The following is a 57671-nucleotide window of genomic DNA, read 5'->3' as shown; positions in this document are numbered from 1 at the left end:
GGTCGGAACTGCTTCCGGTGATGTACACGCCTGTGATGCTCGACGCGTTCGCCCGGTTCAAGCGAATCTGGGATCCGTCGAATCTGCTGAATCCGGGAAGCATCACCGATCCGGCGCCGATGATGAATGACCTTGCTCTGCAGGGTGTTCCGAATCGTGAGTGGAAAACGACGTTCGAATTGCACCAGATCGGATCCACCACCGATCTCGACCCCTTCGTGCATGCGACGCAGGCTTGTGTCGGTGTCGGACGCTGTCGGTCGAGCACTGGGGGAGTGATGTGCCCGAGCTACCGCGCGACGGGCGACGAGAAGGACTCCACGCGCGGGCGGGCCCGAGTGCTGCAGGACATGGTGCGCAGCTCGAAGACCGTCGCCGACGGGTGGGCGTCCCAGGATGTCAAGGAGTCCCTCGATCTCTGCCTGTCCTGCAAGGCATGTTCGTCCGACTGTCCGGTCGGTGTGGACATGGCCACGTACAAGGCGGAGTTTCTAGATCATCACTACGCAGGCAAAGTCCGCCCCCTCGCGCACTATTCGCTGGGATGGCTGCCTCGGTGGCTGAAGCTCACCTCGCGTACCGCGCCATTTCTGAACGCGCTGCTGACCCCTCGCACTGCCAGAGTTGCCGCCAAGCTGGGCGGTCTCACCACGGAACGGGCTTTTCCTCGCTTCGCCTCGCAGAAGCAGGTGCGTGTGCAGACCGCAGATTCCGTGCCGGGCGGCGACGTCGTGGTGTTCGTAGATTCGTTCACCAAGGGCTTCCGTCCCGAGATCGTCGGCGCGGCCGTACGGGTGTTGGCCGACGCGGGGCGCTCGTCGGAATGCCGAACCGACCTCTGCTGCGGATTGACGTGGATCTCCACCGGCCAACTCGACTCCGCTCGAAAACAACTCACGCGTACTGCCGATGCCTTGGACGACGGCACCGATCGGCCGATCGTGGTGACGGAGCCGAGTTGCGCAGCAGCGCTCAAGAAAGATCTTCCCGAACTGGTGAACACCGACGCAGCCAGACGCGTCGCGGCCCGGGTCCAGAGCTTTGCCGGTGCAGTAATCGATCAAGCTGCAACCGGATGGACGCCGTCGGCACAGGTGCCCGACTCGGTGACCGTCCAAACGCACTGCCACGAGTACGCGGTTTTCGGCGAGGCCACGCAGCGCAAAGCGCTTGCAGCGGCTGGTATTTCCACCGTCGACGAGGCGACTGGATGCTGCGGCGTCGCTGGGAACTTCGGCTTCGAACCCGACCACTACGAGCTCAGCATGAAAGTCGCGGAGCAGGCCTTGGCCCCGGCGCTGCGACGCGCAGGTGACCGACCGATTCTCACGGACGGCTTCAGTTGCCATATGCAGGTTCGTCAACTGTCCGGTGATCACAGCGACGGCGCGTCGACGCACCTGGCGCACATTCTCGATCCGAAGCCCACCTCACAAGAACCCGGCAACAAGGCTGAACCGGTAGCCGACACGACAATCAGGAGGGACACATGACCACATCGCTGACCCGCACATCCATCGACTCGCCCACGGGTGTCTTCATCGGAGGCAGCTGGCGAGACTCGCACAGCGGCAGGACGTTCGACGTTCTCGATCCGGCAACGGGTGAGGTCATCGCAGCGGTCTCCGACGGCGATGTCGTCGACGCCGAAGCCGCGATGGCTGCAGCCGCACAGGCTCAGGCGTCGTGGGCTGCGACGGCTCCGCGTGAACGTAGTGTGATCTTGCGCCGCGCCTTCGAATTGATCATCGAACGCACCGATGAGCTCGCCGCAATCATCACTGCTGAGATGGGCAAGCCTCTCGCCGACGCGCGCGGCGAAGTCGCCTACGGCGCTGAGTTCTTCCGCTGGTTCTCCGAAGAAGCTGTGCGAATCTCGGGCGATCACACGCTGACCGGGGATGGAAAGAACCGGATCATCGTGACGCGAGCGCCGGTCGGTCCCTGCATTCTGGTGACACCGTGGAACTTCCCTCTCGCGATGGGTACCCGCAAGATCGGACCAGCCCTCGCCGCCGGCTGCACGGTCGTCTTCAAACCGGCCGAACAGACTCCTCTCACAGCCTTGGCTCTCGCCGACATTCTCGTCGAAGCCGGCGTCCCGGACGGAGTGGTCAACGTCGTTCCCACCACCGACGCGGCCGGGGTGGTCGGGTCATGGATGGCCAGTGGGTCGGCCCGCAAGATCAGCTTCACCGGTTCTACGGAAGTCGGCAAGATACTTCTTGCTCAGGCGGCACCGACGGTAATGCGCACCTCGATGGAATTGGGCGGCAATGCGCCGTTCATCGTGGCCGAGGGCGCCGACGTCGATCGTGCAGTGGACGGCGCGATGGTGGCGAAGATGCGCAACATGGGCGAGGCGTGTACCGCGGCGAATCGATTTTTCGTCCATCGCTCTCTTGCAGCCGAATTCGCGGAGAAGCTCGGCGCACGCATGGGAGCCTTGACGGTGGGTGCGGGTTCGGCGGACGGTGTGGAAGTGGGGCCGTTGATCGATCAGGACGGCCGCGCAAAGGTCCAGCGTCTCGTCGACGATGCACTGAGCAGAGGGGCGCGTGCGGTCGTCGGCGGACAGGAGGATCAGGGGCCGGGCTTCTTCTACCCGCCGACCGTTCTCGAATCCGTCGATTCTGCCTCGGACTTGATGTCGACGGAAATCTTCGGTCCTGTTGCGGCAGTCGTCCCTTACGACACCGAGGACGAGGTGATCGGGCTGGCCAACGACACGGAGTGGGGACTGGTGGGCTACGTCTACACCCAGGACATCGACCGTGCGCTCCGGATGGGTGAACGGCTGGAGGTGGGCATGGTCGGGCTCAATACCGGCCTCGTGTCCAACCCGGCCGCGCCGTTCGGCGGCGTCAAGCAGTCCGGGCTCGGACGTGAAGGAGGCAAGGTCGGTATCGACGAGTTCCTCGAGTACAAGTACTTTGCAATTCCCAGGTCCTAGTAAGAGGAGAGACCGATGGCAGGGTCGAGAAGGCTGACGCCCATCAACGCACGGAACACGTCGATGGTTATCGCAGACCAAATACGTGACCGGATCATCGACGGGTCGTACGCTCCGGGCGAGCAGATCAACGAAGCGAATGTCGCTGCCGAGCTCGAAATCTCGCGCGGACCGGTCCGTGAAGCGTTGCAACGGCTCAATCAGGAAGGTCTGTTGGTGAGCCATCGCAACCGCGGAGTGTTCGTCGTGGAACTCAGCAGCGCCGACGTCGCGGAGATATACGAGGCGCGTGCCGCCATCGAGGTCGGTGCGGCGTGGACTCTTGTGCACGGCGAGATCACCGTTCTGAAGGCTACGGCGGCGGAGTTGTCGGCGATCGTCGATCAGATGCAGCCCTTCATCGACAGGGCGGATTGGCTGAGGCTGGCGGAGCGCGACCTTGCGTTCCACACGGCGATGGTGGCGGCAACCGCGAACAGTCGCATGTCGCGGATGTACGCCACGCTCGCAGCCGAAGCGCGCATTTGCATGGCCAATCTCGAAACCGCGTACTACCGGCCCGAGGCGCTCGTCGAGGAGCATCAACTGCTGGTCGATCTGCTGCTCGGTGGTGATTGGGCGGCGCTGGAGGCGGGTGTGCACGAGCACATGGACACCGCGATTCACGACCTCACCCAGGCGATGCGTGAACAAGCAGACGAAAATACCGGCGCGCCCATTCGTGCTTAGGCGGAGCGCACATTCGTGCAGCGCAGATTTAACACGAGTTCCCTTGCGTGGACATCAGCATTGCGCTTAGCCTGATTGTCAACAATCTGCAAACTGCACACGGGCTAGTTTCAGCCCTCAGCGATGCCTCGAAAGGGGGTACCTGTGAACGAGATCCACGCCGCAGCACTCACCAGTGCTGTCGGCCCGGACCATGCGCCGGGTCTTGCCGAGTACATCGATCTGCCGAACAGCACCCCCATCACGTTCACCGACGACGAATACGCCACGCGCCTCGCTGCGGTGCGCTCGCGTATGGCATCGCAGAATCTGACGGCACTGATCGTCACCGATCCGTCCAACTTGTACTTCCTGCTCGGCTACAACGCCCTGTCGTTCTACACCCCGCAGATGCTCTACGTTCCGCTCGAGGGTGAGCTGTACTTCTTCGCCCGCGAGATGGACGCCAACGGTGCGTTCCGGACGTCCTGGTTACCGCAGGAACAGACGTTCGGTTACCCCGAGACTTTCGTGCAGCGTAAGGACACTCATCCTTTCGTGTGGGTCGCTCAGCGTCTACGTGAACTCGGTGTGGTGAACAATTTTTCACACGGTCAGGTCGGCCTGGAGATGGACTCGTACTACTTCAGCCCCAAGGCGTTCGAGGCCCTCGTCAAGTCTCTGCCGGAATACAACTTCACCGACTCGTACGAGCTGATCAACTGGGTTCGCGTGATCAAATCCCCGGCCGAGATCGATCTCATGCGCGGCGCAGCCAAGGTGTGTGAATCGGCCATGGCCGCGGCGTTCGAGTCCGTTGTTGTGGGTGGTCGACAGTGCGATGCGGCCGCGGCAATCATGAACGCTCAGGTCAGAGGTACCTCCGACTTCGGTGGCGATCACCCGGCGATCGTCCCGATGCTCCCCACTGGTGCCGGGGCCGACACTCCGCACTTGACGTGGTCCGACCAGGTCTTCATCGCCGGTGAGACCACCGTCGTCGAGCTCGCCGGTGTGTTCCGTCGCTACCACGTGCCGATGGCGAGAACCATTGTGCTGGGGACGCCGAGCGCGCGACTGGACTACCTCGCGAAGTCGACCGGCGACGCACTGAACGAGGTTCTGGAGACGGTGCGTCCGGGCATCACCACAACCGAACTCGCCCAGGTCTGGAATCGCAGCCTCGCGAAGCACGGACTGCACAAGCCGTCGCGCATCGGGTACTCCATCGGAATCGCCTACGCCCCGGACTGGGGTGAGCGCACGGTGAGCATCCGAACCGACGATGACACGGTACTCGCCGAGAACATGACGTTCCACATCATCGGCGGCATGTGGATGGACGACTACGGATACGAGGTGTCCGAAGCTGTCCGCGTAACCGGCAGCGGCGTAGAGACTTTCACGAACTACCCCCGACACCTACTGACGAAGGAGTGAGACATGATCGCCACCACACTTCCGTGGGCCTTGCGCACCGACAAACTGGTGGGATCGGTGATCGACTCGTCGACATCGCTTCTGGCAGCACAGAAACACGACATAGTCCGGTTCGCGATGGGTTCACCTGCGGCGGAAACCGTTCCAGCCGCGGCATTCTCGGATATCGCTGCCCAGGTCATGACCACGGACGCGATGGACTACGCGGCCACCGAAGGCGATCCGGGTCTACTCGATGCTCTCCTCGGTTACCTCGACTCGGTGGGTGAACCGACGTCGGCGGATCGACTCGTCATCACGTCCGGGGGAATGCAGGGGCTCGATCTGGCCTGCAAGCTCTTCGTCGATCCAGGTGACCTTGTCATTGTCGAAAGTCCCACTTACACCAACGGAACCGCCACCGTCCTCAGTTACGGCGGCGACGTGCTGGAAGCGCCGATGGATTCCGACGGTCTCATCGTCGAGGCGTTGCCGGAGCTGGTCGAGCAAGCAGGACGTCTGCCGAAGATGATCTACGTCATTCCAAACTTCCAGAACCCCTCTGGAACGACGATGTCGGAGGCGCGCCGGGTACTGCTTCTCGAACTTGCGCACCGGTGGGGAGCCATCGTTCTCGACGACGATCCGTACGGGCTTCTGCGCTTCGAGGGCGAACACATTCCGAGTTTTCAGGCACTGAGCCCGAACGATCCACTCGTGTTCTCGGTCCGCACGTTCTCGAAGATGATCGCACCGGGTCTACGCGTCGGTTGGGTCGACGCAGCACCCGAAGCGAGGCAATTGCTGATCAACGCCAAGCAGGCAATGGACACGTGTACGAATCTGCCGAACCAGCGCATGATCGCCGAATTCATTCGTCGCGGCAATCTGCACACGCATCTCGAGTCGCTGGCGTCGGTGTACCGACCGCGAAAGATCGCGATGCAGCGCAGTCTCGACAGGCACTTCGGTGACCGCATCCAGGCCACCGATCCGGAGGGTGGATTCTTCCTGTGGGCGACGCTGCGGGGTGACGCGTCGGCGGTGTCCACGCAGGAGCTGTTCGAGATCGCTCTCGCCGAGGGTGTCGCGTACATCCCAGGCCCGGCGCTGTCGGTGGGTGGCAAATTCCACGATTCCCTCCGTCTCTGTTTCGCGTCGTCGACGCCCGAGCGGATCGACGAAGGCGTCAAAAGGCTTGCGGCGGCGGTGGACAAAGCTCTGTCGATTCGCGCGAGCGATCCGACTCGATGAGTGAACACGAACGCCGGTTGCTCGACGCCATAGATTCGGACGAGATCGTCGCCTTGGCCTCCGCTCTCATCGACGCCGGTGGCGAGAACCCCGGAGGAACGGAGGAATCGGTTGCGGCGGTCCTCGTCGATCGCTGTCGGCAACTGGGTTTCGAGATCGATGTCGACGAGGTTTCGCCCGGGCGTCCCAATGTCGTTGTGACGGTAGGGGAGTCCGGGCAACCAGGGGTACTGTTCCTCGGGCACTCCGATGTTGTTCCCGCCGGCGGCGGGTGGACGACCGACCCGTTCGAGGCAGTCGTCCGTAACGGGAGGCTCTACGGCCGCGGTGCATGCGATATGAAAGGCGGTCTCGCAGCAGTGGTCGTGGCAATGTCTGCACTGAAAAACGCTGGCGTGCTTGATGCGTCATCGGTTTCCCTTGCATGTCTGGTCGACGAGGAAGACACCGGCATCGGAATTCGCGCGTTCGTCCGAGCGGCGCACAGTCGCCGATACTCCCACTGCGTGGTCGCCGAACCAACGGACCTGGTCACCATCACCGGATGTAGGGGTGCGGCAAACCTGGAAATCACCGTCTCCGGTCGCTCCGCGCACGCAGGACGGCCCAGCAACGGGCGCAATGCAGTGTCGGCGGCCGCCCGTATCGTCACGCTGATCGATTCTTCGAGTAGCGACATGGCCTCTCGTGCGCATCCGGAGCTCGGGCCGGGCACCTGGAACGTCGGCACTATCGTCGGCGGCACCGGAACGTCGATGGTTGCCGACCGGTGCGTCGTCACGGTGGACAGACGCCTGCTGCCGGACGAGGCCGCCGTCGACGTAGCGGCCGATCTACTGAGAGAGATCGAGAATGCAGGCATCTGCGCCGACGGCATCGATGTCTCCGTAAAGGTTTCGATGGCCATGCCAGGCTTCCTGACCAGGAGAGATTCCGAGATCGCCGAAGCTGCGGTGGCCGCCGTCGAGGACTCGGCGACCCACCGCGGAACCGACGTGTGGACCGCCTCGTGCGACGGCGGTTTCATCGCACGAGAGATGGGTATTCCCACGATCGTGTTGGGACCGGGTGACATCGAATCTCAGGCTCATCAGCCGAACGAAAGTGTGTCGGTTCAGCAATTGTGCGACAGCGCAAGGGCGTACGCGCTCCTCGTATCGAGACTTGCTGCTCAACCTGCGGTTCTGTCGACTAAGCAGGGGTAGCGCGAAAACCGAAGTATTCACTTCCGTAGTGTGACACGCTGCGAAGAAACCAACCCGACGCTCCACGTTTAGACAAAGCGAGAGGTATTGGACCGTGACACAGTCTTTCAGCAACACCGGGTCGGACGGATCGCCCACAGGGTATCCGCCTGATACGAAGGAATTGAACGCCGAAGAGAAGAAGATACTTCACCGCGCTATCGGCGGATCCGCTCTCGGCAACGCCGTCGAATGGTTCGACTACGCGGTGTACGGCTATCTGGCCGTGTACATCGCCGCCAATTTCTTTCCGTCCGAGGACGGCGGCGCAAGCTTGTTGTCCACATTCGCGGTGCTGGCTGCATCGTTCATCATCAGACCCATCGGCGGAATCGTGCTCGGTCCGCTCGGTGACCGCATTGGACGCCAGAAGGTTCTCGTCCTGACGGTGACGATGATGTCCATTGCCACTGCAGCGATCGGCATCTTGCCTACGTTCGACACGATCGGCATTCTCGCCCCGATTCTGCTTCTCGTTTGCCGACTCGTGCAGGGCTTCTCCACCGGTGGCGAATACGGTGGTGCCGCTGTGTTCATGGCCGAGTACGCACCGGACCGTCGTCGAGGGTTCTTCGGATCGTTCCTCGAATTCGGCACGTTGGCAGGCACAGTCGCAGGTGCAACGCTCTGTACCCTGCTCAATCTCGGTCTCGGTGACGACACGATGGAGGCGTGGGGGTGGCGCATTCCATTCCTGTTGACTCTTCCTCTCGGCATCGTCGCCCTGTGGTTGCGTACGCGACTGGAAGATTCGCCCGTGTTCGCCGAGGCGAAGGCCGACGGTGAGACCGTCGCCGAAGGTGAATCCGGCGGCGCTGTCGCCTCTCTGAAGACGACGATGACCTACTGGCAGCGAATTCTGATTCTCATGGGATTCGTTCTGCTGCTGAACATCGCGTACTACACGGTGTTGACGTTCTTGCCCTCGTACCTCAGTGACACGCTGGGCCACAGCACAACCCAATCCAACTTCACGCTCGTGGTCATCATGATCATCATGATGGCGATCATCAATCCGATCGGTTCGTTGTCCGACCGAATCGGTCGCAAACCGTTGCTGCTTGCGGCGTGTGTCGGGTATTTCGTGTTCAGCGTTCCGCTGTTCCTGTTGATCATCAACACCGGGGTCATCGGTCAGTCCGTCGGACTACTCGGGCTCGGCATCTTGCTCGTGATCATGTGCTCGTGCGTGTCCTCGACGCTTCCCGCGTTGTTCCCGACGCAGGTTCGCTACGGCGCTTTCGCGATCGGCTACAACGTCTCGACGTCGTTGTTCGGCGGTACCGCACCTCTCATTCTGACGTTCCTGATCGACAAGACCGGTTCCAATCTGATTCCGGGTTGGTACATGATGCTCGCTGCCGCAATCGCTTTCGTCCCGATCCTGCTGATGCCGGAGACCGCTGGGCGTTCGCTGCGCGGTACACAGTGCCCGGGTGACAACGACGACGAGGTCGCGGCATCCGGTGTCGAATTGGTGGGGTACAAGAAGTAGTGGTGGACAAGCCGGTTGTCGTCGTCCTGCACGCCGACAATCTCCCCGAGGGTATGGAGCAGGTCTCGTCCGTGGCGGACGTCCGCTATGCGACGGCGGATACCCTCGGGGACGCGGTGCCTGGCGCCGACGTCCTGTTGTTGTGGGACTTCTTCTCGCCTGCGGTGAAACGAGTGTGGGCTCGATGTGACTCGTTGAAGTGGATTCACATCGCGGCCGCCGGTGTCGACTCACTGATGTTCGACGAACTTGTCGATTCCGACGTGGTGGTGACCAACTCTCGCGGCATTTTCGACCGTCCGATCGCCGAATACGTTCTCGGTCAGATATTGGCCTTCGCAAAGGGTTCTGCGCGATCCGCCGAACTTCAGCGAAGCAGAACGTGGCTCCACCGTGAGAGCGAACGGATCGACACTGCCCACGCCATGATTGTCGGCACCGGCGCGATCGGGCGAGAGACGGCGCGCCTTCTTCGTGCGGTCGGCATGACGGTTTCGGGCGTCGGCCGAACGGCACGGGCCTCGGATGTCGACTTCGGCAGGGTGCACGCGAGTAGCGATCTGGCGACGGTGGTGCACGACGTCGACTATCTGGTCCTCGTTGCACCGTTGACGGCGGCGACGCACAACATGGTCGATGCGGACGTCCTTGCGGCTGCAAAGCCGGGCGTGCGGGTGATCAACGTCGGCAGGGGAGAACTCCTCGACACCGGAGCTCTCCTCACCCACCTCGGCTCGGGGCAGGTTGCAGGCGCTGCTTTGGACGTGTTCGACACCGAACCCCTGCCCGGGGACAGTCCGGTGTGGATCGCGGACAACCTCGTCGTCACCCCTCACATGAGCGGTGACGCCGACGGTTGGCGTCGGCGACTGGCCGATCTGTTCGTCCAGAATTTCGAGCGCTATGCAGCCTCGGAGAAGCTACAGAACGTGGTGGACAAGAAGCTCGGCTTCGTGTCTTCCTGAGCAGGTACTCGTGTCAGAACGCCCGTGCGTACTGCGGTGGAACGGCAGGATCGATCTTCGCACCGAGCTCGCGCGCTGCACGTCGTGGCCAGTACGGGTCGCGAAGAAGTTCACGCGCCAGGAGCACAGCGACCGCCTCGCCCGAAGCGACTATGTCCTCGGCCTGCTTCGGGTCGGTGATCAGCCCGACGGCCGCCGCGGGAACAGAAGTCTCGTTGGAGACGCGCTTGGCGAACGGAACCTGATAGCCGGGGCCGACCGGAATCTTTGCCCGTGCGTTTCCGCCGGTCGAGACGTCGATGAGGTCCACACCATGGTCCTCGAGGAGCGAAGCGAGCGCGACAGTTTGGTCGGCAGTCCAACTCGGTGCGTCCAGGCCCTGAACGTCGTCCAGCCAATCCGTCGCGGATAGGCGAACGAACAGGGGCAGCTCCGCGGGCCAGACCTCGCGGACTGCGTCGACGATGTCGATCAGGAGCTTGGTGCGGCCCGCGAAGTCGCCGCCGTATTCGTCGGTGCGCAGGTTGCTGGCAGGCGAGAGGAATTGATGCACGAGGTAGCCATGTGCCGCGTGAATCTCGATGACCTTGAACCCGGCGCGGAGTGAGCGCCGCGCCGCGTCGACGAAGTCGGACACGATCTTGGCGATGTCGTCAACCGTCGCTTCGCGCGGTGTCGCGTAGTCGCCGAAGGCGACGGCGCTCGGACCGATGGTCTCCCACCCGAGCGGCTCGTCGGCGGGGATGGACACCCCGCCCGCCCATGGCGCCGTGGTCGAGGCCTTACGACCCGCGTGTGCCAACTGAATGCCCGGCACCGAGCCGTACGCTTCGATCCGCGCTACCAGGTCGGCGAATTTGCTTTCCTGCGTGTCGTTCCATATGCCGAGGTCTGCGGGGGTGATTCGTCCCTCGGGGCTGACCGCGGAGGCTTCGGTGATGATCAACCCGGCGCCGCCGATCGCACGGCTCACCAGGTGCGACAGGTGCCAGTCGTTCGGCGCTCCGACGTCGTCGCCCTCGGTGTCCGCCGAGTACTGGCACATCGGCGCCAGCCACACCCTGTTGGGGAAGGTGATGTCGCGAAGCGTGAGCGGTTCGAACAGGGCAGACAAGAGGGCTCCTCGGTCTTCGTACTGTGGCCTCGATCCATCTTGCCAACCGACAGCGGCCGCTGGTCATTCCCCGCCGCGTCCTGCACGCAGCGCCGGTTAGTGTGTAGACCATGACTGCAGCACCTGTGACCGCTGGTTCCGCCGCCGCTGATTCCAACGCTGCAGTGGTCGACGAGCGTGACGCCGTTCACGCGGCGGCCAGACGGGCCCGAATTGCCTCACGTGCACAGGCATTGCTCACCACAGCCGAGAAGGACGCGGCGCTGCATGCCGCCGCCGACGCGATAGTGGCAGCGACGCCGGAGATCATCGCGGCCAATACGGCCGACGTCGATCGGGCGGCCGCGGAGGGCACCGACTCCGGAATTCTCGATCGGCTCAGGCTGACCGAAGCCCGCATCGACGGGATTGCCTCGGGTCTTCGCCAGGTCGCGGGCTTGCCGGATCCTGTCGGCGAGGTAATTCGTGGATCGACCCTCCCGAACGGTCTGGAGATTCGGCAGCTTCGTGTTCCGCTCGGCGTCGTCGGGATGGTCTACGAAGCCCGCCCCAACGTGACGGTCGATGCGTTCGGACTTGCGTTCAAGTCGGGCAACGCGGCACTGCTTCGCGGTTCGAAATCTGCCGCACAATCGAATGCCGCCCTTGTCGAGTCACTTCAGGCGTCGCTGCGGTCCAGCGGACTTCCGATCGATGCAGTCCAGTTGTTGAGCAGCGCGGATCGCTCGTCCGTCACACACCTGATCCAGGCAAGGGGGTTGGTCGACGTCGTGATTCCGCGCGGCGGGGCCGGACTGATCTCCGCCGTGGTTCGTGATGCGACCGTGCCGACCATCGAGACCGGAGTCGGAAATTGCCACATCTACGTGCACTCCGCTGCGGACCTCGAGATGGCCGAAAAGATCATCCTCAACTCGAAAACGCGTCGCGTCAGTGTGTGCAATGCGGCAGAGACGGTCCTCGTCGACGCAGCGATCGCAGACGTCGCGGTTCCTGCGCTGCTGCAGGCGTTTCAGAGCCACAGTGTCGTCGTCCACGGTGACTTGCCGGGGCTCGTGCCGGCGACGGACAAGGACTGGGCCGAGGAGTACCTGTCACTCGATGTCGCGCTCAAGGTCGTCGACGGTATCGATGCGGCGATCGCGCACATCGATACCTACGGCACTGGTCACACCGAGGCGATCGTGACTGCTGACCTCCGCGCCGCTCGTGAGTTCACCACCCGTGTCGACGCAGCGGCGGTCATGGTCAATGCGTCGACGGCGTTCACCGACGGTGAGCAGTTCGGGTTCGGTGCCGAAATCGGGATCTCGACTCAGAAGCTTCACGCTCGTGGACCGATGGGGCTGCCGGAACTCACCTCCACCAAGTGGACCGTGTGGGGCGAAGGTCACACGAGATCTGTCCAGTAGTCGAATTGGCAAGTGTTACTTGCATATCTCGATGGAATACAAGGAGTAGACGTGGATCGAGCAGTACCTACGACGCCCCCGCTGTTTGGCAGCGTCGACGACGTCATGTCGAAACTCGCCGAAACCGGGTACCTCGCGAACAAGGCGACCGCCACGTCGGTGTTCCTCGCGGATCGGCTCGGCAAGCCACTGCTCATCGAAGGTCCGGCGGGCGTCGGCAAGACCGAGTTGGCGCGGGCCGTGGCTCAGACGTCAGGTGCAGAACTTATCCGGCTCCAGTGCTACGAGGGTGTCGACGAGGCCCGTGCGCTCTACGAGTGGAACCACGCCAAACAAATTCTGCGCATTCAGTCCAGCTCGGAGGGAAATCAGGACTGGGACGCCACCAAACTCGACGTCTTCTCCGAAGAGTTCCTGCTCGCGAGGCCGCTTCTGCAGGCGATTCGCCGCGAGGATCCCACGGTCCTACTCATCGACGAAACCGACAAGGCCGACGTCGAGATCGAGGGACTGTTGCTGGAGGTGCTCAGCGACTTCGCCGTCACCATTCCCGAGCTCGGCACGATCACCGCCACCCGAAAGCCGTTCACGGTGCTCACCTCGAACGCCACCCGTGAACTGTCCGAAGCACTCAAGCGTCGCTGTCTGTTCCTGCACCTCGACTTCCCCGATGCCGACCTCGAGCGCAGGATCCTTGCGAGCCGCGTGCCCGAGCTGCCGGAGGCGATCGCGGAACAGCTGGTACGAACCGTCCGCGTGATGCGTGCGATGCAACTCAAGAAGCTTCCCTCGGTCGCCGAGACCATCGACTGGGGCCGGACGCTGCTCGCCCTCGGCATGGATACCCTCGACGACGACGCAGTCCGCGCGACGCTGGGTGTAGTGCTCAAGCATCAGTCCGATCAGGAAAAAGCCGCGGCCGAGCTCCGGCTGAACTGACATGCAGTCCCCGTACGGCCTGCCCGGCCACCTCGTCGACTTCGTCGACGCTCTGCGCGCACGCGGCATCGCCGTAGGTCCTTCGGAAACTGTCGACGCCGGTCGAGTTCTCTCCGTGCTCGATCTGCTCGACCGCGAGGCGCTACGCGAAGGCCTCGCATGCTCGTTGCTGCGGAGGCCGACCCACCGAGCGACCTTCGACGCCCTGTTCGATCTTTGGTTCCCGGCAGCGACCGGGCAGAAGGACTCGGGACAGATCGACACCGCTCTGCCGCGGACACCCGCGGGAGACATCGACTTCACCGCGCTTCGTGAGTTGATCACCGACCTACTCGTCGACGGCAGTGCCGAGGCAATCGAGCTGACCGAGCTGTTGGCCGCACAGATGGTCGAGGAGCTCGGGCAGTACAAATCCGCGAACGGGCCGTCGTTCTCGGCCTATCAGGCGCTGCGCGACGTGGCACCCGACACGCTGCTGAGCAAGATTCTCGAGGGACTACTCGGTAATGCCGACACTGGATCCGACCGCAGTTCGGGGTCCTACGAGGACGAGGTTGCCAAGCGAACTGCTGCGCAGCGCATTGCGGACCTGCGCAAGATGATCGAGAAGGAAACGCGTCGTCGCGCGGCGGAACAGCTGGGCCGCGAACGCGTCGCCAGTTACGGGGTTCCCAAGCTGGCCGAGGAAGTGGACTTCCTGCGGGCATCGGACACCGAGATGGTCGCGCTCAGGCGGAGCGTCACACCCCTCGCACGCCTGCTCGCCAGCAGGCTCGCAGCTCGGCGCAGTCGCAGCCGAGCCGGGTCCATCGATCTACGGCGGACCCTGCGCAAATCGATGTCGACCGGCGGGGTGCCCATCGATCTCGTGCAGCGCAAGCCTCGGCGGGCCCGTCCCGAGCTGGTCGTCCTGTGCGACGTCTCGGGATCGGTCGCAGGCTTCAGTCACTTCACCTTGCTCCTCGTCCACGCGCTTCGCGAACAATTCTCCCGCGTGCGGATCTTCGCGTTCATCGACTCGACCGACGAGGTGACACGCTTCTTCGACTCCAGCGCCGACCTCGGCGTAGCGATGTCGCGCATCATCGGCGAGTCCGACCTCATCACGTACGACGGCCACTCGGACTACGGCAACGCATTCGAGACGTTCGAGGACAAGTACGCACAATCCGTCACCTCGCGAACGTCCGTGCTCGTACTGGGAGACGGACGCACCAACTACCGCGACCCGAAGCTCCCAGCTCTCGCGCGCACGGTCGCCGTGGCCAAACACGCGTACTGGCTCAACCCCGAGCCCAGGGGCCAGTGGGGTTCCGGGGACTCCGCGGCGAAGGCGTACGCGGAAGTGATCAGCATGTACGAGTGCCGCTCTGCCCAGCAGCTCGGCGACATCGTCTCCCGCCTGTTGCCGGTGTGACAGATGACCGGCAGGCCGTACATGGTCATTCCGCAGGCTCCACTCCCGGCCTCCATGGTCATTCCGCAGGCTCCACTCCTAGCCCGGCAAAGTAAGCTCGACAATCGTGCAACAACAACCCGAGGCGGTCCGCAAGCTTGGAGTGATGGGCGGGACGTTCGATCCGATCCATCACGGCCACCTCGTGGCGGCCAGCGAAGTGGCCAACAGCTTCGGGCTCGACGAGGTCATCTTCGTTCCGACCGGCACACCGTGGCAGAAAGAAGGCAAGGTCGTCAGCCCGGCGGAAGACCGCTACCTGATGACGGTCATCGCCACGGCGTCGAATCCTCGATTCTCGGTTAGTCGAGTCGACGTCGACCGCGAGAAACTCACCTACACGGTGGACACGCTGCGTGACCTTCGCGAGCAGCATCCGTCGGCCGAGCTGTACTTCATCACGGGCGCCGACGCGTTGGAGAGTATTCTGACCTGGCAGAACTGGGAAGAGCTGTTTGAGCTCGCAAAGTTCGTCGGAGTATCACGGCCAGGGTTCGAGCTCGGCGTCGAGCACCTGGCCGATCACTTACAGGATCTGCCGGAGGACGCACTGACGCTGATCGAGATTCCAGCCCTCGCGATCTCGTCGACCGAATGCAGGCTCAGGGCCAGTGAGAGTCGGCCCGTGTGGTACCTGGTCCCCGACGGCGTCGTGCAGTACATCTCGAAGAGGAATCTCTATCGGCCCAGAGGCGAACAACGCCTCGACGGCTCCGTCACCATGTCGGAGCCGGCACCACAGAAGACACACACAGACCATTCGCCACAACCACGCTCGACATAACGGGAGACAAGCTCAGTGACTGCTACAGACCAGGCCACCTCGATCGCGCGAATCGCGGCACTCGCAGCCGATGACAAGCTCGCGACCGACGTCGTGGTTCTCGATGTCTCGGAGCAGTTGGTCATCACCGACTGCTTCGTCATTGCATCGGCGCCCAACGAACGTCAAGTCAACGCCATCGTCGAGAACATCGAAGACAAGTTGCGCGAGAGCGGGTTCAAGCCCGTCCGAAAGGAGGGCACCCGCGAAGGTCGATGGGCCCTGCTCGACTACATCGACGTCGTCGTGCACGTACAGCACAACGACGAGCGCAACTTCTACGCGCTGGAGCGTCTATGGAAAGACTGCCCGAGTATCGAGGTCCCGGGCCTCGGCGAGCGGCCGTCCGACACTTCAGACAATTCCAGTCACTCCGCAGGCTCCGCTCCGGTGGAATCGGAGCAGTGAGCACAGCCGTCAAGCGGCAGTTGATCCTGCTGCGTCACGGGCAGACCGAGTACAACGCGACCGACCGGATGCAGGGCCAACTCGATACGGACCTCACCGAACTGGGTCGAACACAGGCCAAGACGGCCGGTGCCGAACTCGCGATGCGGCTGCCCTCGCGCATTGTGTCCTCGGATCTGCGGCGCGCATACGACACCGCTGTCGCGCTGGGAGATGCGAGCGGTCTGCCGGTCGCGGTCGATCAACGGTTGCGGGAAACGCATCTGGGGGAGTGGCAGGGCCTCACACATCTCGACGTCGACGACATCGCCCCCGGTGCGCGCCTTGCCTGGCGCGCCGACGCAACCCTCGCCCCTCCTGGGGGCGAAAGTCGGATCGACGTGGCCCGCCGCAGTGTCCCGGTCGTCCAGGAATTGATTCAGTCGGTTCCCGAGTGGGGCACCGATGCTGCGGGTGCTCCGATCGTTCTGGTCGCGCACGGCGGGTTGATCGCGGCGCTGACCGCGGCTCTACTCGATCTACCGGCGAACCGATGGCCGGTACTCGGCGGGTTGTCGAACACCAGTTGGGTTCAGTTGAGCAGTCACGGCGAAGGCGAGCACCTTCGGTGGAGACTCGACGTGTGGAACGCCTCGGCGAGAGTGGCCAGTGACATCCTCTGACGACTACGTAGTGCCGACGGTCGACGACGGGGCACCCCCAGTTCTGTTGGTGCTCGCGGATTCGTTGAGCTACTACGGCCCCAAAGGAGGCCTGCCGGTCGACGACCCGAGAATATGGCCGAACATCGTTGCGGCCGAGCTCGGTTGGACTGTCGAACTGGTTGCTCGAATAGGCTGGACCAGCCGGGACGCGTGGTGGGCGCTGACGCAGGACCCCCGTGTGTGGGCTGCTATCCCCAAGGCGGGGGCAGTGGTGTTCGGGGTCGGCGGGATGGACTCGCTTCCCTCTCCTCTCCCGACGGCATTACGTGAGCAGATTCGTTACGTTCGCCCGCCGGCACTTCGCAGGGTCGTCAGGGCTGGATACCAGTGGGCGCAACCGAAGCTCGCGCCCCTGCGCTGGCCGGTAGCGTTGCCGCCCAAGCTGAGCGTGGAGTATCTCGAGCAAGCTCGTGCGGCCCTCGAGTACGTGCGTCCGGAACTTCCCGTGATCGGAACCCTGCCGTCGGTTCACCGCAGTGACGCGTACGGCAACGTTCATGCAGGACGGCCTGCTGCAGAAAGAGCTCTTCGACAGTGGAGTTCGGACACCGGCGTTCCGCTGGTCGACCTGGCGGCCGCGGTGCGGGAGAACATCTTCTCCGTCGATGCGAATCCCGATGGCATTCACTGGGGTTGGAATGCACACCGAGAGGTCGCCAAGGCGATGCTGGTGGAACTGCGCGCAGTCGCTCCGGTCGAGGATCGATAGGGAATGCCGGTAACGGTGGTGACCGATTCATCGGCTTGCCTGGGTGCCGATCTAGCGGCAGAGGCAGGTGTACTCGTCGCGCCGTTGCACGTGTTCGTCGACGGCGTCGATCTACGCGAGGGTATCGACCCCATTCCCGAGGACTTCGCAGCGCGAGGACCCGTCACGACAGCAGGCGCGTCACCGGGTGAGCTGACTCGACTGTACGAGGACGCTCTGAATCGGAGCCGGGGAGCCGGGGTGGTGGCCGTGCACATCTCCCGGGGCTTGTCGAGCACCTGGGAGGCGGCGCGGCACGCGGCGGCGGAACTGGGGGACCGTGTCAGAATCGTCGATTCGACGTCGGCCGGAATGGGGCTCGGCTACGCGGCGCTCGCCGCAGCGAGGGCAGCAGCGCGAGGGGACACGATCTCAGCTGTGTACGACACGGCAGTCGAGGTCGGTAGACGGAGCCGCAGCTTCATCATGGTCGACAGACTCGATCACCTTCGCAAGGGCGGTCGTATCGGCACCGCCGCAGCTCTCGTCGGATCGGCCTTGGCGATGAAGCCGGTGCTGAATCTGATCGACGGCAAGCTGGTGCTGGGGGAGAAGGCCAGGACGTCGACCAAAGCACTGGGCAAGCTGGTCGACGCCGCACATCGCGTAGCTGGGGACGAGACAGTGGCACTGACCGTGCATCACATGCAGGCCCCGGATCGCGCCGAGGTCGTCGCCGGATTGCTGAGAGTTCGCATTCCCCAGGTCAGCGAACTCAGAATCGTCCCGTTCGGGGCGGTGCTGGGTGCACATGTAGGCCCGGGAGCTGTGGGAGTCGTCGTCTGTCCCGAGCCCTGATCTGTCGAATTTTCCACAGGCACGGTGGTTGTACACAGGGCAAAATCCGACCAGCGGAAACGCGTTCTCGGCGAATAGAGGCCTCGATAACGTCGCGGCATGGCGAGTCCTCGATCCCAGCCGATCACGCGGCGTTCGATCCCCATCGCGCGTCGCGAGACTCGGGTCCACGACTCAGCGCTCGACGACACGGCGCTCGAGGACACGGCGCACGATGAATCCAGCAGGGCCTCGGCGCCCGACTGGTTGAACCACGACGAGCGCCGAGAATCGGCCCTGTCACAACACCTGCCCGAACGACTACGCGGTACTCGTCTGGATCCCGGCCGAACCGGTGTTCTTGCGCTGTGCGCGCTCGGCGCGATCGTGGTGATCATCGCAGGATATGCGGTGCTTCGTGATGCGCCCGTTGTCGCCGCCGTGCCCACTCTCCCTGCAGTGCAACCTTTACCAGACCTTCCTACTCGACCGTCCGAGACCGTCGAACCGCCGGCACGCATCGTGGTCAGTGTCGTCGGACTCGTCGCCGTGTCCGGACTGGTCGAGCTCCCCGTCGACTCCCGTGTCGCCGATGCACTTGCCGCTGCGGGCGGGCCGCTCGTCGGCGCCGACGTCTTGGCCTTGAACCTTGCAGCCAAGGTCGCGGACGGCGACCAGATCGTCGTCGGTGCCACACCGCCCGAAGGAAGGCCGGTGGTCAGTGGGACGGTGAGCGGGTCGGCACCGGGCATTCCGTCGACTCCCGTGGTCGGCGGTCCTGCAACCCCATCGGGTGCGGTCGATCTCAATACGGCGAGTGTCGCCGAGCTCGACGCGCTTCCCGGCGTCGGACCGGTCACGGCGGCGAGCATCGTGGCATGGCGGGAGGTCAACGGTCCGTTCACCGATGTCGGACAATTGGCGGAGGTGGACGGGATCGGACCGGTCCGTCTCGAGAAGCTGCGAGACCAGGTGACGGTGTGAACGAACCGGCCATCCGGCCGCACGATGCCCGGCTGGTTCCGGCGGTCGTGGCCGGTTGGACGGCAATGATCACCGGGGTCGTACACGGGTCGAGCACCGCGCTTTCCTTGGCTGTCGTCTGGGCAGTCGTAGCGGGTGGGGCCCTGTGCTGCCGTCGCAGGCTGGGACGTCCGGCGTTCGGGCTGATCGCGCTGGCGGTGATCGGGGGGTGTTATGCAGGTGCGGCAGCGTTGCACGCGTGGGACTTCGAGGCGAGTCCTGTTGTCCGGGCGGCAGATCAACGAGCGTGGGTCAGTGCAGCTGTGGTGGTTCGTGAAGATCCGCGGCGGCTCCGTTCACCGGGGCCACGCATGGTGTCCATCAGAACCGAGCTGACCCAGATCGACATCGCGGGGACCGCGATTGCGCTCGGTGGGCGGGTGCTCGTCCGAGCACCGGCGGACGGATGGGACCACCTCGTACCCGGTCAGAGCGTGACGCTCAGAGGTCGTCTTGCACCACCTGACCGGGCAGATCTGACACTCGCCGTCATCAGAGTGGCGGGGCCGCCGATACACCTCGACGCACCGGGTTACGTCGCAAAACCTGCGTTGATCATCCGAGAATCCTTGGCAGGGGCTGCCTCGGACGCCCTACCGCCCGACCGCGCCGGATTGTTGCCGGGTCTCGTCGTCGGCGACGTGTCCGCGTTGTCGGAGGATGTCGAATCAAGCTTTCGTGCAGCAGGATTGACGCATCTGACGGCTGTCTCGGGCGCGAATTTCGCGATTCTGATGGGAGCGGTACTGCTCCTGACCCGGGTGGTCGGTGTCGGTCCACGAACGACCGCTGTGGTGTGCGCGGTGGTTCTGCTGGCATTCGTCGTCGTCGCTAGGCCTTCGCCGAGCGTGCTGCGCGCAGCGGTGATGGGAGGGATAGGTTTGCTCGCGCTTGTCACGGGTCGACGACGGCAAGCTGTCCCGGCGCTGTGCACCGCCGTACTCGGACTGCTCGTCTGGTGGCCTGAGCTGTCGGTCGATTTCGGGTTCGCGCTGTCGGTTTCGGCAACAGGTGCTCTCGTGGTCGTAGCGCCGGTGTGGGTTGATTGGCTTCGACGCCACGGTTGGGGCCGAGCCCCCGCCGAGGTGGTCTCCGTCGCAGCAGCGGCCCATGCTGTGACGGCGCCGCTGGTCGCCGCTATGGCGGGTACGTTTTCCGTCGTCGGCGTGCTGGCGAACATCGCGGTAGCACCCGTGGTCGCGCCGATCACGGTCGTCGGAGCCATCGCCGCGGTCGTAGCACCGTGGGCGAGCGGGCTTGCTTCGCTGACACTGGAATTGGCGTCGGCGCCGCTGTGGTGGTTGATCGAAGTTGCGACGTGGGCGGCGTCGCTTCCCGGTGCGGGCCTCGAGACGCCCACCGGTGCGCTCGGCGCCGCACTGGTGATGGGGTTCACGGCGGTGGTCCTGGTGTCGTTGCGCCTGCGGATCCTCCGAATGTTGCTGGGTGGCCTATTACTTGTGACTGTGTTCGCGTGGATTGCGTCGTCTCTTCTGTGAGGGTCTGCGTCGACGGACTTCAGCCCTGTTTCGGTGGCGCCGGGCAATTTTCTACTCTTTTCAGATTTATCGGGAATATCCGGCGGGCGACGGTTGTTGGGGCCCACGTGCCCAACAACAAGACCGACGCCGAACTGAGCCCCAAGTCCTGGGTCCGCGAGCTGACCCAACAGATTCTCGAGCAGGGCACCACCGAGGGGGCAGAGTACATGGGTCTGCCCGTTGTGCTGTTCACGATCATCGGGGCGAAGTCCGGCAAGAAGCGGTACGTGCCACTGATGCGCGTCGAGGCCGACGGCAAGTACGCCATGGTCGGCTCCAACGGTGCCGGTTCCACGCACCCGTCGTGGTACTACAACATCAAGGCAAACCCCACCGTCACGGTGCAGGACGGGACGAAGATTGTCACCCTCAACGCCCGCGAGCTCGATGGGGCCGAGCGCGAGAAGTGGTGGAAGCTCGCCGTCGAGTCCTTCAGCCAGTACGCCGAAATGCAGTCCCAGACCGACCGGCAACTCCCAGTCGTCATCCTGGAGTGACCCTGACGGTCATCCCACTTCACACCCGGTCACCTCGACCGTGGTCGACCAGCGACGCCCAGACTCCGCTCCGGCGCGAGGGCATGGGCGACTCCCGACGTAAGGAACAGCCTTGAAGATCGGAATCTCCACCTTTGTCACCGACGACGGGATCGACCCGGTGTCGCTGGCTCGCGCCATCGAGGAGCGTGGATTCGACTCACTGGTGGTCGCCGAGCACACTCACATCCCTGCCAGCAGGGAGACGCCGTTTCCCACGGGCGGTGACATGCCCGATTTCTACTATCGGACACTCGACCCCTTCGCCACTCTGGCAGCGGCCGCAGCGGTCACATCCAAGATCGACCTGATCACCGGTATCGCCCTGCTCATTCAGCGCGATCCGATCACCACTGCAAAGGAGGCCGCCAGTATCGACCTGATCTCGCAGGGCCGGTTCGTATTCGGTGTGGGCGCTGGTTGGGTCCTCGAGGAGATCCGCAACCACGGTATCGACCCGAAGACACGGGGAGCGCTGTTGGACGAGCAGATCGAGGCAATCAAAGCCCTGTGGACGAACGAGCCGGCCGAATATCACGGCAAGCACCTCGATATCGAACCCTCCTACCTCCGCCCCAAGCCGGTGCAGAAACCACACCCCCCGATCTACATCGGCGGTGCCTCCGACGCCACGGTGAAGCGCGTCATCCGGCACGACGCCGGGTGGATAGCCAACCCACAGCCCGTCGAGGTCATGTCCAAGCGCATCGATGCGATGCGCGAAGGACTCGGGCACGACGTTCCGTTGCTACAGTTCGGCACCCCCGCGGACCCTGAGTACTGGCAAGCCTGTGAAGAATTGGGATTCGGGCAGCTCGCTCTCATGCTGCCGACCGCGCCGCACGACGAGTCGCTGAAGATCCTCGACGAGTACGCCGCGTTGGCGTCCGCCTACCGCGGAGGATAGAGCGCTCGGCGCGTTTTCGAGTCAGGCGCCGTGCCTGCCGCGGTCCGTCTCGTCGGGGGAGGTTCCTCCGGGTGTTGAGTGCCCGTGGGGTGTGAGAATCCGTCGGACCGGCATGGCACGATCGGTGCTGTGAATGCGAACAATCCGGTGGAGTCACTGCACCTCGTCCTCGGCGACGAGGAATTGCTCATGGACCGTGCCGTGGCCACGATCGTCGGGCGGGTACGCGCCGCTGCGCCGGAGGGTGACGACGTCCCGGTCACCAAACTGCGCGCAGGCGACGCCAGTGCCCCGGAGTTGCTCGAACTGCTCAGCCCGTCACTGTTCGCCGAGGACCGCGTAGTCGTGCTCGAAGCTGCCGCCGAAGCAGGTAAGGATGCGGTTGCTCTTGTTCTGGATGCCGCCGCGGACCCGCCCGAGGGCGCAGTACTGGTCGTCATGCACTCGGGCGGTGGGCGCGCCAAGGCAATGGCGGGCGCTCTGCAGAAAGTGGGCGCAGTCACGCACGAATGTGCCAAGTTGACCAAGCCGGCCGAGAGGGCAGATTTCGTCAAACGTGAATTCGGGGCGGCGGAGGTCCGCGTGAGCCCGGACGTGGTCGAAGCCGTTGTCGAAGCAGTCGGATCCGAGCTGCGCGAGTTGGCTGCTGCCTGTTCTCAATTGGTCGCCGACACCGGAGGAAAAGTCGACGTCGATGCAGTGCGTCGCTACTACTCGGGTAAGGCGGAGGTCTCCGGATTCGATGTAGCCGAGAAGGCCGTCGCCGGCGATGTCCCAGGAGCCTTGGAGGCGCTGCGCTGGGCGATGCACCGGGGCGTCCCTCACGTGCTGCTTGCCGATGCACTCGCCGAAGCGGTGCGGACCATCGCGCTCGTCGGCTCCGCAGGCAGGGGAGACCCGTTCCGGATGGCCGGTGAACTTGGAATGCCGCCGTGGAAGATCAAGAAGGCGCAGTCACAGGCCCGAGGTTGGAACGGTCGATCAATCGGCGAGGCACTGCGGATCGTGTCGCAGCTCAACGCCGACGTAAAGGGCCAGGCCGCGGATGCGGACTACGCCGTCGAGAATGCGGTCTCGGTCGTCGCTGCGCTCAGCAACAGCTAGCGGACGCAAAAGAACCCGCTCGGTGTTCCGAGCGGGTTCTTCTGCGAGCGGGCTCTGATTCGAGCGCCGTGCTCAGAGCTTGTTGACTGCCAAGGACAGTGCCGACTTCTTGTTGGCGGCCTGGTTCTTGTGGATGACACCCTTGCTGGCTGCCTTGTCCAACTGACGACCTGCCGTGACGAGGATTGCCGAGGCCTTGTCCTTGTCGCCTTCGGCTTCTGCAGCGCGGAAGGAGCGAATGATCGTCCGCAGCGAGGACTTCACCGACTGGTTGCGCAGACGATTGCGCTCGTTGGTGAGAATCCGCTTCTTCTGGGACTTGATGTTGGCCACGCGTAAAATCCTTCTGTCTTCGTCGGTATTCCGGTCAGGGCTATCCAAGCTGGAATGCCCGAAGTCTGCTGCTGAGCTGATGCAGCCCAGCGCCGAAGATCGAGACTACCAGTACAGGCTGTAGAACCCAATTCGGCGGTCGCTTCGAAGAGTGTGCCACGTGTGGGTACGTGAGACGATTCTGCAGTCTGTTTCCAGAAATTAACGCGTCCACCGCGCCTAACTCCTGTCTCTGTAGCAACATGGCGGAGATGAGCCCGCGATCTGCAGCCACTGCCCAAGACAAGGTCAAGTCCAGCAAATCCAAAACGGCAGCTCGCGAGAAACCTGTGGTGGACGGAGTGTTCGGCGGCTACTCCGACGTCGGAAAGTACGGCCTGGCGTTCGACGAGATGTTCGACTCGGACGGGAAGACCCGTACTCCGTACAGGGGAATTCACACGGCGCTCGAGCCGTCGAGTTCGGCGGACCTCGACGCGCGTTCGGATGCGCTCGGTCGCGCCTTCATCGATCAGGGCATCACATTCTCCTTGTCCGGACAGGAGCGTCCCTTCCCCCTCGATCAGGTTCCCCGCGTCATCGCTGCAGGTGAGTGGTCTCGGCTCGAGCGTGGAATCAAGCAGCGCGTCAAGGCACTGGAGATGTTCCTCGCCGACATCTACGGGGATCAGGAGATCCTCCGCGACGGCGTCGTGCCCAAACGCCTGATCACGTCGTGCGAGCACTTCCACCGCGAGGCCATCGGAATCGTTCCACCCAACGGAGTTCGAATTCACGTCTCCGGCATCGACCTCGTTCGTGACGCCCAGGGCACGTTCCGAGTGCTGGAGGACAACCTCCGGTCACCGTCGGGTGTGTCGTACGTCATGGAGAACCGTCGGACCATGGCGCGGGTGTTTCCCGACCTGTTTGCAACGCACCGTGTGCGGGCCGTCGGTGACTACGCGTCGCATCTTCTTCGCGCGCTGCGTGCGTCCGCTGCGCTCAACGAGGCGGATCCGACCGTGGTGGTCCTCACCCCTGGAGTAGCGAACTCGGCCTATTTCGAACACTCCCTGCTGGCGCGCCTCATGGGCGTCGAACTGGTGGAAGGTCGAGATCTGTTCTGCCGCGACAACATCGTGTACATGCGGACCACGGAGGGGGAGCGTCAGGTCGACGTCATCTACCGCCGGATCGACGACGATTATCTCGACCCGATGCAGTTCCGACCCGATTCGGTGTTGGGCGTCGCAGGCCTCGTCAACGCCGCGCGTGCGGGCAACGTCGTGATCTCCAGCGCAGTCGGTAACGGCGTCGGTGACGACAAGCTCGTGTACACCTACGTCCCCACGATCATCGACTACTACCTGAACGAGAAGCCGCTCCTCGCGAACGTCGACACGTTCCGGTGCTGGCTTGACGACGAGTGCGAGGAAGTGCTCGACCGCGTCGACGAACTGGTGATCAAGCCGGTCGAGGGTTCCGGCGGATACGGCATCGTGTTCGGCCCCGACGCGTCGCCGAAGGAGTTGGCGACGATCAGCAAGAAGATCCGAGCAGATCCGCGTGGCTGGATCGCGCAGCCGGTCGTTCAGTTGTCGACGGTGCCGACCAAGATCGGCGATCGCCTGGTGCCGCGCCACGTCGACCTCCGCCCGTTCGCAGTGAACGACGGCGACGACGTGTGGGTTCTGCCCGGCGGATTGACCCGTGTCGCGCTGCCTGAAGGCTCCCTCGTTGTGAACTCGAGCCAGGGCGGCGGCAGTAAGGACACCTGGGTGCTCGCGACACGCACCTCGCAGGAAGAGCAGGAACTTGCCGGTGAGGAAATCGTCAGCGAGCCGCCGGAGGCGCCGATGGCGGAGCAGGGCCCCGAATTGACGATGGATCAGCAACAGCAACAGCAACAGCAACAGCTCATGAACGGTGGTGGACACTAGATGCTCGCGCGGAACGCAGAGTCGCTCTACTGGATCGGGCGATATGTCGAGCGTGCCGACGACACGGCACGCATCCTCGACGTCACCGTCCATCAGCTCCTCGAGGATGCGACGGTCGACCCCGATCACATTTCGCGCGTGCTCCTGCGCGTCCTCGGGTTCAAACACGAACCGGATGTCTCGCTCGACGTGTGGTCGCTGACCGAGCTGGTTGCGTTCAGCCGTGACGGCAGTGGCTCGATCGTGGATTCACTGTCGAGCGCACGTGAGAATGCCCGCGGTGCACGTGAAGTCACCTCCAGCGAGATGTGGGAGTGCCTCAACACCACGTACAACGGACTCGGCGAACGCATCAGGGCGTCGAAGCGGACGGGTCCGGCCGAATTCTTCAGCTACATCGAGGGTCGTGCGGCGATGTTCGCCGGCCTCGCCGACTCGACGCTCAGCCACGACGACGGTTACCGATTCCTCATTCTCGGTCGATCGGTCGAACGTATCGACATGACCGTACGTCTGCTGCTGTCGCGTGCAGGGGACAGGCCGTCGTCGCCCGCGTGGGTCACGGTGCTTCGGTCTGCGGGCGCGCACGACACGTACCTGCGGACGTATCGCGGCGCGCTCGACGCGCAACGCGTTCTCGAATTCATGTTGTTGGACAGGCTGTTTCCGCGTTCGGTGTTCTACGCGCTGAGCGAGGCCGAACGGTCGTTGGACAGCCTCGATCATCAGCCGAACAGCCGGCTCGGTGCACGGGCCGAGGCGCAGCGGCTGCTCGGTCGAGCACGCAGCGAGCTCGAGTTCCTCCGTCCGGGTGGCCTGCTGGACGACCTGCAGGACAGGTTGGTCGGGCTACAGGAAACCTGCCGCGAGCTGGGCGAGGCCATCTCCAAGCAGTACTTCCACGCGGCGCCATGGGTTGCGTGGACCGACGCCGGATCCGGCACGTACGAGGACCAACTGGAAGGTGAACTGTGAGCTGGCGTATGCGCGTTGTCCACACCACGGGCTATCAGTACGACGCGCCGGTGACGTCGTCGTACAACGAAGCCCGACTGACTCCGCGAAGTGACAATCGACAGAACGTCATTCTCAACCGTGTCGAGACCAATCCAGTGACCAGGAGCTATCGCTACACGGATTACTGGGGGACGGCGGTGACCGCGTTCGATCTGCACGCGCCGCACACCGAGCTCGAGGTGACCGGCTCGTCCGTCGTCGAAACCGATCCGTTCGTTCCGCCGGAAGAGAATGCGTCGTGGGAAGAACTGGCGAGTGACGCCGTCATCGATCGGTTCAACGAGGTACTCGACAACACCGTCTACGTCCCGAAGAACCGACAGCTCGTCGCGATCGCGAAGAAGCTGTCCAAGGGTCTTCCGCCGCAGGAATCCGTCGTCGAGATAGCGAACTGGGTCAACCAGGAAATGTCGTACGTGCCGGGGACGACGGGAGTGCACACCTCCGCCGTCGAGGCGTGGTCGGAGAAGAAAGGCGTCTGCCAGGACTACGCGCACCTGACGCTGCTTCTGTTGCGCAGCATCGGAATTCCGAGCCGGTATGTCTCGGGCTACTTGCATCCGAAGAAGGACGCGGCCGTCGGCGTTTCGGTCGAAGGCCAGTCGCATGCGTGGATCGAGGCGTGGACCGGCGCCTGGTGGGGTTACGACCCGACCAACGCCATCGCCGTCAACGAACAGCACGTATCCGTCGGCCTCGGTCGCGACTACGCGGACGTTCCGCCGCTCAAGGGCATATTTTCCGGCGGTGGCTCGACGGCACTCGATGTCGTGGTGGAGATCACGAGATTGGCCTAGCGGCCCGTGCGTGGGTAATGACACCGGAGTGTCATTACCCACGCACGAGGAGCGTCAGGACCAGCTGTACTGCGAACGAAGTCGGGCTGCGACGGCGTCGAACTTCCCTTTGGCGAGGATGGCGCCCTCGCGGCGAATCCCTGTCTCGGGCACGTCGAGAACCCGATCGAGCCTGATCCAGCTCGGCCGACCCTCGGCGTCCCACGATCCGGAGCCGATCGGCACCCAGTCGGGGTCGCCGTCCCGCTTGTCCTGGCTGGACAGCATCAGCCCGAGCAAGGTCGTGCCGTCTCGGCCGACGACCAGAACCGGCCGGTCCTTGCCCTGGCTCGCGTCCTCCTCGTACGTCACCCACGTCCACACGATCTCGCCGGGATCGGCCTTTCCGTCGAGGTCGGGGGAGTACTCGACGCGTCGGGCGCGATGAGCCGTCGGGACTGTCTTCGATGCCACCGGTCGGCCCGAGGGAGTCGCGGGCCCGGGCGATGTCTTGTTCGTGATCGCGTCCTTGCCCTTCTGGAGGGCACCTGATTTCTGCAGCTGGCGAAACAGCCTCGGGCCCTCGCGCAGCGCGATCTTTCCCAGTTCCGATGTGAATTTGCTCCAGTTGCCAGCCATGAGCGTCGAGTTTAGTCAGCAGCCACTTCGGTTGCCGACGCGTGCGCGTGGGACGATGGACCAGTTCTCTCTTGCAAACGCCAGCAAAGGATACGAGTGCCCAGCTTCGCCGACACGACGTTCACCGATCCCGCCCGGATCAGGAACTTCTGCATCATCGCCCACATCGACCACGGCAAGTCGACGCTGGCAGACCGGATGCTGCAGCTCACGGGCGTCGTCGACGATCGGTCGATGCGAGCGCAGTATCTCGACCGCATGGACATCGAGCGCGAGCGAGGCATCACCATCAAGGCGCAGAACGTCCGTCTGCCATGGGTGGTGGACGGCGAAGAGCATGTGCTGCACCTCATCGACACGCCAGGCCACGTCGACTTCACCTATGAGGTCTCGCGCGCCCTCGAAGCGTGCGAGGGCGCTGTGCTGCTCGTCGACGCCGCCCAGGGCATCGAGGCGCAGACACTGGCCAACCTCTACCTGGCTCTCGACAAAGATCTGACGATCATTCCGGTTCTGAACAAGATCGATCTCCCCGCAGCAGACCCCGATCGGTACGCCGCCGAGATCGCACACATCATCGGCTGTGAGGCGGACGACGTGCTGCGCGTGTCCGGTAAAACCGGCGTCGGTGTGGAGGAACTTCTCAACGAGGTCGTCAAGCTCGTCCCGGCTCCGGTCGGAAACGCAGACGGACCCGCCCGCGCCATGATCTTCGATTCCGTTTACGACACCTACCGCGGCGTGGTCACCTACGTGCGCGTCGTCGACGGGGCACTGAACCCGCGCGAAAAGGTCACGATGATGTCGACCGGCTCGACACACGAGCTCCTCGAGGTCGGCATCGTCTCCCCGGATCCGAAGGCAACCAAGGGCCTCGGCGTCGGCGAGGTCGGTTACCTCATCACCGGTGTCAAGGATGTTCGTCAGTCGAAGGTCGGCGATACCGTCACCACGTTCCGCAAGGGCGCAACCGAGCCGCTCACCGGATACCGCGAACCGCGGCCGATGGTGTACTCCGGGCTTTACCCGCTCGACGGATCCGACTACCCCGATCTGCGCGACGCGCTCGAGAAGCTCCAGCTCAACGACGCGGCGCTCACCTACGAGCCGGAGACCTCGGTAGCCCTCGGCTTCGGCTTCCGCTGCGGCTTCCTCGGCCTGCTGCACATGGAGATCACCCGCGAGCGGCTCGAACGCGAGTTCAACCTGGACCTGATTTCGACCTCGCCCAACGTGGTGTACCGCGTCGAGATGGAAGACAGCGCCGAGCACATCGTCACCAATCCGTCGTACTGGCCCGAAGGCAAAGTGCGCGACGTCTACGAGCCGATGGTCAAGTGCACCATCATTTCTCCGAGTGAGTTCATCGGATCGATCATGGAGCTGTGTCAGGGCAGGCGCGGCGAACTCGGGGGAATGGATTATCTGTCCGAAACTCGCGTCGAACTGCGCTACACCATCCCGATGGCGGAGATAATCTTCGACTTCTTCGACATCCTCAAGTCGCGGACACGTGGCTACGCAAGCCTCGATTACGAGGAGATCGGCGAGCAGAGCGCAGCGCTGGTGAAAGTCGACATCCTGCTCCAGGGTGAGGCCGTCGATGCGTTCTCGGCCATCGTGCACAAGGACGCCGCAGCTGCCTACGGCAACAAGATGACCACCAAGCTCAAGGAACTCATTCCTCGTCAGCAGTTCGAGGTACCGATCCAGGCAGCCGTCGGCTCACGCATCATCGCGCGTGAGAACATCCGGGCGATCCGTAAGGACGTCCTCGCCAAGTGCTACGGCGGTGACATCAGCCGCAAGCGCAAACTGCTCGAGAAGCAGAAGGAAGGCAAGAAGCGGATGAAGACCATCGGTCGCGTCGAGGTTCCCCAGGAAGCGTTCGTCGCAGCCCTGTCTTCCGAGTCGTCCACGGACAAGCCAAAGAAATAGCGCGAAGCCGCGTAGATTCGAGGATCGTGACGACGCGAATCCTCAGTGAACTGTCCGTCCCGATCGTCAGTGCCCCGATGGCCGGTGGTCCGTCGACGCCCGATCTCGCGAGAGCGGTGACGGCTGCCGGCGGCCTCGGCATGATTGCCGGTGCGCTGCTGGATCTGGAAAAGTTTGCAGCTCAAATAGATTCGATGCGCGACGTGAGATTCGGCGTCAATCTTTTCCTGCCCGACGATCCGACTTCAGCCGATGTCGACGCGTACGCCGCTCGCATTGCTCCGTGGTTCGAGAAGTACGACGCTGAGCCAGGCGTGCTACCGCGGCGCGACGACTTCTACCCGGAGAAGTTTCGCTGGTTGATCCACAATCCGGTGCCTCTCGTCTCCAGCACCTTCGGCACGTTCGACGCGGCGGAGGTCGCTGCCTTCCACGAGGTCGGCACCGAGGTGTGGTGCACAGTCACCTCGGCTACCGAAGCGGCCGAAGCCGAGCGGAACGGTGTCGATGCGCTCGTCGTTCAAGGCCCGGAAGCGGGCGGCCATCGCGGTAGCTTCGACGGCTCGGCCCCCGAGGAGCCTCTCGATCAGGTGCTCGCAGCCGTCCGCGCGGTGTCGACGCTGCCGCGCATTGCAGCGGGCGGCCTCATGGACGGGTTCGACATCGCGCCGCTCCTCGAATCCGGTGCCGCCGACGCTGCACAACTCGGTACAGCTTTCTTGAACACCACCGAGGCCGGAACCCGGCAGGTTCACCGTGATCAACTCACGGAGACTGCGGATACCGCTGTCACACGGGCATTTTCCGGTCGGCCGGCTCGCGGGATCGTCAACGAATTCATGCTCGACAATTCCGAGGACGCCCCGTTGGCCTATCCGGACCTGCATTACCTGACGGCGCCGATGCGCGCCAAGGCCGGAGCTGCGGGCGATCCCTCGGCGTTGTCGATGTGGGCCGGGACCGGACACCTGCGTGCGCGGCGAGCGACGGTGTCCGAGCTGATGAGCGAGTGGGCCCAGCAGCTCGGACGCTGACACAGTCTGCACTCACGCTCAGTTGGTGTGCGCGGGCTGAAAATGCCCCGAGGCCTGAGCCTCCTCGGCGCGAATGACGTGGACAACGGCGTTGATCAATGCCAGGTGCGTGAACGCCTGCGGGAAGTTCCCGAGGTGGCGACCGGTGCGTGCATCGATCTCCTCCGCGTAGAGCTTCAGCGGGCTCGCATACCCGAGAAGTCGCTCGCAGAGATGCTTTGCGCGCGCCAGCTCGCCGATCTCGACGAGCGCGGACACGAGCCAGAAGGAGCAGATCGTGAATGTTCCTTCCTCTCCCTGTAGACCGTCGTCGGTGGTGTCGACCTTGTACCGGAGGACGAGACCGTCGACCGTCAGTTCGTCCGCGATTGCGAGCACTGTCGCGCGTACGCGGGGATCGTCGGCGGGCAGGAACCGGAGCAACGGCACGAGAAGCAGTGAGGCGTCGAGCGATTCGTGTCCGTACCGTTGCGTCAGTACACCGCGCTCGTCGACACCGTGCTCGAGGATGTCCTCCTTGATCTCGTCGGCGATGTCGTTCCACTCGCCGGCGTAGTCCGTCTCGCCGTGGATGGCAGCCAATTTCGCACCGCGATCGAGCGCGACCCAACACATGACCTTCGACGACGTGAAGTGCTGCGGCTCACCGCGTACCTCCCAGATGCCACGGTCCGGCTTGCGCCAATTGGCGATAGCTTCCTCGACCTGTCGTTTCAGCAGAGGCCACAGTGACTCCGGCACATGCTCGCGGGACCTGACGTGCAGATACACCGAATCGAGCATCGTGCCCCAGATGTCGTGCTGCTCCTGGTTGTATGCACCGTTGCCGATTCGCACCGGCTTCGCACCGTCGTACCCGGACAGGTGCGGAAGTTCGGTCTCCTCCAGCGTCTTCTCCCCGCCGATCCCGTACATGACCTGGAGTGGATTGGCCTTGCCGTCCTCGGTCATCGATACGTCGGACATGAAGGAGAAGAAGTCGTTGGCTTCGCGATCGAGTCCGAGCGTGTACAGACCCCACAGGGCGAAGGTCGAGTCGCGTACCCACGCGTAGCGGTAGTCCCAGTTACGTTCGCCGCCAGGTGTTTCCGGCAGTGAGGTCGTCGACGCTGCGAGCAGTGCGCCGGTCGGTGCGTAGGTGAGGCCTTTCAATGCGAGCGCGCTTCGCTGCAGAAACCCGCGCCACGGGTGATCCGGGAATCGTCCGATGGTGATCCACTGTCGCCAGCACTCCGACGTGCGCCACATTTTCTCAGCAGCTTCCTCGAACGTCTGCGGCGCCGCGAGATCGGACCAGGACATGGCGACGAAGACGTTGTCACCCTCTGACATTCTGGTGCGCGCGCGGGCCTCACGACCTTCGATGCCGATCCGCAGATTGGTGGTGAGCTTGAGGGTGGGTTGGTCGCCGTCCGCACTTGCCTCGCAGGTTGCCGTGGCCTCCTCGTACACCTTGCCGGTGTATTCCCATCGTGCGGGCGCGCGGTGGTAATCGAACGCCGGTTCGCAGCTCATTTCCAGTTCCACCGTGCCGCTGACGCACTTGACCGTTCTGAGCAGGATGTGTTCGGCATCCCAGTCGCTCGGTGCCCGCTTATGGGTTCGTGATCGTTGATCGGTGTTGTGCCATGGACCCATGATGAGAGCGTCGCGGACGATGAGCCAGCCGGTCTCGGTCTGCCACGTCGTCTCGACGATCAGTCCGCCGGGTAGATAACGACGTGCCGCCGGCACGGACTGGCCATAGGGTCCGACCCGGAAATGGCCGGCACTCCGGTCGAGAACTGCGCCGAAGATGCTGGGGGAGTCGGGGCGGGGTACACACATCCACTCGACCGAGCCGTTGCGAGCGATGAGGCAGGTCGTTTCACAATCGGAAAGGAAGGCATAGTCGTCGATCGGCGGAAAGGCGCTTCGCGCCGAGGTGAGCGTGGACACCGGCGCTTCGGTGCTGCCCAGAACGCCTTGAACCCCGTGTTCGGCCTCATTGGGTGCACCGGGCCGTGGAATCGAATCGTCTCGCACGGGCACTACCGTCGACTGCTCCTCGAATCCCGTCATATGCCAATCATCACCGCCCACGGCGCTCGACGTCTACCGCTGGCGGTTTTCGGCGTGGCGGACCGGCAGGCCGGAAGCGGAGCGCACCTGCGGCACACCTAAGGTGGTTGATGTGGATGCGATAGCTAGGTGGTGGGACGGAGTCGAACTCTGGATCACCGGGCTCCCGTTCGTGCCACAGGCCCTGGTCGTTATCCTCGTCGCCGTTCCTGCGGCGTTCGGACTGGCGCGCGTGTTCGATCGAGTGCTCGCCGCCGTGCTCCACGTCCTCGGTCGCGACGCCCGCTCGGACAGCGATACCGTTCCTGTGCCGGGCCCATCGATCACGGAAGGTCACTGATGCCGAAGTCGAGGGTCACGCTCGCACTCGTCGCGCTGCTGGTACTCGTTGTTCTGGCGTGGTTGCTGACCAGGTAGAGCGCGCAGACGACGTGGACGGCCGCAGGATTAGAGTCCGTCCGAATCCTCTGCTAGATTTCTGTCCGTGTCCGACGCAGCCGAGTACCAGGTCCGCCATGAATTGGCGTTGATCGCAGTCGGCATGCTCGCAGTCGCTGATATCGACTGTTGTCACTCGGCATCCTGATCTCGACTGCTGTCCCGGCCCTGCCTTCACGCACTGCGTGAGCCTGCTGCGGCTTCGTCCTGATCGACGCATCGATTTCGCTCGGCGCCCGTACCGTGCCGCCCGAGGTCCATCGGTCGGTAGTCGGTTCCTCACTGTTCATCAGTTCTCGACCATTCAGATAGACATGCGATGAAAGGTTCTTCTCGATGAGGCTCAAGTCTCGATACCTGCTCACCACCTTCGCTGCAGTGGGAACGCTTGTCCTCGCCGCCTGCGGCGGTGGTTCGAGCGATACCGTCGGAGCCGAAGGCGGATCGGGCGGCGGATCAGCTCTCACGCTCGTCGGATACGCAGTGCCCAAGAACGGCTGGGACGCAATCGGTCCCGCATTCGCCGAGACCGAAGCAGGCGAGGGAACGACGATCAACGCGGACTACGGCGCGTCGGGCAATCAGTCTCGCAAGGTCGCCGACGGCGCTCCCGCAGACATCGTGAACTTCTCCGTCGAGCCCGATGTCACCCGTCTGGTCAAAGCAGGCAAGGTCGACGAGAACTGGAACGAGAATGCTTACGGCGGCGTGCCTTTCGGTTCCGTTGTCACCCTGGTCGTGCGAGAGGGAAACCCGAAGAACATTCAAACCTGGGACGACTTGTTGAAGCCCGACGTTCAGGTCATCAGCCCTAGCCCGCTCAGCTCCGGTTCGGCCAAGTGGAACCTTCTCGCGCCGTATGCGGCGAAGAGCAACGGCGGTCAGAACAAGCAAGCAGGACTCGACTACGTTCAACAGCTCGTGTCCGGTCACTTTCCGGTGCAGCCCGAATCCGGCCGGGCAGCGACCGAAGCCTTCCTCCAAGGACAGGGTGACGTTCTGCTGAGTTACGAGAACGAGGCTCTGCTGATCGAGGAGCAGGGCGAGAAGGTCGAGCACGTCGACGTCGCGGACACCTTCCGCATCGACAACCCCGTTGCTGTCGTCAACTCGAGCTCGCAACTCGACAAAGCCAACGCGCTCAACGACTTCATCTACACCGACGAGGGGCAGCGGGTGTGGGCCGAGGCCGGTTTCCGTCCGACCAACCCGGAGATCGCCGCTGAGTTCTCCGACAAGTTCTTCACCCCGTCGAGCCTGCACACGATCGACGAGCTCGGTGGCTGGGATGCAGTCGACGCCGAACTGTTCGGTGACACCGGTGCGATCACGACGATTTACAAAGAAAACACCAAGTAGCACACCATGTCCTCGACCAGTCTCGACCCCGACAGTCCGGGTCGTTCCGTAGCTTCCACACCCGGTGGTCCGGGCCTGCGGCCCTCTCCTCGCAAGGGGAAGAAGTTCCGCGGGTCCGGATCGGTCGGTCCGTTCGGGCTCGGCGTGGCGATGTTGTGGCTCAGCGTAATCGTGTTGCTGCCGCTCGCTGCTCTGACCGTCAAATCCTTCGACGACGGCATCGTCGGTTTCTGGGACGCGGTCACTGCGCCTCGGGCCGTGGCCACGTTCAAGGTGACGCTCGAGGTGTCGGCGGCTGCTGCCCTCGTGAACCTCGTGTTCGGAACGCTGATCGCATGGGTGCTCGTTCGTGACGAGTTCCCCGGCAAGCGGTTCGTCAACGCGTTGATCGATCTTCCGTTCGCCCTGCCGACCATTGTTGCCAGTCTCGTGCTGCTGTCGTTGTACGGCCCCGCGAGCCCTGTCGGTCTGGTGTTCAACGCCACCAAGCCTGCCGTCGTGGTGGCCCTGTTGTTCGTCACACTTCCATTTGTCGTGCGCGCCGTGCAGCCGGTGCTGATCGAACTCGACAACGAGGTGGAGGAAGCAGCCGCATCGCTCGGGGCCAACAATTGGACGATATTTCGTTCGATCGTGCTGCCCGTCCTGCTTCCATCGGTTCTCAGCGGTACCGGTCTGGCGTTTGCGCGCGCAATCGGCGAATTCGGGTCCGTTGTGCTCATCGGGGGCAACATCCCGGGTGAGACTCAGATTGCGTCGCAGTACATCCGTGAACTGATCGAATACGATCAGCCCGTGGACGCCGCCGCGATCTCGGTGGTGTTGTTGGCACTGGCCTTCGTCGTCCTGTTCGTCCTGCGCATCATCGGCAACCGTTTGGCGCGACGTGAGGAGCAAACTCGATGAAGATCGGACTGCCGGTCAAGATCTCGCTTCGCACGGTGGCATTGCTCTACCTCGCCGCGCTTGTTCTGTTTCCTCTCGGCGCCATCCTCTATCGCACGTTCGAGGACGGGTTCGCCGCGTTCTGGGGTCTGATCACGACACCCGCTTCGCAATCTGCGCTTCAGTTGTCGCTGTTGATCGTGGCTATAGTCGTGCCGATCAACGTCGTCTTCGGTGTGATCACTGCGCTCGCTCTGGTCCGAGGACGATTCCGCGGCAAGGGAATCGTCGAAGCCATCGTCGATTTGCCGTTCGCTGTGTCACCGATCGTCACGGGTGTCGCGCTGATTCTGCTGTGGGGTGCCAACGGTTGGTTCGGGGGAGTGGAAAGTCTCGGATTCAAGATCATCTTCGCCCTGCCTGGCATGGTGATAGCAACAATTTTCGTCACCCTCCCGTTCGTGGTTCGCGAAGTCGAGCCGGTCCTGTACGAGATCGGTGAAGAACAGGAAGAGGCGGCCTCCACGCTCGGTGCGTCGTCACTGCAGACGTTCTGGCGAATCACACTTCCCGCGATCCGATGGGGACTGACGTACGGCATCGTGCTGACGGTGGCGAGATCGCTCGGGGAGTTCGGTGCAGTCATCATGGTGTCGACGAACCTTCCCGGCATTTCGCAAACCTTGACGCTTCTCGTCAACTCGCGTTACGAGGACTTCAACCAGCAGGGCGCATATGCCGCGTCGACTCTGCTCATGGCTATCGCCGTCATCGTCCTGCTCCTGATGACGACCCTCGACAAGAAGAGGACGAAGTAATGACCGTACAGAAATCCGACGAGATCGAAATCTCCGTTGTCGGTGCCAACAAGCATTACGGTGACTTCGCAGCGCTCGACAACGTCAGCATCGACATACCGAAAGGTTCGCTGACCGCCCTGCTCGGGCCCAGCGGGTCGGGCAAGTCGACACTGCTCAGATCTATTGCCGGCCTGGAACAGTTGGACTCCGGCCAGGTGATTCTCGGAGGCCAGGACGTCACCTGGATCAGTCCTCAGCGTCGCGAGATCGGGTTCGTGTTCCAGCACTACGCGGCGTTCAAACACCTCAGCGTGCGAGACAACGTCGCGTTCGGGCTCAAGATCAGGAAGCGCCCCAAGGACGAGATCAAGCGCAAGGTGGACGAGCTTCTCGAAATCGTCGGTCTCGCGGGATTTCACACTCGCTTTCCCGCGCAGTTGTCCGGTGGACAGCGTCAGCGCATGGCTCTTGCCCGCGCGCTGGCTGTCGATCCACAGGTACTCCTGCTCGACGAACCGTTCGGCGCATTGGACGCCAAGGTTCGTGAGGACCTACGGACATGGCTACGACGCCTTCACGACGAGGTCCACGTCACGACGGTCCTGGTCACCCACGACCAGGAAGAAGCACTCGATGTCGCGGACCGCATTGCGGTGCTGAACAAGGGCAGGATCGAACAGATCGGAACCCCCGAGGACTTGTACGATCGGCCGGACAACAACTTCGTCATGTCGTTCCTCGGGCAGGTCGCGCGACTGAATGGTCAGTTGGTCCGTCCGCACGACATCCGCGTCGGCCGGGATCCCTCCCTCTCGCAAGCGCAGGCAAGCGGTACAGCAGAGTCGGCTGGAGTCACGCGCGCAATCGTGGAGCGCGTCGTGCACCTCGGTTTCGAGGTCAAGGTGGAACTGAAGAACACCGCAACCGGCGAACAGTTCGCTGCACAGATCACCCGCGGCGACAGCGAAGCTCTGCAACTCGCCCCGGGCGAAACCGTCTACGCGCGGGCGACGCGGATCCCCAAGATTGCATCCACCGGAGACGTCGTCGAAACAAGCCCTCTGGAGCGAGCAGCGTCGAGCTAGCCCGACCGACGACAAGCCGGGGCCGCGTCCAACGTTGCCCCGGTTTTCGTTGTCTCCTGTGTGACCGACTGTCTCATTCGGTCACTCTGAGTGTGCGACTGTCTCATTCGGTCACCGGGGCCCAAAGCGACTGTCTCATTCGGTCACCTACGCCTCGGCGTGGCAAGCACCGAACTGTGGGCGAAACGGACCGAAACCCCGGATCGTGATGGATTCCATAGGGCGCCGGGGCCCGCCGTTATCTATCGTCGGAGTGCATGCGCGAAGTGTTCAATTCCCACGCCAGGCTGTCCTGGGTGCTGGCCGGACTTGCAGGTCTGGTCGGCGCTGCCGCGTTCACCAACACCGCTGGTTACTTCGTCACGTTCATGACGGGAAATACCGAACGCGGGGCCGTTGGGTTCTTTCGTGGTGAGAACGCCATGGCGGGTGCAGCAATTCTGCTCATCCTGACGTTCGTCGGGGGCGTCGTTATTGCGTCACTGTGCAGGCGACATCTGTGGAAAGACCATCCACACGGCGCGACAGTTCTCACGACGATTGCCTTGGCGATCGCGTCGGTGGTCGACGTGATCTTGAGCGGGTGGAGTGCGCCGCAGGTGCAATTCGTACCGATCCTCTTCATCTCGTTCGCAATGGGCGCACTGAATACGTCGTTCGTGAAGAACGGTGAGGTGTCGATTCCACTCAGCTACGTCACTGGCACATTGGTCAAGATGGGGCAGGGGATCGAACGGCACATCAGTGGTGGATCCGCAAAAGACTGGCTCGAATATTTCCTGCTCTATGCAGGGTTCACACTGGGTGCGGTGATCGGCGGCGTGATGAGTGTGTTCATCACTGGACCTCAGGTGTTGATCGCGGCGACCGTCGTCTGCCTGGTCACCACGTTGTACACGTATCAGCGGACGGTGGAGGACTCGTCGATCCTAGGCTGACGTCAGGCGGTGATTCTTGTCGAGACCGTCAGTGCCGCAGTCTCGTAACGGCTCGACACCACGTCGGCGACGAGCGGATGGTCGCCCAGCACGCCTGCACGCACGGCTGACGGCATCAGCTCGTCGACGATGTCGAATACCCGGTCCGTCAACAGGCCGGGCGCGAGAAACCAAGGTGCGACGACGATTCGATCGGCGCCTGCCGCTTCGATGCGGGCCAACGCTTCGGCCGGCTGCGGATCCCGAGCAGTTGCAAAGCAGGTCACGGCAGTGGTCCACGCAGTGCCCGACAGCAGGCGTTCTGCCAATGCTCGTGTCCGTTGATTGGCAGGAGCGTGCGAGGAGCCGACAGCTGTCAGCAAGACGCCGACCCCGGCGTCGGCTATGTCGACACCTGACTGGACGATGCGGGCCCGCACAGCAGCGATCAACCGCGGATCGTCACCGAGAACCTCGGCCTGGACCAGCACCAGATGCGGATGTCGAGCTCGCGCTGCGTCCAGCAGAGCTGGCAGGTCGACACGTGCGTGAAATGCGTTCCCCAGCAACAACGGTACAAGCACAGCTGACCGGATACCTTCGGAGGCAACCTCGTTCAACACCTCGTCGACGCTGGGAGACGTCAAGTCCAGGAATGCCACGCGTACGTCGAGATCGGGACGTCGACGGCGGACCTGTCGGACGACGGCTGCCACGGTGCGCTCGGAGCGTGGATCGCGGCTGCCGTGTCCGACGGCAATCAGGGTGTTCATACAACTGCAGGCGCGGCGGTTCCGAGTTCGACCGCCGACAGAGCATCGCCGACGAGACCTGCGGCGAGCGTATTTCCGCCTGCCGGGTCGATCAGCAGGAAGCTGCCGGTATGGCGATTGACGGCATAGTCATCGGCGACGATCGGCTCGGCCACGCGAACAGAGATTCGGCCGATGTCGTTGAGCTCCAAGGACTCCGGTGAGGGGTCTGCTGTGAGGTTCTGCTCGTCGAACTTTTCCACCAACGTGCCGACAATGGCTTGAGTCGTTCGAGTGCCGTGCTTGAGAAGCAGGCGGGCACCGGCGCGTAGAGGCTTCTCGGCGAGCCAGCACACGGTGGCGTCGAATTCGCCGATGGGCTCCGGCGCATCCTGTGGGGAGACGATGGTGTCGCCGCGCGAGACGTCGACGTCGTCGGCGAGGATCAGGGTGACGCTTCGGCCGGCATTCGCGGTTGCGAGTACGCCGTCGGCGGTGTCGATGCGCTCGACAGTGGTCCGGGTGCCCGACGGAAGAACGAGTACCTCGTCGCCGGGGGATACGGTGCCTGCCGCGACCTGTCCGGCGTAACCGCGGTAGTCCGGGAATTCTGCCGTGCGAGGGCGAATGACGTACTGGACGGGGAACCTGAGACCGACGCGATGAGGTTCGGCATCGACCGGCACCGACTCGAGATGTTCGATCAGGGTGGGCCCGTCGTAGTACGGGGTGTTCGTCGAACGCACAGCGACGTTGTCGCCGTGCAGCGCAGAGACGGGAATCTCGGTGACGTCCTCGGTTGCCCACCCCAGCGAACTCGTCAGGGAGTTGAATTCCGCGGAGATGTCCGCAAACACCTGAGCCGGGTCGGGGACGAGGTCGATCTTGTTGACGGCGAGAACCAGCTTGGGTACTCCGAGAAGTGCGAGAACCGCGGCGTGCCTGCGGGTCTGGGTGATGACGCCTTTACGGGCATCGACGAGGAGAATGACAAGCTGAGCCGTCGAGGCGCCGGACACGGTATTGCGGGTGTACTGAACGTGTCCCGGGGTATCGGCGAGTACGAACGAGCGCGCAGGCGTAGCGAAGTAGCGGTACGCCACGTCGATGGTGATGCCCTGTTCGCGCTCGGCACGCAAGCCGTCGACGAGCAACGACAGGTCGGGAGTGCTGAGGCCGCGGTCCACGGACGCGCGGGTGACGGCGTCGATCTGGTCGGCTAGAACGGATTTCGTGTCGTACAGCAACCGCCCGACCAGGGTGGACTTGCCGTCGTCGACACTGCCTGCGGTGGCGAGACGTAGAAGCTGTGAGCCCATCAGAAGTATCCTTCGCGCTTGCGGTCTTCCATGGCTGCCTCGGAGACGCGGTCGTCACCGCGGGTTGCGCCGCGTTCGGTGAGGCGGGATGCGGCCACTTCGGCCAGAATTGCCTCGTTGTCGGCGGCGTCCGACAGAACAGCGCCGGTGGTGGATCCGTCGCCGACGGTGCGGTAGCGCACCGAGAGGGTCTGCAACTCTTCCGATTCGGTGGGACCACCCCACACGCCGGGCGTCATCCACATACCGTCACGCTGGTAGACCGGGCGCTGGTGGGCGTAGTAGATGCTGGCGAGTTCGACGTTTTCGCGGGCAATGTAGCGCCAGATGTCGAGTTCGGTGAAGTTGCTCAGTGGAAACACTCGCACCTGCTCACCCGGTGAGTGCTTGCCGTTGTACAGATTCCACAGCTCGGGACGCTGCTTCTTGGGGTCCCACTGGCCGAAGGCGTTGCGCAAAGAGAAGATTCGCTCCTTGGCGCGCGCACGTTCCTCGTCGCGACGGGCTCCGCCGAAGATTGCATCGAAGCGGTTCTCCGAGATGGAGTCCAACAGGGGCACGGTCTGCAACGGGTTACGAATTCCGTCCGGGCGCTCGGTGAGACGGCCGTCGGCGATGTAGTCCTCCACGCTGGCGACATGCAGGCGCAGGTTGTACTTGGCCACGACGTAGTCGCGGAAGTCCAACACCTCCTGCAGGTTGTGGCCGGTGTCGACGTGGAGCAGCGTGAACGGCAGCGGGGCAGGCCAGAACGCCTTGATCGCCAGGTGCAGCAGGACCGTCGAGTCCTTGCCGCCGGAGAACAGGATGACCGGCCGCTCGAACTCGCCGGCAACCTCTCGAAAGATGTGAATGGCTTCCGATTCGAGAGCGTCGAGGGTGTCGAAACGGTCGCTGTCGATGGTGGTGCGCTCGGACAGCACTGTCGATGTCGATGTCATGAGGCGTGCAACCCACATTCCGTTTTGGCCTTACCGGCCCACCGACCGCTACGCGGATCGGCGCCGGGGGCGGGCTTGACGGTGCACGGTGCGCACCCGATCGAGGGATATCCTTCGTCGACGAGCGGGTTGACGAGGATGGAGTGTTCGTCGATGTAACGCTGCATGTCGTCGTCGGACCATGCGGCGATCGGATTGATCTTCACCAGTCCGAATGCGTCGTCGAACGAAACGAGGGGCGCGTTGGCCCGGGTGGGGGCCTCGACCCGTCGAATGCCGGTGACCCAGGCGCTGTAGTTCGCCAGTTCCTTCTTGAGCGGTGCGACCTTGCGCATGGCGCAGCACCGGTTCGGCTCGCGCGCGAACAGGTCCTTGCCCTCGATCGCATCCTGCTGCGGGACAGTGAGATCCGCACGCGCGTTGATGATGTTGACGCCGTAGACAGCCTCGACGGCGTCGCGGGTGCCGATGGTCTCGGCGAAGTGGTAGCCGGTATCGAGGAACAAGACGTCGACACCCGGACGCACCTGTGCTGCAAGGTGAACCAGAACGGCATCCTGCATGTTCGACGCGACGATGAAGTTCTTTCCGAACTCACGTTCGGTCCACTCGAGAAGCTCGACGGCGTTCGCGCCGTCGAGTTCACGGGCGCCGCGCTCGGCGATCGCCTTCAGCTCGTCGACCGACAAATCCATACGGGTACTCATCGCAAATCCGCCTCGTCTGCTCGTACGGCCCACTGAGCGAACCGTTCGCCGTCTTCGCGGTGCTTCACGAAATTCCGCACCACTCTGTCGATGTAATCTCCCAGCTCGGTGCTGTTGACCTTGTGCTGACGCAACTTGCGCCCGAATGCACTGTCCAGTCCGAGGCTGCCTCCTAGGTGAACCTGGAAGCCCTCGACCTGATTCCCGTCGCCGTCGTCGACCAACATCCCCTTGAATCCGATATCGGCGATCTGCGACCGCGCACACGAGTTGGGGCATCCGTTGATGTTGATGGTCACCGGGACGTCGAGCTGGCTGTTGATGTCGGCTAGGCGCTGCTCGAGTTCGGGGACGAGAACCTGTGAACGCTTTCGGGTTTCGGCGAACGACAGCTTGCAGAATTCGATCCCGCTGCAGGCCATCAGGTTCTTGCGCCAGTGCGACGGCCTGGCCGGGAGACCCAGCGCGTCCAGATCGCTGATCAGTGCTTCGAGCTTGTCGTCGGGCACGTCGAGCACGATGAGCTTTTGGTACGGCGTGAAGCGGATGCGGTCCGAGCCTGCCTTCTCGGCAGCGTCGGCGACCTGACCCAGGATCGTGCCGGAGACGCGTCCAGCGATGGGCGCGACGCCGACCGCGTTGAGCCCGTTTTTCAGCTTCTGAATGCCGACGTGATCACGCGGACGTGAGGGCTTCTCGGGTGCGGGCCCGTCGATGAGCTTGCGATGCAGGTACTCGTCTTCGAGCACCTGGCGGAACTTCTCGATGCCCCAGTCCTTGATGAGGAACTTGAGCCGGGCCTTCGCGCGCAGACGGCGGTAGCCGTAGTCGCGGAAGATCGACACAACGCCCTCCCACACGTCGGGGACTTCGGCGAGCGGCACCCAGACGCCGACGCGCTGCGCCAGCATCGGGTTGGTGGACAGACCGCCGCCGACCCAGAGGTCGAGGCCAGGGCCGTGTTCGGGGTGGTTGACGCCGATGAAGGCGACGTCGTTGATCTCGTGAACGACGTCCTGGAGTCCGGAGATCGCCGTCTTGAACTTGCGTGGGAGGTTCGAGTACTCCGGCTTGCCGATGTAGCGCTCGACGATCTGGTCGATAGCGGGGGTCGGGTCCAGGATCTCGTCCACGGCTTCGCCAGCCAACGGGGACCCGAGCACGACGCGTGGGCAGTCGCCGCAGGCCTCGGTCGTCTTCAGACCCACTGCTTCGATGCGACGCCAGATCTCGGGGACGTTTTCGACCTCGATCCAGTGGTACTGAACGTTCTCGCGATCGGACAAGTCGGCGGTGTCGCGACCGAAGTCCTTCGAGATACCGGCGAGAGTACGGAGCTGCTCGACGTTGAGCGCTCCAGCGTCGCACCGGATGCGCATCATGAAGTACCGGGCTTCGAGCAGGTCGAGATTCTCGTCGCCGGTGAACGTGCCGTCGTAGCCCTGCTCACGCTGGGTGTAAAGACCCCACCAGCGGAAGCGGCCGCGTAGGTCGCCCTTGTCGATGCTGTCGAAGCCCTGTTTCGAGTAGATGTTCTCGATGCGGGCGCGAACGTTGAGCGGGTTGTCGTCCTTCTTCGCCTGCTCGTTCGCGTTCAGCGGCTCACGATAACCGAGTGCCCACTGGCCCTCGGCCCTGCGCTTCGTCGGACGAGCGGTGCGTTCCCTCGGGGCAACGCGCGCGGGGTCGGACGATGCGGCGGGCGTTGCCGCGTCGGTGGTCGACGACATCGATGTGCTCCTGGATCTTTCGACTCCCGGGCGGCTGCGGAGAGAGGGCTGATTCTCACCGCGTGCACGCTCATCCGGACGGATCTTGGGTCTGACGAGAAATGTGCTGCTGTAGGCCGGGTCGAGCGGGCTGGCGCAGAGCTCAGCTACATGCTCGACAACAACGACACGACGAACTGCAAACACGCTTGAGATCTACATGGCGGCGCGCCACGAGGGGGATCCCAGAGTCAGTCACGGTGACCATTGTGCCACGGCCTAAGCCCAGGTCCGACCGCGGTAGCGCTATTTACCCCAAATCGAAGGTAAATAGGCTGGCAGAGCAGGTGAAAAGTTTTCGATCGCATCGGTGGCGGGGGAGTGTAGCGGCTTCTGGGAGACTGGACCGGTGAATCTTCTGGCTGCACCCACCGCCCATCTCGAATTGCCCGACGCGGCATTCGAGGGCGTGGGACGACGGCCGTTCGGGATCTACGTCCATGTCCCCTTCTGCGCTACTCGGTGCGGATACTGCGATTTCAACACCTACACGGCCGGTGAGCTGGGAACTTCCGCGTCGCCGCAGTCGTGGATGGAAGGGCTCCGTCGCGAACTCGGTGCTGCGGCCGCGTTGATGAGCGAGCGGGCCGGGCACGTCCCCACGGCCGACACGGTGTTCGTCGGGGGCGGGACGCCCTCGTTGCTCGGCGGAAGTGGATTGACCGACGTGCTCGACGCCGTCCGCGGGAGTTTCGGGCTCACCACGGACGCCGAGGTCACCACCGAATCGAACCCGGAATCGACATCACCGGAGTTCTTCGAGCAGCTGCACTCCGCCGGCTTCACCCGGATTTCCCTGGGCATGCAGTCCGCCGCGCCGCACGTGTTGGCAGTTCTGGACAGAACGCATACCCCTGGCCGTGCGGTTGCTGCGGCGAAGGAAGCGCGGGCGGCGGGGTTCGATCACGTCAACCTGGACCTCATCTACGGCACCCCCGGCGAACGCGACGTCGATCTGGACGCGTCGCTGGCTGCGGTACTGGAAGCAGGCGTCGACCACGTGTCCGCCTACGCGCTCATCGTCGAGGACGGCACCGCAATGGCTAGGAAAGTCCGCCGGGGCGAGCTTCCGATGCCGGACGACGATGTGCTCGCCAGCAGATACGAGCGCATCGATTCGGTGCTTTCCGAGGCGGGTCTGCACTGGTACGAGGTGTCCAACTGGGCTACGGGTCGAGACGCCGAATGCAAGCACAACATCGGCTACTGGGATGGCGGCGACTGGTGGGGTGCAGGTCCCGGCGCGCACAGCCACATCGGCGGCACCCGCTTCTGGAACGTCAAGCACCCCGCCCGATATGCAGAGCAGTTGGTGTCGGGTGAGCTTCCGGTGGCGGGCAGCGAGTTACTGACCGCCGGGGACCGGCACCTCGAACAGCTCATGCTCGAAATCAGACTCAGGACCGGTCTGTCCGCGGCTGCGCTCGACGACTCGGAACGCCGTGCAGCGGACCAGGTCGTCGCGGATGGTCTCATGGTCGTGGAGGGTGAGAACTACGTCCTGACCGATCGGGGACGGCTGCTCGCCGACGCTGTGGTGCGCGCGATTGCGGCGTAGCCGCCCGTGGGATTGCGGCGTAGCCGCCCGTGGGATTGCGGCGTAGCCGCCCGTGCGTGCGTAGTTACCGCGGGGCGTAACTACGCACGCACGGCTCGAGACTTGCATCGTGCGTGCGTAGTTACCGCCGGACGTAATTATTCGTGCACGGGCGGCGTCGCCGCGAGAAAGTCGTAATCGAACACCCTCGCGTGCAGGACTGTGCGGTTCCGCAGCGCAGCCCGCACCGCGCGGTGTAGGCCGTCCTCGAGGTACACCACACCTCGGTAGTGCACGGCATGGGGAAACAGGTCGCCGTAGAACGTCGAGTCCTCGGACAGCAGACGGTCGAGTTCGAGAACTTTCGTCGTCGTCACGATCTCATCGAGCCGCAACTGACGTGGGGGAATCTTCGACCAATCGCGTAAGGACAGACCATGCTCCGGGTACGGCTTACCGTCGCGAACGCCCTTGAAGATCATGAGGTGAACGTCGTCGGAGTCGAATAGGCCACCGCACCACACTAAGGCCTTGAAGCGGTGATCGTTCGACGGCTACTAGACTCGGGCGACGACCTCGCCCTTGGCGGGCTGCACGTGACGGAGAACGGATCGGAGGGGGATCGAAGACAATGTCGAGTACGGACGACAGGCGGTTCGAGGTTTTGCGCGCGATCGTCGCCGACTACGTCTCCACTCAGGAACCCGTCGGCTCACGTGCATTGGTCGAACGCCACAACCTGGGCGTGTCCAGCGCAACTGTGCGCAACGACATGGCGGTCCTCGAGGCAGAGGGCTACATCGCGCAGCCGCACACCAGCTCGGGTCGCGTGCCGACGGACAAGGGATACCGGCAGTTCGTCGATCGCATCGCCGACGTCAAACCGCTGTCACCTGCCGAACGTCGCGCGATTCTGGAATTCCTCGAGAACGGTGTCGATCTCGACGACGTGCTTCGACGCGGTGTGAGGTTGCTGGCGCAGCTGACGCGTCAGGTAGCCGTCGTTCAGTATCCAACTCTGTCGGTGTCCTCGGTTCGCCACCTCGAGATCGTCGCGCTCACCCCGGCACGCTTGCTCATGGTTCTCATCACGGATTCCGGTCGTGTCGACCAGCGCATCGTCGAGCTCGGCGACGTCATCGACGACGAGGAGCTCTCGCAGTTGCGTCGACTTCTCGGCGGCGCGCTCGAGGGCAAGCGCCTGGCTGCGGCATCGGCTGCGGTGGCAGAACTCGCCGAGAACGCACCGGCGTCACTGCGCAACGCGACGATCAGATCGGCGTCCGTGCTGATCGAATCGCTCGTCGAACACCCCGAGGAGCGGCTGGTGTTGGGCGGGACTGCGAACCTGACCCGCAACGCGGCCGACTTCGCCGGAGATGCAGGTTTTCCGGGCTCGCTCCGCGCAGTTCTCGAAGCGCTGGAGGAGCAGGTGGTAGTACTGAAACTGCTGGCTGTGACGCAGGACACCAGGACTGTGACGGTGCGCATCGGCGAGGAAACCCAGGTCGAGGAGATGCGTGGAACCTCGGTGATTTCCACTGGTTACGGTTCGGCTGGCATGGTGCTGGGAGGAATGGGTGTGCTCGGGCCCACGCGAATGGACTACCCAGGAACAATTGCATCGGTCGCAGCCGTTGCCAGATACATCGGCGAGGTCCTCGCGGAACGCTGAAGATTTCGGCATCGGTGCACGACGGCAGTGCACAACGTATTCGATCGACGGCGTGGTCGATCATCACGACGGACTTGACTCAACTACAACGACCTGAACGAAAGAGACTTACGTGGCACGGGACTATTACGGAACACTCGGCGTCGGTCAGAAGGCCACCGACCAGGAGATCAAGCGCGCCTACCGCAAGCTGGCCCGCGAACTCCACCCCGATGTGAATCCGGACGAGGCCGCTCAGGCTCGGTTCAAGGAGATCTCGACCGCTTACGAGGTGCTGTCGGATCCGGAGAAGCGCCGTGTCGTCGACCTCGGCGGCGACCCGCTTCAGCAAGGTGGAGGCGGGGGCGGTGGATTCGGCGGCGCCGGGTTCGGCGGTGGCCTTGGTGATGTGTTCGAAGCGTTCTTCGGCGGTGGCGCCGGCGGTGCGAGCCGTGGTCCACGTGGACGAACTCAGCCGGGGGCGGATTCCCTCCTGCGAACGAGGCTGACGCTCGACGAATGTGCATCGGGTGTCACCAAGCACATTACCGTCGACACCGCGATTCTGTGTGATCTGTGTACCGGTTCCGGAACCAACGGTGACTCCAAGCCCGTTCGTTGTGAGACGTGTGGCGGCGCGGGCGAGGTTCAATCGGTCCAGCGCTCGTTCCTCGGCCAGGTCATGACGTCACGTCCCTGCCCGACGTGTCGCGGCGCAGGCGAGACCATCCCCGACCCGTGCCGCAAGTGCGCAGGCGACGGCCGCGTGCGTTCGCGTCGCGACATCTCGGTGAAGGTTCCCGTCGGGGTCAGCAACGGAATGCGCATCAGGCTGGCGTCGCAAGGCGAGGTCGGCCCCGGCGGCGGTCCTGCGGGCGACTTGTACGTCGAAATCGTCGAGCAGCAGCACGAGGTGTTCGTCCGTGACGGCGACGACCTGCATTGCACCATCCGCGTACCGATGGTCGACGCCGCACTCGGAACGTCGGTGTCCATCGACGCCATCATCGACGGTCCCACCGAGATCTCGATCGACCAGGGAACCCAGCCCGGCGCGGTCGCGGTGCTTCGTGGACACGGCATGCCGAAGCTGCGATCCGGAATCCGTGGCGATCTGCACGCGCACCTCGAAGTCGTCGTGCCGGCGAAGCTGGACAGCAAGCAGACGCAACTGTTGGAGGACCTGAAGCGACTGCGCGATCGGGATGCCGCCGAGGTCGTCACCACCGGCTCGCAGCACAGCGGCGGATTGTTCTCCCGCCTGCGGGAAGCATTCAGCGGTCGCTGACCCATGGCTGCGACCGTCTTCTATCTGCGCCACCTGCCTGATGTAGGCGGCACAGCCGTACTCGACGGCAAGGAAGGCCACCACGCGGCTACCGTCCGCCGCATCCGCGTCGGGGAGCGAATCCTGCTCTCCGACGGTGCAGGCGGGCTCGCGGACACCGTTGTGACCGCAGTCGAGCGGGATCGGCTCGAACTACTGGTCGACGCGCGTTCGGAGGCCCATCGGCCGACGCCGACCGTCGGGTTGGTGCAGGCCCTACCCAAGGCAGAGCGATCGGAGCTGTCGGTCGAACTGGCAACCGAGGCGGGAATCGACTCGATCTACCCGTGGCAATCGTCGCGCTGTGTCGCTCGGTGGGAGGGTGCCAAGGCCGTCAAAGGCGTCGCGAAGTGGCGCGGCGTCGCGGCCGCCGCTTCGAAGCAGTCGAGGCGGCCGTTCGTGCCCGAGGTTCACGATCTCCTCGACACGGCAGCCGTCGTGTCCTTGGTGACGTCTGTGACGGCCAGGGGCGGCATCGTCGCAGTGCTGCACGAGGCCGCTACCGCAGAATTCTCGTCGCTGCCTTTCCGGGACGTGTCGGAGGTGCTGCTCGTGGTGGGGCCTGAAGGTGGCATCGACGACAAGGAGATCGACAAGCTGACGGGCGCGGGTGCGACGCCGGTGATGTTGGGTCCCACGGTATTACGAACCTCGACTGCCGCAGCTGTTGCGCTCGGCGCAATCGGGGTGTCGACTGATCGGTGGTCCAGTGCGCCGCTCGACTTCGGGTCGGCATCGTGAATCGAATCAAGATTGCCTACGGTGCTCACCCGGAGCAGTTCGGGCACCTGTATCTCCCGGAAGGTTCTCCGACGGAGCCGATTCCGGTGGTCGCCGTCGTTCACGGCGGATCCTGGAGCGGCCGGTATGCCCTGAACCTCGGAACGCAGTACGCTGTCGAATTCGCTCGAGCAGGCTTCGCAGCCTGGAACATCGAGTACCGACGCATCGATGCCGGCGGCGCATGGCCGGAGATCAGCGCCGATGTTCTCGCGGCTCTGAACGCGATAGGCGATGTAGTACAAGAGCATTCGACGCTTCGGTTCGACATGGGAGACGTTCGATTGATCGGTCACTCGGCAGGTGGCCACCTTGCGATGTGGGCGGCGGGGCAGCAGGATTCGATCATCGGACTGTCCCGCGTGGTGTGTCAGGCCGGTGTACTGGATCTCACTGTCGGCCCGGCCAAGGGGATTGTCAGCCCGGTGCTGGAGGAATTGCTCGGCGTCGCCTACGACGACGATCCAGAGGCGTACCGCGCCGCGTCACCGATACACCTTCTACCGACCGGGATCCCTGTGCGCTGTATCCATGTTGGCCTCGACGTTCAGGTGCCCGTGTCCCAGAGCGAACGATACGTCGCCGCCGCTGTGGCTGCAGGTGACACGGCGTCCCTGACGGTCGTCGACGGCGAAGACCACTTCTCGTTTCTCCGGCCGGGGAGCGAGTGCTGGAAGCAGTCTCTCGCCGCGGTGCTCGATTAATGGGAATGCGTGTCGGTCCCCGAGCGTTAAACTCGAATCAACGAACCGACAGCGACACCCGAAAGCAGGCCATAGCCACCACGTGAGCGAACACAGCGAATTTCCCGCCGAGCGCCAGGTTCGATCGAGTATGGAATTGGCGCCCGACGCCGTTCCACCGCTACTCGGTGCCTCGGACGAGAATCTGCGGGCGTTGGAGCAGGTGCTCAGCGCGGACATCCACGTACGGGGAAACGCGGTGACGTTGACGGGCAAGGTCGCCGACGTTGCTCTGGCCGAGCGTGTGATCTCGGAGCTGGCTGCCGTCGTCAAGCGGGCTCAGCCTCTGACTCCCGACGCGGTCCGTCGAACGGTCGCCATGTTGACCGAGGGAGTGTCCGAGTCGCCCGCCGAGGTGCTCAGCCTGGACATTCTGTCGCGTCGGGGCAAGACCATCCGGCCCAAGACCCTCAATCAGAAGCGCTACGTCGACGCCATAGACGCCAACACCATCGTGTTCGGAATCGGCCCTGCCGGCACTGGCAAGACCTACCTTGCGATGGCGAAAGCCGTGCAGGCGTTGCAGGCAAAACAGGTCAGTCGCATCATTCTGACCAGGCCCGCGGTCGAAGCCGGTGAGCGTCTGGGGTTCCTGCCGGGGACCCTGCACGAGAAGATCGATCCCTATTTGCGGCCGCTGCACGACGCGTTGCACGACATGATGGACGTCGAAGCCATCCCGAAGCTGATGCAGGCAGGCGTCATCGAGGTGGCGCCGCTGGCGTACATGCGTGGGCGCACTCTCAACGACGCGTTCATCATTCTCGACGAGGCGCAGAACACCACCGCTGAACAGATGAAGATGTTCCTGACCAGGCTCGGTTTCGGTGCCAAGATCGTCGTCACCGGCGACGTCACCCAGGTCGACCTGCCCGGAGGAGCGCGTTCGGGTCTCCGTGCGGCAAGCGAAATTCTGACCGAGGTGGACGATATCCACTTCGCCCACCTCACCAGCAGTGACGTGGTCCGTCACCGTCTGGTGTCGGAGATCGTCGACGCGTACGAGCGTTTCGAGTCCTCGCGGGAGAGCAACGAACAGATCGGAAACCGAGCGGAGCGACGCTCGGGTGGTCCACGTTCTGCTCGCCGATAGACTGATGTGTCCTGTGTGGGTAAGACTTCAAGTCTGTCGAGAGAATGAGCGGTAAATGAGTATCGAGGTGTCCAACGAGTCGGGGATGGATATCTCCGAGCCGGAACTCGTGAGCGTGGCACGGTTCGCGATCGCAAGTATGGACGTTCACCCCGCCGCCGAGCTGTCGATGGTGCTGGTCGACTCGGCGACGATGGCCGATCTGCACATGCGATGGATGGACCTGCCCGGTCCGACCGATGTCATGTCGTTTCCGATGGACGAGCTCGAGCCCGGCGGACGGCCGGACGCCCCCGAACCTGGGCCGTCGATGCTCGGAGACATCGTGTTGTGCCCATCGTTCGCCGCCGATCAAGCTGCAGCTGCTGGACATCCGCTCGAACACGAGTTGGCGTTGCTGACGGTGCACGGGGTGTTGCATCTGCTCGGCTACGACCACGCAGAGCCGGATGAGGAGAAGGAGATGTTCGGTCTCCAGAACCGGATCCTCGAAGAGTGGTACGAGGATCTTCGGCGGGCGGAAGAGGCCGATGTCCAGGCGGCGCGCGACGAGCGTCTGCTCGGTAAGACCGGGTTCGCCAGGGACGAGAACCTGTGAGCAATGCGCCGGCACTGATCGTCTCCGCTGTGGTGCTGGTGCCCGTCGCAGGGCTTTTCGCCGCAGTCGATTCCGCACTCAACACGGTGTCGCGGGCGCGTCTCGAAGACATGGTCAAGGACGAACGTTCGGGTGCCATCGGTCTCCGATCCATAGTCGCAGATCGCCCGAGGTACGTGAATCTGACGGTGCTGCTTCGGATCCTGTGCGAGATCGCCGCGACTGTCTTGCTCGCGGGCGGAATGATGGACCTGTTCTCGGAAACTCTCGCGCTTGCTGTGACGGCGATCGTGATGGTTCTCGTCAGTTACGTCGCGGTCGGTGTCGGTCCGCGAACTCTCGGTCGGCAGCACGCATACTCGATCGCGCTGTCGGCAGCGTTTCCTCTGCGGGCCCTCGGTTGGATCCTGGGCCCGGTCAGTCGTCTGCTCATCCTCATCGGAAATGCCATCACCCCCGGCCGTGGATTTCGCAACGGCCCGTTCGCCTCTGAGATCGAGCTGCGCGAACTCGTCGACATGGCGCGCGAACGAGGCGTGGTGGCAGACGACGAGCGCCGTATGATCCAGTCGGTCTTCGAGCTCGGCGACACCTCTGCACGTGAAGTGATGGTTCCCAGGCCCGAGATGGTGTGGATCGAATCCGACAAGTCTGCAGGACAGGCGACGTCCCTCGCGGTACGAAGTGGGCATTCGCGAATCCCGGTGATCGGGGAGAACGTCGACGACATCGTCGGTGTCGTCTACCTCAAAGATCTTGTCCAGCAGACCTATTACTCCACCGATGGAGGTCGAGGCGTTCGCGTCGATCAGCTGATGCGTCCTGCCGTGTTCGTACCGGACTCGAAAGCCCTCGACAGTCTGCTGGCGGAAATGCAGCGCGACCGAAACCATATGGCAGTGCTCGTCGACGAATACGGCGGAACAGCAGGGCTCGTCACCATCGAGGACGTGTTGGAGGAAATCGTCGGAGAGATTGCCGACGAGTACGACGCCGACGAAGTCGCGCCCATCGAAGACCTCGGTGATGGTCGATACCGCATTTCGGCGCGTGTTCCGCTCGAGGATGTCGGCGAGTTGTTCGGGATCGACATCGAATCGGAAGACGTCGACACGATCGGTGGGCTGCTCGGTTACGAACTCGGTCGCGTACCGCTGCCCGGCTCGCGGGTCGAAACGCACGGATTGACCCTCGTCGGCGAAGGTGGCGCCGATCCCAAAGGTCGCGTTCGTATCACGACGGTTCTCGTCGAACGCGTACCCGCTCCGGAGGGTGACGACCGAGACGATCAGGTTTCCGAGACAGAAGACGCCGATGCTCGATAGCAACGGCGATACCACGACGACCATCCCGGCCCTTCGGCGGCGGGAAGAGCTGGGAGGTGCTCGATGACCGATTCGAGCGAACACGATTTCAGGTCCGGATTCATCTGTTTCGTCGGCCGGCCGAACACGGGGAAGTCGACGCTGACCAACGCGCTGGTCGGTTCGAAGATCGCCATCACGTCGTCTCGTCCACAGACGACGCGGCACACGATCCGCGGCATCGTCCATCGCGAGCACGCTCAGCTCATTCTCGTCGACACTCCCGGATTGCACCGTCCCCGAACGCTTCTCGGTCAGCGCCTCAACGACCTGGTGCAGGACACGTACTCCGAGGTCGACGTCATCTGCCTGTGCATCCCTGCAGACGAGAAGATCGGCCCCGGTGATCGGTGGATTCTCGAGCAGGTTCGCCACATCGCACCGAAGACGACGTTGATCGGTGTCATCACCAAGATCGACAAGGTCAAGAAGGAACGCGTCGTACAGCAGTTGATGGCGCTGTCGAAGCTGCTCGGTGAGGACAGCCACGTGATCCCGGTGTCGGCGGCGTCGGGTGAGCAGGTGGAGAAGCTGGTCGATCTGCTCGCATCGGAGTTGCCGCAGGGGCCTGCGTTCTATCCGGACGGTGAGTTGACCGACGAGCCGGAAGAAATCCTGATGGCCGAACTCATTCGCGAGGCCGCGCTCGAGGGCGTGCGTGACGAACTCCCTCACTCACTCGCCGTGGTGATCGAGGAGGTCACCCCTCGCGAGGGGCACGACAACATGCTCGACGTCCATGCCATCCTCTACGTCGAACGATCGAGTCAGAAGGCCATCATCATCGGCAAGGGCGGATCGAGACTGAAGGAAGTCGGTACCGCGTCGCGGCTTCAGATCGAGAAGCTCCTCGGTACGAGGATCTACCTCGATCTGCACGTCAAAATTGCCAAGGATTGGCAGACCGATCCCAAGCAGATGGGCAAACTGGGGTTCTGACGAGTTCGTCCTCGCCGTTGCGCGTTCGGCGCTGATCATATGGTCGCCGCTGCGGGAGTGTGAACCTGACCGGCGGAGTGGCAGAAGTCCATCCCACCTGCAACGTGGGAGACTGGAGAACGTGAGGCTCTACCGGGACAACGCAGTCGTGCTGCGCCAGCACAAGCTGGGCGAAGCCGACCGCATTGTCACGCTCCTGACCCGCGACAACGGCATCGTCAGGGCCGTCGCCAAAGGCGTCCGCCGTACGAAGTCCAAGTTCGGCGCCAGGCTGGAACCCTTCGCGCACGTCGATGTGCTGCTCTATCCGGGTCGCAACCTCGACATCGTCACCCAGGTGCACACCGTCAATGCGTTCGGCGGTGACATCGTCACCGATTACGGTTGCTACACCACAGGGTGCGCGATTCTCGAGACCGCGGAACGGTTGGCGGGCGAGGAACATGCCCCGGCGAAGCGCCTGCATCAGCTGACGGTCGGAGCTCTGCGTGCCCTGAGTGAACGTGCACGGCCCTCGGAACTGATTCTCGACGCCTTCCTACTTCGTGCCATGGGGTTCTCCGGCTGGGCGCCGTCGTTGACGGAGTGTGCACGATGCGCCGCGCCAGGTCCGCATCGCGCATTCCACGTCGCGGCAGGTGGTTCGGTCTGCGTCCATTGCAGACCACCCGGCTCGGCAACACCCATGACGGGAGTCATGGATCTGATGGTCGCGCTCGAACGGGGAGAATGGGACTACACGGAGACGACGTCGACGGCAGTTCGATCTCAGGCGAGCGGACTGGTCGCTGCTCATCTGCAATGGCATCTCGAACGTCAGTTGCGAACACTGCCACTCATCGAGAGGTCCGCGCCGCATCAGGGCGAGCCTGCTTCGTCCGTTGGATCGACCGTCGGGCAGGATGAAGACCGTGATTCTGCGACGAGAACCGCGTACTCAGCCTGACGAGGTGTCGGCGGTACGTCCCCCGGATCCACACCCGTCCGGTGCGAGACCGCCGATTCTTCAGCCGGAGCTCATCCCGAAGCATGTCGCCCTGGTGATGGACGGCAACGGACGCTGGGCTCAGGACCGTGGACTGCCGCGCACCGCAGGTCACGAAAAGGGCGAAGCCGTTCTCATGGACACGGTCTGCGGGTGCATAGACATCGGCGTCAAGTGGCTCTCCGCGTACGCATTCTCGACCGAAAACTGGAAGCGAAGCCCTGACGAGGTCAAATTTCTCATGGGCTTCAACCGTGACGTGATTCGGCGGCGCCGCGACGAGATGAACGAGATGGGCGTGCGCGTGCGATGGGCAGGGCGGCGACCACGGTTGTGGCGCAGCGTCATCAAGGAACTCGAAGTGGCCGAGGAACTGACGAAGAAGAACACGGTCATGACCTTGACCATGTGCGTCAACTACGGCGGCCGGGCCGAAATCGCCGACGCCACAAAGGAAATTGCGCGGCAGGTTGCCGCAGGCAAGCTCGATCCCGAGAAGATCACCGAGGCGACCGTCGCCAAATACCTCGACGAATCCGATATGCCGGACGTCGACCTGTTCCTACGTCCGTCCGGGGAGCAGCGGACGTCGAACTTCCTCATCTGGCAATCGGCCTACGCGGAGTTCGTGTTTCAGAAGAAGCTTTTCCCGGACTTCGACCGCCGGGATCTGTGGGAAGCATGCGTCGAATACGCATCACGTGATCGCAGATTCGGTGGAGTCAAGTATGAGTGAGCAGTTGTCTTTGCAATCCCGCGCAGAAGTAGCGTTGGCACAGTTCGCGACTGTCGTGGTGGGGGAGGAGGGCTCGCTCGGTTTCGATTATGCGGGCGCTCTGTGCTCACTTCGCTCGGTGGCACTGTCGCCGGGTTTGGAAGTGCTGTCGCTGACGGCAGTCCTGGCGTGGGATCGGCCACTGAAAGCTGCGTTGCACAAGAAGGTCGCTGACCGAAACGCGGACTCACAGTTCGGATCCATTTCGGTCAACGTCCACGAGAAGTCGGCAGATGTGTTGTTGCGCTACACTTTTCCAGCAAGCGGCCTGGACGACGAAGCGCTGATGACGATGCTGGTTCTCGTGCTCGGAGGGGTGGAGAAAGCCCGCGAAGGACTGTTGCCCTGAGTTACTTGGCCTTGCACTCGCTGCAGAGGCCGAAGATTTCCACGGTGTGACTGACCTCGGTGAAACCGTTGTCCTCGGCGACGCTCTGCGACCACTTCTCGACCGTCGGCCCTTCGACCTCGACGGTGTAGCCGCAGTCTCGACAGACCAGGTGATGGTGATGACCAGAGGAGCAGCGGCGGTACACGGACTCGCCGGTGTCGACGCGCAGCACATCGACCGTGCCTGCGTCGGCCAGGGTTTGGAGTGTTCGGTAGACGGTGGTCAGACCGATGCCCTCACCGCGCTTGCGTAGTTCGTCGTGCAGGTCTTGCGCGGAGCGGAACTCCTCGATGTCGTCGAGTAGGTCGGAGATCGCGCTGCGCTGCTTGGTTGCGCGTACGCCGACTGCCACGGGTTTACGTGGTCGTACGGTCTCGGTCTTGTCGGTCACGTGTTCAGCCTTCCTCGGCATGCGCCACGGCGTCGACGACGATGTGGGCGAGGTGGTCGTCGACGAGTCGGTAAAGGACTTCCCGTCCGTTGCGCTCTCCTTGCACCACGCCGGCAGCCTTCAGCACTCGCAGGTGTTGGCTGATCAGCGGCTGGGTCACTCCGAGGGCGCCCACGAGTTCGTGCACACAGCGCTCGGACTCCCGCAATTGAAGAACGATGGCGATTCGAACCGGCGCAGCCAGTGCCCGCAGGATGTCTCCGGCCGCGGCCAGTGTCTCCTTCGGAGGGATCGGCGCGGGTGGGGCGGAAACGAATGGATCGTGCGTATGGCCGCCGATCGCCACGTGATCGTCACCGAGGTGCGAAGGGTCTGTCTCCAGGATTGCCAACAGATTTCTCCTTCGATGAGTGCGCGGGTCCGGACTCCACCCTAGTGCAGTGAGTGTTAATGCAAACCATATCCATTTTGATATGCACGACTGTGCATGTCAAACCTCGGTGGGGACCGTTCGGAGAAACCACCGTCGACCGATAGGCTTCTGCTGGTATACGTCCCTCTCGCAAGACACCAAGATGGAGAGCTCCGCCAGTGGCACCCAAGTCCAAAGTCGAAACCGTCGCCAACCTCGCCAAGCGCCGAGGACTCGTCTACCAGTGCGGCGAGATCTACGGCGGTACCAAGTCGGCGTGGGATTACGGCCCTCTAGGCGTCGAGCTCAAGGACAACATCAAGAAGCAGTGGTGGCGCAATATGGTCACCACCCGCGAGGACACGGTCGGTCTCGACTCATCGGTGATCCTGCCGCGTGAGGTCTGGGAAGCCTCGGGTCACGTCGAGACGTTCTCCGATCCGCTTGTCGAGTCGCTCAT

58 protein-coding genes (2 of these 58 cut by a window edge) are annotated in these 57671 nt (G+C 63.4%); 46 read left to right on the top strand and 12 right to left on the bottom strand.

What is annotated here, in order from left to right; translation table 11 throughout:
- The 8 genes from D8W71_RS19875 to D8W71_RS19840 all read left to right on the top strand — a co-directional run.
- Positions 1 to 1493, top strand: the 3' portion of a protein-coding gene (locus D8W71_RS19875) for an FAD-binding and (Fe-S)-binding domain-containing protein (protein ID WP_236077518.1). The gene continues 1432 nt to the left of window position 1, outside the view; the window shows 1493 of its 2925 coding nt (coding positions 1433–2925); its start codon lies off the left edge, out of view; it ends in the stop codon at positions 1491 to 1493.
- On the top strand, positions 1490 to 2953 hold the full coding sequence (locus tag D8W71_RS19870) for an NAD-dependent succinate-semialdehyde dehydrogenase (protein ID WP_121115891.1): 1464 nt from the start codon (positions 1490 to 1492) through the stop codon (positions 2951 to 2953). The genes D8W71_RS19875 and D8W71_RS19870 overlap by 4 nt, the downstream gene beginning before the upstream one ends.
- Positions 2954 to 2968: 15 nt before the next feature.
- Positions 2969 to 3682, top strand: coding sequence for a GntR family transcriptional regulator (locus D8W71_RS19865; protein WP_236077517.1), 714 nt, complete (start codon positions 2969 to 2971; stop codon positions 3680 to 3682).
- 240 nt (positions 3683 to 3922) lie between these two features.
- Positions 3923 to 5101, top strand: a complete 1179-nt coding sequence (locus tag D8W71_RS19860; protein WP_201265438.1) for a M24 family metallopeptidase — start codon at positions 3923 to 3925, stop codon at positions 5099 to 5101.
- Positions 5102 to 5104: 3 nt separating this feature from the next.
- Positions 5105 to 6334, top strand: a complete 1230-nt coding sequence (locus tag D8W71_RS19855; RefSeq protein WP_121115885.1) for an aminotransferase-like domain-containing protein — start codon at positions 5105 to 5107, stop codon at positions 6332 to 6334.
- Positions 6331 to 7539 (top strand): M20 family metallopeptidase, encoded by a 1209-nt coding sequence (locus tag D8W71_RS19850; RefSeq protein ID WP_121115883.1) that lies wholly within the window; start codon positions 6331 to 6333, stop codon positions 7537 to 7539. Before D8W71_RS19855 ends, D8W71_RS19850 begins: the two co-directional genes overlap by 4 nt.
- A 94-nt stretch (positions 7540 to 7633) precedes the next feature.
- Positions 7634 to 9073: an MFS transporter gene (locus D8W71_RS19845; protein WP_236077516.1), complete on the top strand. Its 1440-nt coding sequence runs from the start codon at positions 7634 to 7636 to the stop codon at positions 9071 to 9073.
- Positions 9073 to 10038, top strand: a complete 966-nt coding sequence (locus D8W71_RS19840) for a D-2-hydroxyacid dehydrogenase (protein WP_121115880.1) — start codon at positions 9073 to 9075, stop codon at positions 10036 to 10038. The genes D8W71_RS19845 and D8W71_RS19840 overlap by 1 nt, the downstream gene beginning before the upstream one ends.
- A 13-nt stretch (positions 10039 to 10051) precedes the next feature.
- Here the strand turns inward: D8W71_RS19840 and D8W71_RS19835 are convergent, their stop codons facing one another.
- Positions 10052 to 11152, bottom strand: coding sequence for an NADH:flavin oxidoreductase/NADH oxidase (locus D8W71_RS19835; protein WP_201265141.1), 1101 nt, complete (start codon positions 11150 to 11152; stop codon positions 10052 to 10054).
- Positions 11153 to 11262: 110 nt separating this feature from the next.
- Between D8W71_RS19835 and D8W71_RS19830 the strand changes: the two genes are divergently transcribed.
- The 13 genes from D8W71_RS19830 (at position 11263) to holA (ending at position 23530) form a co-directional block, all read left to right on the top strand.
- Positions 11263 to 12564 (top strand): glutamate-5-semialdehyde dehydrogenase, encoded by a 1302-nt coding sequence (locus tag D8W71_RS19830; protein ID WP_121115878.1) that lies wholly within the window; start codon positions 11263 to 11265, stop codon positions 12562 to 12564.
- Between the two features lie 51 nt (positions 12565 to 12615).
- Positions 12616 to 13503, top strand: coding sequence for an AAA family ATPase (locus tag D8W71_RS19825; RefSeq protein WP_121115875.1), 888 nt, complete (start codon positions 12616 to 12618; stop codon positions 13501 to 13503).
- 1 nt (position 13504) lies between these two features.
- Positions 13505 to 14920 carry a vWA domain-containing protein gene (locus tag D8W71_RS19820; RefSeq protein WP_121115873.1) on the top strand — a complete coding sequence of 472 codons (1416 nt, stop codon included), beginning with the start codon at positions 13505 to 13507 and terminating at the stop codon, positions 14918 to 14920.
- 106 nt (positions 14921 to 15026) lie between these two features.
- Positions 15027 to 15743 carry a nicotinate-nucleotide adenylyltransferase gene (gene nadD / locus D8W71_RS19815; RefSeq protein WP_268959794.1) on the top strand — a complete coding sequence of 239 codons (717 nt, stop codon included), beginning with the start codon at positions 15027 to 15029 and terminating at the stop codon, positions 15741 to 15743.
- Positions 15744 to 15758: 15 nt separating this feature from the next.
- Positions 15759 to 16190: a ribosome silencing factor gene (gene rsfS / locus D8W71_RS19810; RefSeq protein WP_121115871.1), complete on the top strand. Its 432-nt coding sequence runs from the start codon at positions 15759 to 15761 to the stop codon at positions 16188 to 16190.
- Positions 16187 to 16852, top strand: coding sequence for a histidine phosphatase family protein (locus D8W71_RS19805; protein ID WP_121115869.1), 666 nt, complete (start codon positions 16187 to 16189; stop codon positions 16850 to 16852). Before rsfS ends, D8W71_RS19805 begins: the two co-directional genes overlap by 4 nt.
- Complete coding sequence (octT, locus tag D8W71_RS19800; RefSeq protein WP_328588797.1) at positions 16839 to 17603, top strand: diglucosylglycerate octanoyltransferase; 765 nt, start codon at positions 16839 to 16841, stop codon at positions 17601 to 17603. The genes D8W71_RS19805 and octT overlap by 14 nt, the downstream gene beginning before the upstream one ends.
- A gap of 3 nt (positions 17604 to 17606) precedes the next feature.
- On the top strand, positions 17607 to 18440 hold the full coding sequence (locus tag D8W71_RS19795; RefSeq protein ID WP_121115867.1) for a DegV family protein: 834 nt from the start codon (positions 17607 to 17609) through the stop codon (positions 18438 to 18440).
- Between the two features lie 99 nt (positions 18441 to 18539).
- On the top strand, positions 18540 to 19403 hold the full coding sequence (locus D8W71_RS19790; protein WP_121115865.1) for a ComEA family DNA-binding protein: 864 nt from the start codon (positions 18540 to 18542) through the stop codon (positions 19401 to 19403).
- Positions 19400 to 20941: a ComEC/Rec2 family competence protein gene (locus tag D8W71_RS19785; RefSeq protein ID WP_121115863.1), complete on the top strand. Its 1542-nt coding sequence runs from the start codon at positions 19400 to 19402 to the stop codon at positions 20939 to 20941. Before D8W71_RS19790 ends, D8W71_RS19785 begins: the two co-directional genes overlap by 4 nt.
- 107 nt (positions 20942 to 21048) lie before the next feature.
- Positions 21049 to 21480, top strand: coding sequence for a nitroreductase family deazaflavin-dependent oxidoreductase (locus D8W71_RS19780; protein ID WP_121115861.1), 432 nt, complete (start codon positions 21049 to 21051; stop codon positions 21478 to 21480).
- A 112-nt stretch (positions 21481 to 21592) separates the two neighbouring features.
- On the top strand, positions 21593 to 22426 hold the full coding sequence (locus tag D8W71_RS19775; protein ID WP_121115858.1) for an LLM class F420-dependent oxidoreductase: 834 nt from the start codon (positions 21593 to 21595) through the stop codon (positions 22424 to 22426).
- Positions 22427 to 22555: 129 nt separating this feature from the next.
- The gene (holA, locus tag D8W71_RS19770; protein WP_268959792.1) at positions 22556 to 23530 is read left to right on the top strand and encodes a DNA polymerase III subunit delta; all 975 of its coding nucleotides are present in this window, start codon (positions 22556 to 22558) and stop codon (positions 23528 to 23530) included.
- Positions 23531 to 23602: 72 nt separating this feature from the next.
- On the opposite strand, the gene rpsT is transcribed toward holA, so the two are convergent.
- Complete coding sequence (gene rpsT / locus D8W71_RS19765) at positions 23603 to 23863, bottom strand: 30S ribosomal protein S20 (protein WP_121115856.1); 261 nt, start codon at positions 23861 to 23863, stop codon at positions 23603 to 23605.
- 392 nt (positions 23864 to 24255) lie between these two features.
- Here rpsT and D8W71_RS19760 point away from each other — a divergent pair, with 392 nt between their 5' ends.
- Genes D8W71_RS19760 through D8W71_RS19750 form a run of 3 tightly spaced genes read left to right on the top strand, consistent with a single transcriptional unit; the run spans position 24256 to position 27599 of the window.
- Complete coding sequence (locus D8W71_RS19760; protein ID WP_236078096.1) at positions 24256 to 25785, top strand: circularly permuted type 2 ATP-grasp protein; 1530 nt, start codon at positions 24256 to 24258, stop codon at positions 25783 to 25785.
- On the top strand, positions 25786 to 26760 hold the full coding sequence (locus D8W71_RS19755; protein ID WP_121115854.1) for an alpha-E domain-containing protein: 975 nt from the start codon (positions 25786 to 25788) through the stop codon (positions 26758 to 26760).
- 8 nt (positions 26761 to 26768) lie between these two features.
- Complete coding sequence (locus D8W71_RS19750; RefSeq protein ID WP_121115852.1) at positions 26769 to 27599, top strand: transglutaminase family protein; 831 nt, start codon at positions 26769 to 26771, stop codon at positions 27597 to 27599.
- A 54-nt stretch (positions 27600 to 27653) separates the two neighbouring features.
- Here the strand turns inward: D8W71_RS19750 and D8W71_RS19745 are convergent, their stop codons facing one another.
- The gene (locus D8W71_RS19745; RefSeq protein ID WP_121115850.1) at positions 27654 to 28217 is read right to left on the bottom strand and encodes a type II toxin-antitoxin system PemK/MazF family toxin; all 564 of its coding nucleotides are present in this window, start codon (positions 28215 to 28217) and stop codon (positions 27654 to 27656) included.
- A 90-nt stretch (positions 28218 to 28307) separates the two neighbouring features.
- Here D8W71_RS19745 and lepA point away from each other — a divergent pair, with 90 nt between their 5' ends.
- Entirely contained in the window at positions 28308 to 30155 is a 1848-nt protein-coding gene (gene lepA / locus D8W71_RS19740; protein WP_442972061.1) for a translation elongation factor 4, read from the top strand.
- Positions 30156 to 30181: 26 nt separating this feature from the next.
- Positions 30182 to 31189 carry a nitronate monooxygenase gene (locus tag D8W71_RS19735; protein ID WP_121115846.1) on the top strand — a complete coding sequence of 336 codons (1008 nt, stop codon included), beginning with the start codon at positions 30182 to 30184 and terminating at the stop codon, positions 31187 to 31189.
- An 18-nt stretch (positions 31190 to 31207) separates the two neighbouring features.
- Here D8W71_RS19735 and D8W71_RS19730 read toward each other — a convergent pair whose 3' ends face one another.
- Positions 31208 to 33250, bottom strand: a complete 2043-nt coding sequence (locus D8W71_RS19730) for a glycoside hydrolase family 15 protein (RefSeq protein ID WP_121115844.1) — start codon at positions 33248 to 33250, stop codon at positions 31208 to 31210.
- 112 nt (positions 33251 to 33362) lie between these two features.
- On the opposite strand from D8W71_RS19730, the gene D8W71_RS19725 reads away from it, so the two are divergent.
- From D8W71_RS19725 to D8W71_RS19695, 7 genes are all read left to right on the top strand, one after another.
- Positions 33363 to 33590, top strand: coding sequence for a hypothetical protein (locus tag D8W71_RS19725; protein WP_121119603.1), 228 nt, complete (start codon positions 33363 to 33365; stop codon positions 33588 to 33590).
- Positions 33591 to 33734: 144 nt separating this feature from the next.
- Positions 33735 to 33836, top strand: a complete 102-nt coding sequence (locus D8W71_RS28260) for an Ms4533A family Cys-rich leader peptide (protein ID WP_328588796.1) — start codon at positions 33735 to 33737, stop codon at positions 33834 to 33836.
- Between the two features lie 188 nt (positions 33837 to 34024).
- Positions 34025 to 35047, top strand: a complete 1023-nt coding sequence (locus D8W71_RS19715) for a sulfate ABC transporter substrate-binding protein (protein ID WP_121115840.1) — start codon at positions 34025 to 34027, stop codon at positions 35045 to 35047.
- Positions 35048 to 35053: 6 nt separating this feature from the next.
- Positions 35054 to 35953, top strand: coding sequence for a sulfate ABC transporter permease subunit CysT (gene cysT, locus D8W71_RS19710; RefSeq protein ID WP_201265139.1), 900 nt, complete (start codon positions 35054 to 35056; stop codon positions 35951 to 35953).
- A complete protein-coding gene (gene cysW, locus D8W71_RS19705) occupies positions 35950 to 36750 on the top strand; it encodes a sulfate ABC transporter permease subunit CysW (RefSeq protein ID WP_121115838.1) in 801 nt (266 codons plus the stop codon). Before cysT ends, cysW begins: the two co-directional genes overlap by 4 nt.
- Complete coding sequence (locus D8W71_RS19700; RefSeq protein WP_121115836.1) at positions 36750 to 37817, top strand: sulfate/molybdate ABC transporter ATP-binding protein; 1068 nt, start codon at positions 36750 to 36752, stop codon at positions 37815 to 37817. The genes cysW and D8W71_RS19700 overlap by 1 nt, the downstream gene beginning before the upstream one ends.
- Positions 37818 to 38074: 257 nt before the next feature.
- Positions 38075 to 38755 (top strand): YoaK family protein, encoded by a 681-nt coding sequence (locus D8W71_RS19695; protein ID WP_236077515.1) that lies wholly within the window; start codon positions 38075 to 38077, stop codon positions 38753 to 38755.
- 2 nt (positions 38756 to 38757) lie between these two features.
- Here D8W71_RS19695 and D8W71_RS19690 read toward each other — a convergent pair whose 3' ends face one another.
- From D8W71_RS19690 to D8W71_RS19670, 5 genes are read right to left on the bottom strand one after another with little or no spacing between them, the layout of a single operon-like run.
- Positions 38758 to 39507, bottom strand: coding sequence for a sirohydrochlorin chelatase (locus tag D8W71_RS19690; RefSeq protein WP_121115834.1), 750 nt, complete (start codon positions 39505 to 39507; stop codon positions 38758 to 38760).
- Positions 39504 to 40805 (bottom strand): sulfate adenylyltransferase subunit 1, encoded by a 1302-nt coding sequence (locus D8W71_RS19685; protein ID WP_121115832.1) that lies wholly within the window; start codon positions 40803 to 40805, stop codon positions 39504 to 39506. The genes D8W71_RS19690 and D8W71_RS19685 overlap by 4 nt, the downstream gene beginning before the upstream one ends.
- Positions 40805 to 41746 carry a sulfate adenylyltransferase subunit CysD gene (gene cysD, locus D8W71_RS19680; RefSeq protein WP_121119598.1) on the bottom strand — a complete coding sequence of 314 codons (942 nt, stop codon included), beginning with the start codon at positions 41744 to 41746 and terminating at the stop codon, positions 40805 to 40807. Before cysD ends, D8W71_RS19685 begins: the two co-directional genes overlap by 1 nt.
- Positions 41743 to 42453 carry a phosphoadenylyl-sulfate reductase gene (locus tag D8W71_RS19675; RefSeq protein WP_121115829.1) on the bottom strand — a complete coding sequence of 237 codons (711 nt, stop codon included), beginning with the start codon at positions 42451 to 42453 and terminating at the stop codon, positions 41743 to 41745. The genes cysD and D8W71_RS19675 overlap by 4 nt, the downstream gene beginning before the upstream one ends.
- On the bottom strand, positions 42450 to 44183 hold the full coding sequence (locus D8W71_RS19670) for a nitrite/sulfite reductase (protein ID WP_121115827.1): 1734 nt from the start codon (positions 44181 to 44183) through the stop codon (positions 42450 to 42452). Before D8W71_RS19670 ends, D8W71_RS19675 begins: the two co-directional genes overlap by 4 nt.
- 388 nt (positions 44184 to 44571) lie before the next feature.
- On the opposite strand from D8W71_RS19670, the gene hemW reads away from it, so the two are divergent.
- Complete coding sequence (gene hemW, locus D8W71_RS19665) at positions 44572 to 45780, top strand: radical SAM family heme chaperone HemW (RefSeq protein ID WP_121119596.1); 1209 nt, start codon at positions 44572 to 44574, stop codon at positions 45778 to 45780.
- Between the two features lie 137 nt (positions 45781 to 45917).
- Here the strand turns inward: hemW and D8W71_RS19660 are convergent, their stop codons facing one another.
- Complete coding sequence (locus D8W71_RS19660) at positions 45918 to 46241, bottom strand: type II toxin-antitoxin system VapB family antitoxin (RefSeq protein ID WP_121119594.1); 324 nt, start codon at positions 46239 to 46241, stop codon at positions 45918 to 45920.
- A 149-nt stretch (positions 46242 to 46390) separates the two neighbouring features.
- On the opposite strand from D8W71_RS19660, the gene hrcA reads away from it, so the two are divergent.
- From hrcA to D8W71_RS19605, 11 genes are all read left to right on the top strand, one after another.
- Positions 46391 to 47434, top strand: coding sequence for a heat-inducible transcriptional repressor HrcA (gene hrcA / locus D8W71_RS19655; protein WP_121115825.1), 1044 nt, complete (start codon positions 46391 to 46393; stop codon positions 47432 to 47434).
- Positions 47435 to 47546: 112 nt separating this feature from the next.
- Complete coding sequence (gene dnaJ / locus D8W71_RS19650) at positions 47547 to 48701, top strand: molecular chaperone DnaJ (protein WP_121115823.1); 1155 nt, start codon at positions 47547 to 47549, stop codon at positions 48699 to 48701.
- A 3-nt stretch (positions 48702 to 48704) separates the two neighbouring features.
- Positions 48705 to 49481, top strand: a complete 777-nt coding sequence (locus D8W71_RS19645) for a 16S rRNA (uracil(1498)-N(3))-methyltransferase (RefSeq protein WP_121115821.1) — start codon at positions 48705 to 48707, stop codon at positions 49479 to 49481.
- A complete protein-coding gene (locus D8W71_RS19640) occupies positions 49478 to 50224 on the top strand; it encodes an alpha/beta hydrolase family protein (RefSeq protein ID WP_121119592.1) in 747 nt (248 codons plus the stop codon). Before D8W71_RS19645 ends, D8W71_RS19640 begins: the two co-directional genes overlap by 4 nt.
- Positions 50225 to 50354: 130 nt before the next feature.
- Positions 50355 to 51356 carry a PhoH family protein gene (locus D8W71_RS19635; protein ID WP_236078094.1) on the top strand — a complete coding sequence of 334 codons (1002 nt, stop codon included), beginning with the start codon at positions 50355 to 50357 and terminating at the stop codon, positions 51354 to 51356.
- Positions 51357 to 51411: 55 nt separating this feature from the next.
- Positions 51412 to 51954, top strand: coding sequence for an rRNA maturation RNase YbeY (ybeY, locus tag D8W71_RS19630; protein WP_121115817.1), 543 nt, complete (start codon positions 51412 to 51414; stop codon positions 51952 to 51954).
- Positions 51951 to 53279 carry a hemolysin family protein gene (locus tag D8W71_RS19625; RefSeq protein WP_121115815.1) on the top strand — a complete coding sequence of 443 codons (1329 nt, stop codon included), beginning with the start codon at positions 51951 to 51953 and terminating at the stop codon, positions 53277 to 53279. Before ybeY ends, D8W71_RS19625 begins: the two co-directional genes overlap by 4 nt.
- 63 nt (positions 53280 to 53342) lie before the next feature.
- A complete protein-coding gene (gene era, locus D8W71_RS19620; protein ID WP_121115813.1) occupies positions 53343 to 54257 on the top strand; it encodes a GTPase Era in 915 nt (304 codons plus the stop codon).
- A gap of 121 nt (positions 54258 to 54378) precedes the next feature.
- Complete coding sequence (recO, locus tag D8W71_RS19615) at positions 54379 to 55203, top strand: DNA repair protein RecO (protein WP_121115811.1); 825 nt, start codon at positions 54379 to 54381, stop codon at positions 55201 to 55203.
- Entirely contained in the window at positions 55160 to 55978 is an 819-nt protein-coding gene (locus D8W71_RS19610) for an isoprenyl transferase (protein WP_121115809.1), read from the top strand. Before recO ends, D8W71_RS19610 begins: the two co-directional genes overlap by 44 nt.
- On the top strand, positions 55971 to 56366 hold the full coding sequence (locus D8W71_RS19605; RefSeq protein WP_121115807.1) for a hypothetical protein: 396 nt from the start codon (positions 55971 to 55973) through the stop codon (positions 56364 to 56366). The genes D8W71_RS19610 and D8W71_RS19605 overlap by 8 nt, the downstream gene beginning before the upstream one ends.
- A 1-nt stretch (position 56367) precedes the next feature.
- Here D8W71_RS19605 and D8W71_RS19600 read toward each other — a convergent pair whose 3' ends face one another.
- Together D8W71_RS19600 and D8W71_RS19595 are read right to left on the bottom strand one after the other, a co-directional pair.
- Positions 56368 to 56820 (bottom strand): Fur family transcriptional regulator, encoded by a 453-nt coding sequence (locus D8W71_RS19600; RefSeq protein ID WP_121115805.1) that lies wholly within the window; start codon positions 56818 to 56820, stop codon positions 56368 to 56370.
- Positions 56804 to 57145: an ArsR/SmtB family transcription factor gene (locus D8W71_RS19595; protein ID WP_121119590.1), complete on the bottom strand. Its 342-nt coding sequence runs from the start codon at positions 57143 to 57145 to the stop codon at positions 56804 to 56806. The genes D8W71_RS19600 and D8W71_RS19595 overlap by 17 nt, the downstream gene beginning before the upstream one ends.
- A gap of 245 nt (positions 57146 to 57390) precedes the next feature.
- Between D8W71_RS19595 and D8W71_RS19590 the strand changes: the two genes are divergently transcribed.
- On the top strand, positions 57391 to 57671 hold the start of the coding sequence (locus D8W71_RS19590; protein ID WP_121115803.1) for a glycine--tRNA ligase. 1105 nt of this gene lie beyond the right edge of the window; the window shows 281 of its 1386 coding nt (coding positions 1–281); the start codon lies at positions 57391 to 57393; its stop codon lies beyond the right edge, outside the window.

Origin of the sequence: Rhodococcus sp. P1Y (assembly GCF_003641205.1) — a bacterium.
In the GTDB taxonomy this organism is placed as follows: domain Bacteria; phylum Actinomycetota; class Actinomycetes; order Mycobacteriales; family Mycobacteriaceae; genus Rhodococcoides.
This window is presented reverse-complemented; position numbering and strand designations above follow the sequence as displayed.

Bases quoted from the DNA above. Each gene is read 5' to 3' on its own strand.
- D8W71_RS19750 (WP_121115852.1), top strand. From the start codon at position 26,769: ATGCGCGTTGTCCACACCACGGGCTATCAGTACGACGCGCCGGTGACG.
- cysT (WP_201265139.1), top strand. From the start codon at position 35,054: ATGTCCTCGACCAGTCTCGACCCCGACAGTCCGGGTCGTTCCGTAGCT.
- D8W71_RS19605 (WP_121115807.1), top strand. From the start codon at position 55,971: ATGAGTGAGCAGTTGTCTTTGCAATCCCGCGCAGAAGTAGCGTTGGCA.
- D8W71_RS19870 (WP_121115891.1), top strand. From the start codon at position 1,490: ATGACCACATCGCTGACCCGCACATCCATCGACTCGCCCACGGGTGTC.
- D8W71_RS19660 (WP_121119594.1), bottom strand. From the start codon at position 46,241: ATGATCTTCAAGGGCGTTCGCGACGGTAAGCCGTACCCGGAGCATGGT.
- D8W71_RS19745 (WP_121115850.1), bottom strand. From the start codon at position 28,217: ATGGCTGGCAACTGGAGCAAATTCACATCGGAACTGGGAAAGATCGCG.
- era (WP_121115813.1), top strand. From the start codon at position 53,343: ATGACCGATTCGAGCGAACACGATTTCAGGTCCGGATTCATCTGTTTC.
- D8W71_RS19820 (WP_121115873.1), top strand. From the start codon at position 13,505: ATGCAGTCCCCGTACGGCCTGCCCGGCCACCTCGTCGACTTCGTCGAC.
- D8W71_RS19690 (WP_121115834.1), bottom strand. From the start codon at position 39,507: ATGAACACCCTGATTGCCGTCGGACACGGCAGCCGCGATCCACGCTCC.
- D8W71_RS19730 (WP_121115844.1), bottom strand. From the start codon at position 33,250: ATGACGGGATTCGAGGAGCAGTCGACGGTAGTGCCCGTGCGAGACGAT.
- D8W71_RS19760 (WP_236078096.1), top strand. From the start codon at position 24,256: ATGTTCGACTCGGACGGGAAGACCCGTACTCCGTACAGGGGAATTCAC.
- D8W71_RS19600 (WP_121115805.1), bottom strand. From the start codon at position 56,820: ATGCCGAGGAAGGCTGAACACGTGACCGACAAGACCGAGACCGTACGA.
- D8W71_RS19685 (WP_121115832.1), bottom strand. From the start codon at position 40,805: ATGGGCTCACAGCTTCTACGTCTCGCCACCGCAGGCAGTGTCGACGAC.
- D8W71_RS19830 (WP_121115878.1), top strand. From the start codon at position 11,263: ATGACTGCAGCACCTGTGACCGCTGGTTCCGCCGCCGCTGATTCCAAC.
- hrcA (WP_121115825.1), top strand. From the start codon at position 46,391: ATGTCGAGTACGGACGACAGGCGGTTCGAGGTTTTGCGCGCGATCGTC.
- D8W71_RS19700 (WP_121115836.1), top strand. From the start codon at position 36,750: ATGACCGTACAGAAATCCGACGAGATCGAAATCTCCGTTGTCGGTGCC.
- D8W71_RS19850 (WP_121115883.1), top strand. From the start codon at position 6,331: ATGAGTGAACACGAACGCCGGTTGCTCGACGCCATAGATTCGGACGAG.
- D8W71_RS19675 (WP_121115829.1), bottom strand. From the start codon at position 42,453: ATGAGTACCCGTATGGATTTGTCGGTCGACGAGCTGAAGGCGATCGCC.
- D8W71_RS19635 (WP_236078094.1), top strand. From the start codon at position 50,355: ATGGAATTGGCGCCCGACGCCGTTCCACCGCTACTCGGTGCCTCGGAC.
- D8W71_RS19755 (WP_121115854.1), top strand. From the start codon at position 25,786: ATGCTCGCGCGGAACGCAGAGTCGCTCTACTGGATCGGGCGATATGTC.
- cysW (WP_121115838.1), top strand. From the start codon at position 35,950: ATGAAGATCGGACTGCCGGTCAAGATCTCGCTTCGCACGGTGGCATTG.
- D8W71_RS19610 (WP_121115809.1), top strand. From the start codon at position 55,160: ATGAAGACCGTGATTCTGCGACGAGAACCGCGTACTCAGCCTGACGAG.
- D8W71_RS19645 (WP_121115821.1), top strand. From the start codon at position 48,705: ATGGCTGCGACCGTCTTCTATCTGCGCCACCTGCCTGATGTAGGCGGC.
- cysD (WP_121119598.1), bottom strand. From the start codon at position 41,746: ATGACATCGACATCGACAGTGCTGTCCGAGCGCACCACCATCGACAGC.
- D8W71_RS19795 (WP_121115867.1), top strand. From the start codon at position 17,607: ATGCCGGTAACGGTGGTGACCGATTCATCGGCTTGCCTGGGTGCCGAT.
- D8W71_RS19865 (WP_236077517.1), top strand. From the start codon at position 2,969: ATGGCAGGGTCGAGAAGGCTGACGCCCATCAACGCACGGAACACGTCG.
- D8W71_RS19670 (WP_121115827.1), bottom strand. From the start codon at position 44,183: ATGTCGTCGACCACCGACGCGGCAACGCCCGCCGCATCGTCCGACCCC.
- D8W71_RS19790 (WP_121115865.1), top strand. From the start codon at position 18,540: ATGGCGAGTCCTCGATCCCAGCCGATCACGCGGCGTTCGATCCCCATC.
- ybeY (WP_121115817.1), top strand. From the start codon at position 51,412: ATGAGTATCGAGGTGTCCAACGAGTCGGGGATGGATATCTCCGAGCCG.
- D8W71_RS19855 (WP_121115885.1), top strand. From the start codon at position 5,105: ATGATCGCCACCACACTTCCGTGGGCCTTGCGCACCGACAAACTGGTG.
- D8W71_RS19695 (WP_236077515.1), top strand. From the start codon at position 38,075: ATGCGCGAAGTGTTCAATTCCCACGCCAGGCTGTCCTGGGTGCTGGCC.
- D8W71_RS19715 (WP_121115840.1), top strand. From the start codon at position 34,025: ATGAGGCTCAAGTCTCGATACCTGCTCACCACCTTCGCTGCAGTGGGA.